Source organism: Vibrio sp. 10N.239.312.C11 (assembly GCF_041466065.1).
Classification (GTDB): Bacteria; Pseudomonadota; Gammaproteobacteria; order Enterobacterales; family Vibrionaceae; genus Vibrio; species Vibrio tasmaniensis_A.
In genome coordinates this window covers 57,672-115,342 of sequence record NZ_JBFSRZ010000006.1, presented here as the reverse complement: position 1 = coordinate 115,342, position 57,671 = coordinate 57,672, and the positions used below count along the sequence as shown (strand labels likewise).

The 57,671-nt window shown below is 44.7% G+C and carries 49 protein-coding genes and 1 pseudogene (2 of these 50 cut by a window edge); 17 read left to right on the top strand and 33 right to left on the bottom strand.

Features of this window, described 5'->3' with window-relative positions:
• From AB6D07_RS04585 to AB6D07_RS04575, 3 genes and pseudogenes are all read left to right on the top strand, one after another.
• Nucleotides 1–64 carry the 3' end of an N-acetyltransferase gene (locus tag AB6D07_RS04585; RefSeq protein ID WP_017103483.1) on the top strand. 464 nt of this gene lie to the left of the window's left edge, so 64 of the gene's 528 nt are visible here — the last part of the coding sequence; its start codon lies off the left edge, out of view; the stop codon is at nt 62–64.
• 119 nt (nt 65–183) lie between these two features.
• A complete protein-coding gene (locus AB6D07_RS04580) occupies nt 184–870 on the top strand; it encodes a DNA-3-methyladenine glycosylase I (RefSeq protein ID WP_017092268.1) in 687 nt (228 codons plus the stop codon).
• 257 nt (nt 871–1,127) lie between these two features.
• Nucleotides 1,128–1,995: pseudogene (locus AB6D07_RS04575) on the top strand (AEC family transporter).
• Nucleotides 1,996–2,094: 99 nt separating this feature from the next.
• On the opposite strand, the gene AB6D07_RS04570 reads toward AB6D07_RS04575, so the two are convergent.
• Together AB6D07_RS04570 and AB6D07_RS04565 are read right to left on the bottom strand one after the other, a co-directional pair.
• A complete protein-coding gene (locus tag AB6D07_RS04570) occupies nt 2,095–3,354 on the bottom strand; it encodes a hypothetical protein (protein ID WP_017103482.1) in 1,260 nt (419 codons plus the stop codon).
• A 22-nt stretch (nt 3,355–3,376) separates the two neighbouring features.
• Nucleotides 3,377–3,625, bottom strand: coding sequence for a hypothetical protein (locus AB6D07_RS04565; protein ID WP_017103481.1), 249 nt, complete (start codon nt 3,623–3,625; stop codon nt 3,377–3,379).
• A gap of 399 nt (nt 3,626–4,024) precedes the next feature.
• Here AB6D07_RS04565 and AB6D07_RS04560 point away from each other — a divergent pair, with 399 nt between their 5' ends.
• Nucleotides 4,025–4,456, top strand: a complete 432-nt coding sequence (locus AB6D07_RS04560; protein ID WP_240798038.1) for a hypothetical protein — start codon at nt 4,025–4,027, stop codon at nt 4,454–4,456.
• Between the two features lie 181 nt (nt 4,457–4,637).
• On the opposite strand, the gene AB6D07_RS04555 is transcribed toward AB6D07_RS04560, so the two are convergent.
• The 3 genes from AB6D07_RS04555 to AB6D07_RS04545 form a co-directional block, all read right to left on the bottom strand.
• Nucleotides 4,638–5,156, bottom strand: coding sequence for a hypothetical protein (locus AB6D07_RS04555; protein ID WP_029223002.1), 519 nt, complete (start codon nt 5,154–5,156; stop codon nt 4,638–4,640).
• A gap of 361 nt (nt 5,157–5,517) precedes the next feature.
• Entirely contained in the window at nt 5,518–5,919 is a 402-nt protein-coding gene (locus AB6D07_RS04550; protein ID WP_017103479.1) for a hypothetical protein, read from the bottom strand.
• A 28-nt stretch (nt 5,920–5,947) separates the two neighbouring features.
• Entirely contained in the window at nt 5,948–6,430 is a 483-nt protein-coding gene (locus AB6D07_RS04545) for a MarR family winged helix-turn-helix transcriptional regulator (RefSeq protein WP_017103478.1), read from the bottom strand.
• A gap of 124 nt (nt 6,431–6,554) precedes the next feature.
• Here AB6D07_RS04545 and AB6D07_RS04540 point away from each other — a divergent pair, with 124 nt between their 5' ends.
• Together AB6D07_RS04540 and AB6D07_RS04535 are read left to right on the top strand one after the other, a co-directional pair.
• The gene (locus tag AB6D07_RS04540) at nt 6,555–7,445 is read left to right on the top strand and encodes a DMT family transporter (RefSeq protein ID WP_017103477.1); all 891 of its coding nucleotides are present in this window, start codon (nt 6,555–6,557) and stop codon (nt 7,443–7,445) included.
• A 348-nt stretch (nt 7,446–7,793) separates the two neighbouring features.
• Nucleotides 7,794–8,708, top strand: coding sequence for a DMT family transporter (locus tag AB6D07_RS04535; RefSeq protein WP_017103476.1), 915 nt, complete (start codon nt 7,794–7,796; stop codon nt 8,706–8,708).
• A 108-nt stretch (nt 8,709–8,816) separates the two neighbouring features.
• Here AB6D07_RS04535 and AB6D07_RS04530 read toward each other — a convergent pair whose 3' ends face one another.
• The 3 genes from AB6D07_RS04530 to AB6D07_RS04520 are packed head-to-tail and all read right to left on the bottom strand — an operon-like array spanning nt 8,817 to nt 11,458.
• Complete coding sequence (locus AB6D07_RS04530) at nt 8,817–9,998, bottom strand: MFS transporter (RefSeq protein WP_009846171.1); 1,182 nt, start codon at nt 9,996–9,998, stop codon at nt 8,817–8,819.
• A complete protein-coding gene (locus tag AB6D07_RS04525; protein ID WP_017103475.1) occupies nt 9,988–11,163 on the bottom strand; it encodes a phosphotransferase in 1,176 nt (391 codons plus the stop codon). The genes AB6D07_RS04530 and AB6D07_RS04525 overlap by 11 nt, the downstream gene beginning before the upstream one ends.
• A 10-nt stretch (nt 11,164–11,173) precedes the next feature.
• Entirely contained in the window at nt 11,174–11,458 is a 285-nt protein-coding gene (locus AB6D07_RS04520) for a GNAT family N-acetyltransferase (protein WP_029223001.1), read from the bottom strand.
• Nucleotides 11,459–11,773: 315 nt separating this feature from the next.
• Here AB6D07_RS04520 and AB6D07_RS04515 point away from each other — a divergent pair, with 315 nt between their 5' ends.
• Nucleotides 11,774–12,520 carry a flagellar brake protein gene (locus tag AB6D07_RS04515; RefSeq protein ID WP_009846168.1) on the top strand — a complete coding sequence of 249 codons (747 nt, stop codon included), beginning with the start codon at nt 11,774–11,776 and terminating at the stop codon, nt 12,518–12,520.
• Between the two features lie 194 nt (nt 12,521–12,714).
• On the opposite strand, the gene AB6D07_RS04510 is transcribed toward AB6D07_RS04515, so the two are convergent.
• Nucleotides 12,715–15,075 carry a Lon protease family protein gene (locus tag AB6D07_RS04510; RefSeq protein WP_009846167.1) on the bottom strand — a complete coding sequence of 787 codons (2,361 nt, stop codon included), beginning with the start codon at nt 15,073–15,075 and terminating at the stop codon, nt 12,715–12,717.
• A gap of 240 nt (nt 15,076–15,315) precedes the next feature.
• Here AB6D07_RS04510 and AB6D07_RS04505 point away from each other — a divergent pair, with 240 nt between their 5' ends.
• Nucleotides 15,316–15,810, top strand: a complete 495-nt coding sequence (locus AB6D07_RS04505; RefSeq protein ID WP_009846166.1) for a hypothetical protein — start codon at nt 15,316–15,318, stop codon at nt 15,808–15,810.
• A 12-nt stretch (nt 15,811–15,822) separates the two neighbouring features.
• Nucleotides 15,823–17,451, top strand: coding sequence for an ABC transporter ATP-binding protein (locus AB6D07_RS04500; RefSeq protein WP_017103474.1), 1,629 nt, complete (start codon nt 15,823–15,825; stop codon nt 17,449–17,451).
• A gap of 469 nt (nt 17,452–17,920) precedes the next feature.
• Here AB6D07_RS04500 and AB6D07_RS04495 read toward each other — a convergent pair whose 3' ends face one another.
• From AB6D07_RS04495 to AB6D07_RS04470, 6 genes are all read right to left on the bottom strand, one after another.
• Complete coding sequence (locus AB6D07_RS04495; RefSeq protein WP_017100886.1) at nt 17,921–18,469, bottom strand: hypothetical protein; 549 nt, start codon at nt 18,467–18,469, stop codon at nt 17,921–17,923.
• Entirely contained in the window at nt 18,462–18,932 is a 471-nt protein-coding gene (locus AB6D07_RS04490; RefSeq protein WP_017100887.1) for a hypothetical protein, read from the bottom strand. Before AB6D07_RS04490 ends, AB6D07_RS04495 begins: the two co-directional genes overlap by 8 nt.
• Nucleotides 18,933–19,417: 485 nt before the next feature.
• Nucleotides 19,418–20,137, bottom strand: a complete 720-nt coding sequence (locus tag AB6D07_RS04485) for a hypothetical protein (RefSeq protein ID WP_017100888.1) — start codon at nt 20,135–20,137, stop codon at nt 19,418–19,420.
• Between the two features lie 163 nt (nt 20,138–20,300).
• Nucleotides 20,301–20,441 carry a hypothetical protein gene (locus AB6D07_RS04480; RefSeq protein ID WP_157939752.1) on the bottom strand — a complete coding sequence of 47 codons (141 nt, stop codon included), beginning with the start codon at nt 20,439–20,441 and terminating at the stop codon, nt 20,301–20,303.
• Nucleotides 20,442–20,471: 30 nt separating this feature from the next.
• Nucleotides 20,472–21,485, bottom strand: coding sequence for a LacI family DNA-binding transcriptional regulator (locus tag AB6D07_RS04475; protein ID WP_017100890.1), 1,014 nt, complete (start codon nt 21,483–21,485; stop codon nt 20,472–20,474).
• Between the two features lie 96 nt (nt 21,486–21,581).
• Complete coding sequence (locus AB6D07_RS04470) at nt 21,582–24,656, bottom strand: GH116 family glycosyl hydrolase (protein WP_029222815.1); 3,075 nt, start codon at nt 24,654–24,656, stop codon at nt 21,582–21,584.
• Nucleotides 24,657–24,720: 64 nt separating this feature from the next.
• On the opposite strand from AB6D07_RS04470, the gene AB6D07_RS04465 reads away from it, so the two are divergent.
• Entirely contained in the window at nt 24,721–25,668 is a 948-nt protein-coding gene (locus AB6D07_RS04465; RefSeq protein ID WP_017102382.1) for an aldose 1-epimerase, read from the top strand.
• 73 nt (nt 25,669–25,741) lie between these two features.
• On the opposite strand, the gene AB6D07_RS04460 is transcribed toward AB6D07_RS04465, so the two are convergent.
• From AB6D07_RS04460 to AB6D07_RS04410, 11 genes are all read right to left on the bottom strand, one after another.
• Nucleotides 25,742–28,156: a GH36-type glycosyl hydrolase domain-containing protein gene (locus tag AB6D07_RS04460; protein WP_032500582.1), complete on the bottom strand. Its 2,415-nt coding sequence runs from the start codon at nt 28,154–28,156 to the stop codon at nt 25,742–25,744.
• Nucleotides 28,157–28,250: 94 nt separating this feature from the next.
• Entirely contained in the window at nt 28,251–29,342 is a 1,092-nt protein-coding gene (locus AB6D07_RS04455) for an ABC transporter ATP-binding protein (RefSeq protein ID WP_009846155.1), read from the bottom strand.
• Nucleotides 29,342–30,691 (bottom strand): GH1 family beta-glucosidase, encoded by a 1,350-nt coding sequence (locus AB6D07_RS04450; RefSeq protein ID WP_029222814.1) that lies wholly within the window; start codon nt 30,689–30,691, stop codon nt 29,342–29,344. Before AB6D07_RS04450 ends, AB6D07_RS04455 begins: the two co-directional genes overlap by 1 nt.
• A gap of 17 nt (nt 30,692–30,708) precedes the next feature.
• Nucleotides 30,709–31,602 carry a carbohydrate ABC transporter permease gene (locus AB6D07_RS04445; RefSeq protein ID WP_009846153.1) on the bottom strand — a complete coding sequence of 298 codons (894 nt, stop codon included), beginning with the start codon at nt 31,600–31,602 and terminating at the stop codon, nt 30,709–30,711.
• Between the two features lies 1 nt (nt 31,603).
• Complete coding sequence (locus AB6D07_RS04440) at nt 31,604–32,590, bottom strand: carbohydrate ABC transporter permease (protein WP_009846152.1); 987 nt, start codon at nt 32,588–32,590, stop codon at nt 31,604–31,606.
• A 66-nt stretch (nt 32,591–32,656) separates the two neighbouring features.
• Complete coding sequence (locus AB6D07_RS04435) at nt 32,657–33,904, bottom strand: ABC transporter substrate-binding protein (protein WP_017102379.1); 1,248 nt, start codon at nt 33,902–33,904, stop codon at nt 32,657–32,659.
• An 18-nt stretch (nt 33,905–33,922) separates the two neighbouring features.
• A complete protein-coding gene (locus AB6D07_RS04430; protein ID WP_012601182.1) occupies nt 33,923–34,930 on the bottom strand; it encodes a LacI family DNA-binding transcriptional regulator in 1,008 nt (335 codons plus the stop codon).
• Between the two features lie 647 nt (nt 34,931–35,577).
• Entirely contained in the window at nt 35,578–36,918 is a 1,341-nt protein-coding gene (locus AB6D07_RS04425) for a carbohydrate porin (RefSeq protein ID WP_372091534.1), read from the bottom strand.
• Nucleotides 36,919–37,292: 374 nt separating this feature from the next.
• Nucleotides 37,293–39,353, bottom strand: coding sequence for a prolyl oligopeptidase family protein (locus tag AB6D07_RS04420; RefSeq protein ID WP_017102376.1), 2,061 nt, complete (start codon nt 39,351–39,353; stop codon nt 37,293–37,295).
• 11 nt (nt 39,354–39,364) lie between these two features.
• Nucleotides 39,365–40,282, bottom strand: a complete 918-nt coding sequence (locus AB6D07_RS04415) for a LysR family transcriptional regulator (RefSeq protein ID WP_009846145.1) — start codon at nt 40,280–40,282, stop codon at nt 39,365–39,367.
• Between the two features lie 34 nt (nt 40,283–40,316).
• The gene (locus AB6D07_RS04410; protein ID WP_261879047.1) at nt 40,317–40,445 is read right to left on the bottom strand and encodes a hypothetical protein; all 129 of its coding nucleotides are present in this window, start codon (nt 40,443–40,445) and stop codon (nt 40,317–40,319) included.
• Between the two features lie 84 nt (nt 40,446–40,529).
• Between AB6D07_RS04410 and AB6D07_RS04405 the strand changes: the two genes are divergently transcribed.
• The 3 genes from AB6D07_RS04405 to AB6D07_RS04395 all read left to right on the top strand — a co-directional run bounded on the left by AB6D07_RS04405 (nt 40,530) and on the right by AB6D07_RS04395 (nt 46,921).
• Nucleotides 40,530–42,236: an L-lactate permease gene (locus tag AB6D07_RS04405; RefSeq protein WP_017085042.1), complete on the top strand. Its 1,707-nt coding sequence runs from the start codon at nt 40,530–40,532 to the stop codon at nt 42,234–42,236.
• Nucleotides 42,237–42,484: 248 nt separating this feature from the next.
• Complete coding sequence (gene lldD, locus AB6D07_RS04400; RefSeq protein ID WP_372091536.1) at nt 42,485–43,624, top strand: FMN-dependent L-lactate dehydrogenase LldD; 1,140 nt, start codon at nt 42,485–42,487, stop codon at nt 43,622–43,624.
• A gap of 441 nt (nt 43,625–44,065) precedes the next feature.
• Nucleotides 44,066–46,921 carry an FAD-binding and (Fe-S)-binding domain-containing protein gene (locus tag AB6D07_RS04395; RefSeq protein WP_017102375.1) on the top strand — a complete coding sequence of 952 codons (2,856 nt, stop codon included), beginning with the start codon at nt 44,066–44,068 and terminating at the stop codon, nt 46,919–46,921.
• Nucleotides 46,922–47,060: 139 nt separating this feature from the next.
• On the opposite strand, the gene AB6D07_RS04390 is transcribed toward AB6D07_RS04395, so the two are convergent.
• Complete coding sequence (locus AB6D07_RS04390) at nt 47,061–47,303, bottom strand: hypothetical protein (RefSeq protein ID WP_009846141.1); 243 nt, start codon at nt 47,301–47,303, stop codon at nt 47,061–47,063.
• Between the two features lie 23 nt (nt 47,304–47,326).
• The gene (locus AB6D07_RS04385) at nt 47,327–48,196 is read right to left on the bottom strand and encodes a GyrI-like domain-containing protein (RefSeq protein ID WP_012601191.1); all 870 of its coding nucleotides are present in this window, start codon (nt 48,194–48,196) and stop codon (nt 47,327–47,329) included.
• 115 nt (nt 48,197–48,311) lie between these two features.
• Between AB6D07_RS04385 and AB6D07_RS04380 the strand changes: the two genes are divergently transcribed.
• The 4 genes from AB6D07_RS04380 (at nt 48,312) to AB6D07_RS04365 (ending at nt 52,094) form a co-directional block, all read left to right on the top strand.
• Nucleotides 48,312–49,460 (top strand): PLP-dependent aminotransferase family protein, encoded by a 1,149-nt coding sequence (locus tag AB6D07_RS04380; protein WP_017100901.1) that lies wholly within the window; start codon nt 48,312–48,314, stop codon nt 49,458–49,460.
• A gap of 313 nt (nt 49,461–49,773) precedes the next feature.
• Entirely contained in the window at nt 49,774–50,763 is a 990-nt protein-coding gene (locus tag AB6D07_RS04375; RefSeq protein ID WP_017089989.1) for a rhodanese-related sulfurtransferase, read from the top strand.
• 467 nt (nt 50,764–51,230) lie between these two features.
• On the top strand, nt 51,231–51,488 hold the full coding sequence (locus AB6D07_RS04370; RefSeq protein ID WP_009846137.1) for a YdcH family protein: 258 nt from the start codon (nt 51,231–51,233) through the stop codon (nt 51,486–51,488).
• A 96-nt stretch (nt 51,489–51,584) separates the two neighbouring features.
• Nucleotides 51,585–52,094: an N-acetyltransferase gene (locus AB6D07_RS04365; protein WP_017102374.1), complete on the top strand. Its 510-nt coding sequence runs from the start codon at nt 51,585–51,587 to the stop codon at nt 52,092–52,094.
• Nucleotides 52,095–52,105: 11 nt separating this feature from the next.
• On the opposite strand, the gene manA is transcribed toward AB6D07_RS04365, so the two are convergent.
• The 5 genes from manA to uhpT form a co-directional block, all read right to left on the bottom strand.
• The gene (manA, locus tag AB6D07_RS04360; RefSeq protein ID WP_017102373.1) at nt 52,106–53,311 is read right to left on the bottom strand and encodes a mannose-6-phosphate isomerase, class I; all 1,206 of its coding nucleotides are present in this window, start codon (nt 53,309–53,311) and stop codon (nt 52,106–52,108) included.
• 267 nt (nt 53,312–53,578) lie between these two features.
• Nucleotides 53,579–54,919 carry an MFS transporter gene (locus AB6D07_RS04355; protein WP_009846134.1) on the bottom strand — a complete coding sequence of 447 codons (1,341 nt, stop codon included), beginning with the start codon at nt 54,917–54,919 and terminating at the stop codon, nt 53,579–53,581.
• An 8-nt stretch (nt 54,920–54,927) separates the two neighbouring features.
• Nucleotides 54,928–56,424, bottom strand: a complete 1,497-nt coding sequence (gene uhpB, locus AB6D07_RS04350; protein WP_032499231.1) for a signal transduction histidine-protein kinase/phosphatase UhpB — start codon at nt 56,422–56,424, stop codon at nt 54,928–54,930.
• Nucleotides 56,424–57,032, bottom strand: coding sequence for a transcriptional regulator UhpA (gene uhpA, locus AB6D07_RS04345; RefSeq protein WP_009846132.1), 609 nt, complete (start codon nt 57,030–57,032; stop codon nt 56,424–56,426). The genes uhpB and uhpA overlap by 1 nt, the downstream gene beginning before the upstream one ends.
• Nucleotides 57,033–57,220: 188 nt before the next feature.
• Nucleotides 57,221–57,671, bottom strand: partial view of a hexose-6-phosphate:phosphate antiporter gene (gene uhpT / locus AB6D07_RS04340; RefSeq protein WP_009846131.1) — the end only. It continues 944 nt past the right edge of the window; the window shows 451 of its 1,395 coding nt (coding positions 945–1,395); its start codon lies off the right edge, out of view; the stop codon is at nt 57,221–57,223.

The window sequence follows — 57,671 nt, the reverse complement described above, 5'->3', positions numbered from 1 at the left end:
GAGCGTGAAAGAGTTCAATGGCAAAACCTGGCCCCTGTATCAAATGGAATTAAAGCTCAGCTAGTTTGTTTTAATTGCCAGACTGGTTTTAGTTAACAGACTTGTTTTAATTGCCAAATTTGACCCCATATCATTAAGCATTAGCTACACACTCAAGATACACAGATGTAATTTGGAACCTTCATGACCCAAGAAAAATTCGACACTATTTATCAACGTGCAGCTCACCGTAAAGGCGGAGCAGCCGAACTCGAAAAGATTGTTCGTGCGCCCCTTTCCCAAGCCGAGCTATCACAAATCACCGACGACCGCTGGCTGGCCGCCTTTACCGAAAAGGTATTCCAATGTGGTATTTCATGGAATGTAGTGAGAAAAAAGTGGCCGCAATTTGAAGAAGTGTTCTTTGAATTCAATATCGAAAAAATGCTGATGCTGCCGAATGAAATGTGGGAACAAAAAGCACAAGACCCACGCATTATTCGCCACCTGACCAAGGTAATGACCATCCCTGCGAACGCCACCATGATTCACAATGCCAAGCGTGAAGCCGATTCATTCTCGCAAATGGTTGCCGAATGGCCATCAGAGCGTATCACCGAGCTGTGGGATTACCTGAAAAAACACGGCAAGCGATTGGGTGGTAATACTGGTGCTTACACTCTGCGCCAAATGGGTAAAGATACCTTCATCTTGTCATCAGATGTTGAAGCACACCTACGCAGCACAGACGTGGTTGATAGCGGTCGTAACACCAAGCGAGCACAACTGGCAGCGGGTAAAGCCTTCAATGAATGGCAGCAACAGTCAGGTCGTAGCCTGAGCGAAATCAGCCAGATAGTTGCCTACAGCTGTGGTGATAATCGCGTCTAGTAGTCACCATAGTTAATTAAAGAACCCGTCCAGATTTATCTAGCCTTTAAAGACCCGTTGCGGATGCCACTGGTCTTTTTTGTGCCTCATTCAAAGAAATGTAAATTAACCGCTGACAGACAACGATCTTCGGTGACGCCAAGTCATTATGTTGATAGGTTAATGTTTATACATCTCGATTTCATACGTATCTATAGCGCTCTCTAAAACATTCGTTTCTCCGCTAAATGGAGGTACTAAACCTAGAAAGGAATTCTATGTTCGAACAGGTCATCAGCATTCTGTTTCCCGTTTTTGCTTTAGCCAGTGCTGGCTTTGCGGTCGGTCGTTGGCTAAAGCCCGATTTCAAACCGATCAATCGCATCAATATGGATGTGTGTATTCCTGCGCTAGTGTTTGCATCGCTGACCACCATGCCTCTCGACACAGAGCAATTGCCACTCATAACCGCTTCTTTGGTCGCGGTGTTAGTGCCTGCTTTATTGATGATTCCGATCTGTAAGATCTTTAAGCTCAATTTCAAGGCTTGGGCTCCGCCACACATGTTCCGTAATAGTGGCAACCTAGCCATTCCCCTATTCACCTATACCTTTGGCGAGAGCGCACTAGCCCCTGCGGTATTACTATTTGTGGTATCGGCATGTGTCCATATTAGTGTTGGCTTAGCGCTATTGAGCGACGGTAATCCGATCAAACAGATCCTCAAGATGCCAATTTTCTTAGCGGCTGCACTAGCGATGACGCTCAACCTGTCTGGAATTACCGTGTGGAATCCAATCTACGAAGCCACATCACTGCTTGGGCAAGCTGCTGTTCCTATCATGCTATTGTCGTTAGGTTCGCAAATGGTCAACTTGAGACTGAGCGGATTAAAGGTCGGCTTGTTGTGTACGGCTCAATCCCTGTTTACAGGGGCGATCGCTTTTACCATCATCTACTTCTTTATCCCACTGCCGACGCTGCACTTACAAATGATGGTACTGTTCACCATGCTGCCACCCGCTGTGATGAACTACCTGTTTTGTCGAGCCCCCTAAGGTCGCGTCCATGGTGTTGTTTGGCAACTTCCTAAGTGTGGTTACCCTACCAATCTTGTTGTCGTTCGCACTGTCTATATCGAGTTGAACCCCAAGCTAAAGGGAGGTTTGTCATTCGTTGCAGTTATAAAAAATTGGCAGATAAACTGCCCATTTTTGTGTTCAGAAAGTTAGGAATTAGAGTTAACTACTTCCAGAATTGAATGCTATTGAAGTCTTTGTATTGCTTTGTCGCTGCATCATATTTCGCTTTCATTGCAGTAAACTCAGCATCCGTTAAACCAGAAGCTGATGTAGAGTCTAGCTCCACTGCCTGAAGAATATCAGACGCACTTTTTTTCAAGCTAGCAACCGACACTTTCTTACTGCCATCATTCGTAAGAGTAGAAGTGGTCACTTTCTTTTTACCAGCAAGGTCAGCAGCTGTTGCTGAACAATCCTTTCCTCGATTAAATCCAGTGTACCAAGTTACCGTTGCCTTACCGTCAGCAATTTGCTTAATCGTACAAGCATCAAGGCTCAGACCAACTAATTTATTAGCGTTATTGAAGTTATAAGCGATCAAATCAGACGGGGCCTTGCTAGAGTACGTATCCTTTTGCTCAATATTGTTGTCGACAGATGAACGCGCTAAACGGCTAACCGCTGCAGCAAAGTAGAAATCACCGTTAGCATTAGAAGGCGCTACATGATCCTTTATCGCCCAATGGAACGCTGTCTTTTTGTTGTCCAGCGTAACTTTCGATCCGTAATGGTATGACACAGAGTTAACTATCGCTTTCTGACCATCGGCCATATCGTCAGCCCATTGATATGCCTTAAAGCCAATTTTAGTCCCGTCTTCTGGGCCTGCATCCACGTAATGTTCAACAGTGTACTTGCCGGCAGGGCTCGTCTTAACCTTAACGATATCACCGAGCAATTTACCCTTAGATGTGTACAAGAATGTATTAGAGATATCTAAACCAATAAGACTAATCTTATCAATTGTATATTGAGTCTCTTCACCGGTTCCGTAGCGTTTAAAGAAAACAAGATCTTCCGTTGTTTTCGCCATTGCTTTGTGTACTTTATCTAAATCAAAGGCACAAGTCGTCGCACCATCATCAGCTTCGAACGCAATCGTCGCGCCATCTTTTGAAATCACGCACACTTTATTGGTTAATTTGAACTCTTTAGCCTTCGACACAAATACATCACTGTGTGCTGGCTTAGAATTAGCGAGGTCATCAATAGAAACTAGAGTTTGCGGAGAAGTGCTAGGGGAAAGTGTAAGCGCCTTATCTAAATTCATAAATTCAACTTTATTTTGCTGAATTTTATCTACAGCGAACTTTATCGCCGCCTTAGATTTATAGTAGCCCTGTAGATTAATATCTTCGTTTGCATGAACCATTGTCGCAAGTGAAGAAACGCCTAGCACTAGTGGTAATAGTGTCTTTGTCATATTTTATGTTCCTTCTAGTGGTTTATTTGGACTGACTTGGAGCTTCAAATCCAGTAATGCTTGCAGATGAGAAAACAACAGAGCTCAATTTCTGTACATCACCCACGCTAAGTTTAAGAACAGAACGCTCGGGCGCTTGAGTAGAAACCGCTGTACTGCCGCCAGTACTACCACCACTGCTGCTACCACCTTTAGTCGCACCGCCACCGCCGCCTCCACCACCGCATGCAGTAAGTGAAGCTAATAAGATTAAACCAACGATTTTCTTCATACATTTGTTCCTAAAACGAAATTTAGACCGCTTGTCTGTTTTCAATTAATTCAAGTGAGAATCAGAACATAGGGCGATACAAAAAAAAATTAAAATCGTTGTTGGTTATTGCAGTTATGTTTAATATACAACCATCAAGCAAAGGAATGGGTTATCGCCCCCCTATACAGCACAATCAAGATGGACAACAAGAACAGACATTTTCTTTGACTTAACTTTCGAAGAACTTCATCGCTTTGGCGTGACAATAAATAAAGCATGACCAAGCGCTTTACTCCACTATTACTATCTTTTGTAAGTCATATGAAAATTAAAAATGTAATACCTCTACTGCTATGCCTCTTCTCTCATCAAGCTATATCTGCGGCAAATTTCACAACGGACTTTGTAGAACTTGGGATGCAAGCAAAGCCTATGGGGTTAAGCGTGGATGGTGGACGCGACATCAACGATAGCTTGGCGATTTTGGGCGGCCTTAGTACCAACACAGCCGAAGATGAAAGCAACTTTGATGCGTACATCGGCCCTCAAGTTTATGGTCCAATAACTCAAGGGATCGACTTAAATACGCAGCTGCTACTCCATTTCAACAAAAACTCATACGCAGCTGGAGAAACGAAAGCTTATGTCGAATTTAATGCGGGTATTCGAGCGTGGATCACTCAGAGAGTAGAAGCCCATGTGCTTGCGGGTTCTAACGGAGAGCACTCAATCTTTACGTTTGGAGCCAGGTTCCATGCCACAGATAAAGCCGTGTTTGCAGTTGCTTCCAAAAACAACGGTCTTTACGGCCCTCAATTACAACTTTCGGTTAGATATCAATTTAAGTAGCCACCTTTATAAACAACTTTCCGCTACTGTTGGATCCAACATAAAAATAGCGTCAGTAATTCAATACTGACGCTATTTTTTTATCTCTAATTCAGACACATCCTATTCGTTATACACTTACCTAAAGTTATACGCTTGCCTAAGTATTGAGTTATCCATTGATATAGCGATGAACCGTGAACTATGAGCATTTATCCAACTTGAGCTCCGCTGTCACCTTAGTAAGACGTAGTGCAATCGCGAAACACACTAAGTAAGGACTCACATACCAAAAGATACTTTCTAGCGGCTGCTTCACCTGCGCTTCTCTGGTTTTTATATATTGGTTTTTCTGCTTTTCATACTGACTCAGCATACCATCCACCCACACCGCATCACTTTCAACTAACGACACGCTAGGCGCAGGAACCGTAAAATCCGATGTATTAGGTAACAAGGTGAAATCGATATCTTTAAACGTAATCGCCGTATTCAAATACCACAAACACGCGTCGTGGTACTGAGCGTAATTATCTAAAGATGGCTGGCCTGTACAGGTATCACTTCTCAACTTATCCAACGAGAACTGCTGAACCGATTCTAAAATCGCCACCGCTCTGGTTTGTTCGGTTTCAACCCAATCACCCGCCACCTTCGCTCTAATCTCAGACACGGCACCAAGCATTCCGATACCCGCTAAAAACGGCCATAAATAATCCATACGCTTCCATTTTCGCCGACTCAGGTTGAATCCACACCAAATTGGAATATGTAAGAGGAGCGTTAGTCCAAGTGACAGCAGAACAAAGTTCAAGGAGCTAGAGAGCATGAGCTCGCTATCGAAAAAGTTCTTCATAATGAGAAGCTTGCCTGTATAACCAAGAGAAATTTGATACTAGGTTCGATATAAGAAAAGTGTGTAAGAGGAAAGTAAAAACAGCACTAAGAATTGGTGTTAACGCTGTTTATTTGGGCCTATAACCACCGATGGCAGGGCTTAACCACTCGTTACTCAGAAATGGCTAAGTTGTTCAGTTGTTCAGTTGTTCAGTTGTTCACGATACACAAGATGCTAAAGGCTCTTACGCGCCAGACTTGAGGTAGATACCTACTTCTCTTAGCTGTGCTTTAATGTCTAACATTTGGACGTGCGATAGCACTAATTGGATCAAATTAAATATTGCTCCAGCGAACATCAAACCCGCGACATAACCAGACCATGCTTGGTGATCAACTTGATACAGAGTATTGAACGACAGAACGAAGAGGATAAGACTAGAAAAACCAATAGCATACTCATTACAGTTGTAGACGTATGAATTCGTCGCGTAGTCGTATTTGATTTTTACCTTTCCACCCGCTCTGCCTAGCTTAAGATTAAGAACATTTCCGCCAACCTCGTATTCCAATCCATTAATTAATACAACGCGCTCTACTTTCTCAAGCATATCTGTTTTTTCCGTATTATTTTGAATACTGTCCATAGTCGTACCCTACTCCGTCACCTAAAAATTATTCGTAAGCACTCAACCATGCTTTTAGAAGTTGGTTAGTGTTCTTCTTCTGGCTCGCAGACAATGACTTAACCAATTTTTTCTGCATTTCGACATGTTCAGTCATCATTTGGTCGATCAGAATAAGACCATCTTTGGTTAGCTGAACACTCACGCTGCGTCTGTCTTCTTTGCTGTGCTCACGACTGATCAGCCCTTTAGCTTCTAGTTTATCAAGGCGATTGGTCATTGCGCCTGAGGTCAGCATCATCGATCCGATCAGTTCTGATGGCGTCAGTTGATAAGGCTTCCCAGAACGTCGCAACGTTGCCAACACATCAAACTCACCAAGTTTCATGTCGTAATTTTTATGAAGCTCGGCAACTTGCGTCTCCATATACTTGGCAATACGCATAATCCGGCCCATCATTGCCATTGGCTCAGTTTCTAATTCAGGCTTTTCCTTTGCCCATTGCTCTACTACGCGGTCGATAGCATCCATTTGCGATCTCGCTCCGTTATTAGTCTTGTTTACCTCAAACTAGTTTAACATAAAGATACTTTACAACCATATGATCTAGGTATACAGTTCACATAACAGTTATCTTAACGTAAAGATATTTTAAATGAATATATTATTAGCAATGATCCCCGCGTTCTTTTGGGGAACAACCTATGCAGTGACGCAATTTACGCTACAGGAATGGCCTCCCTTATTATTGGGTGCTTTGCGTGCGTTGCCTGCTGGTTTGTTATTGCTAGTAGTAAAACCGACACTGCCTCAAAAAGGCGAATGGCAGATCATTTTTACATTGGGTCTTATCAATATCGCGACCTTCTTTAGCTTAATCTTCGTGATGGCGTTGACGTTGCCTTCGGCAATCTCCGGTGTAGGTATGATCTCTGTGCCAGTGTTTGCGATGATCTTCCATTGGGTAGTAAAGAAACAGCGTCCGCAATTGATTCAAGCCTTGTCTGGTGTTGGATTAATCACATTGGCGTGGATATTGTTTAATCCAAGTCAAATCGCATTAAACCCAATAGGTTTAGGCGCCATGTTCGCTGCAATCATGTGTATCATTATCGGCAGTAGCATTACCAAGTCACTGGGTAATCGCATGCACTGGTGGAAGGTATTAACGTGGCAACTGATTCTAGGCGGTACGATTTTATCTGTCGCGTCTGGCGTTCATGCGCTCATCGACCCACAGCCTTATGTTAACGCTGTCACTCATTTCGATACTCGTAACGCAATAGGACTTGTTTGGGTGATTGTCCTGAACACCGCCCTGGGTTACGGCATGTATGTATGGCTACTACAGCGTATGTCAGTGGTGGATTTCACCTTCGGTGGTATCGCTAACCCAGTAGCTGGGATCGTGACGGGTATGGTGTTGATGAGTGAATCATTTACAGCAGTTCAGTACTCGCTAATGACAGGCATGATAGTGATGTCACTGCTACCGCAACTTATCCTTTCGGTAAGACAGTCAAAACAAGTTAAGCCTGTTACGTAGTTGAATCTACCGACTGTACTGAGAATAATAACGCGCCTTACATCTTATACAGTGATTTAAAAGGTGCCTTTTGTTGCTACGCTAACAGCAATAACCCAACAGCCATACTCGCCAAGTTGATCGTTTCTTAAACGACATTAAACCTTACAAAGAACAATGCCTTTACTCAAGCTACCTAAATTGAATTTATTTTCTAAAAAATAGACATACTAGAGATTAATTTTCCACAAAATATTGTAATTAGAGATAAAAAGACAAAACTTTTCTCCGACGACCTCCTTATACTGTGCCACATCATTAAGGCGCCACAAGCCTATGATTTAAAATAATTATTAATGAGTAGTCACCATGAATTCGAAGTCGCTAACTATCTTGCTTTTTGTCTCTGTTTGCCTAATTTGGGGAACCACTTGGTTCGCAATGGAAGTGGCATTGCATTCTATCCCACCAATTTTTGCTACTGCATTGCGCTTTTTACTCGCTGCACCTCTGCTTGCGGTATTAGCGAAAGTCTTCAACCAGCCACTGCTGTTTCCTAAAGGCAAGCGTCAATGGTTGCTGATTGTTGCGCTGATGTACTTTGCGATTCCATTTACTTTGATGATCTATGGCGAGCAATACATCTCTTCTGGTCTAGCGTCGATCATCTTCGCTAACATGCCGGTCGCTGTGATGTTGATGTCAGGCCTATTCCTAGGCCTACGATTGGCTAAGCACCAAATATTTGGTTTGGCTACCGCTGTTGTAAGCCTATGTTTGATCCTCGGTAATGAAATGCAGATGGGTGGCGATGACTACCTAGTTGGTACAGTTTGCTTAGGTCTTGCTGTGGCAATACACGCTGTTATGTATGTGTTAGTTCAAAAGCACTGTAAAGGCATCGAAGTACTGACGTACAACGCAGTCCCAAGTCTGATTGCTTCTCTATTCTTGTTCGCCGTTTCGGCGATGGGTGAAAGCGTGAATGTTGAATCCTTCACTTGGGATTCAATCTCAGCGGTATTTTACCTCGGCTTTGTGGCGAGTGTTGGAGGCATTGTTGCCTACTTTAAACTCGGACAAGTTTCGACGCCGTTCCAAGCGTCTATCTGCTTCCTGATTTTCCCTGTGGTTGCACTACTGATCTCGTGCTACATCAATGGAGAAGTGCTGTCTGAACAGTCACTGGTGATGATGATTCCTCTGCTTTGTGGCATCTTGCTTACTAAGGCTCCAAAAGGAATCTTCAAGTTACGTGGTGGACTAAAAACCGCAAGAAGCTAATCCTACTGAAAGCTAACCCTACCGGAAGCTGACTAGATATTTCCATCTAGCACATACAAAAAAGCTCCAATATCACTATTGGAGCTTTTTATTAGTCTTTATCCAGAGTTAGCGCCAGCTAAACATTCGCACTTCATTGCCCTCTTCGGGCTTCTTAGGGATGTTTAAAGACAACGCCAAAGATACCGCCGCCATCGCAGCACCTATGTAGAAAACCGTTGCAGGGGACGATAACCAAATCACCCCAAATACGACCGGAATAACAACCGCTGCAATATGGTTGATGGTGAAAGAGACACCTGCTGTTGATGCCATGTCGGCAGGATCGGCGATTTTCTGGAAATAGGTTTTGATCGCTAATGCGAGTGCAAAGAACAGATGGTCGACAACATACAGCGCCGCTGCCCATTCCGCGCTTTGTACCAAACCATAACCGACAAACACACCAATCAAACCAACATACTCGAAGATCAGCGCCTTGCGCTCTCCAACCACACCGATAAATCGACCAATACGTTTTGCGAATAAGAAATTAAACAGGTAATTAATTAAGAACAGTAGCGTTACGTCAGCAGCCGAGTAACCAAACTTCTCTACCATGAGAAAGCCAGCAAATACCGTGAAGATCTGTCTTCTCGCGCCACTCATAAAGGTGAGCGCGTAGTAGAGCCAGTAACGCTTTCTCAGCACCAATTTCTTATTTTGTTGTGTCTTGGTTTGAAACTCAGGAAAACCAAAGGTCATCACCAAAACTAAAATAAATCCAATACCGCCAGTAATGCCGTACACCCAAGCAAAATCGAGCTTCAGCTGTTCTAACATCACCCAGATTGAGCCATAAGTAATTAACGAGGCCAACGCGCCAACGGAGATCATTTTACCCAGCATCTCAGGGGCTTCTTCTTTACTCAACCATTGGAGTGACAAAGACTGCTTGAGCGTTTCAAAATAGTGAAAACCCGTCGACATCAAAATGGTGGTCAGCAATAGGCCAGTGAGTGAAGGAAACAAACCGGTAATCGCCGTACCGACCGTGAGCATCGCCAGCGATATCAACATGAAGCGTTGCTCCCGAATGAACGCCAACACAAACACCACGGTAAAGGCCAAAAAGCCAGGGATCTCACGAACGCTTTGCAATAAACCAATATCCGCACCATCAAAGTTCGCTTTCTCAATAACGAAGTTATTCAGCAGCGCCATCCAGCTCGAAAACGCGATAGGGACAACAATTGAAATCAGTAATAAGAAGTTTTGCGGCGTTTTCCAGCTCGCGGTTTTATCGAACATTGACGGACTCCTGTTCGTCTAATTGGTTAAGCACTCGTAAGGTTAGTTGCTCGGTATACGGGTTGATCTTCCAATGCTCAGGGCTCCAACCTTTAACAAAACGTTGAAAATCAGTCCATGCCACGTAAAACATTGGTCGCCATGCAGCTTCTACTTCATCGAACGAAAGGTGTGGTTGATAGTGCATGAGTGCTTCTTTCAAGTGCTGGAAGTAAGCATCCAGCACTTCTGATTCAAGCTCTGCGCAATCTTGCGGCCTAACCGCGCTGCTCATGAACAAGGCCACATCTTTCATCGCACAACCACGCCCAACGTATTGGAAATCAACGGCAGCAGCGCGCTCGCTTTTTAAATCAAAGCAGAAGTTGGCGAGCTTAGCGTCACCATGTACCAAGGTTTGATATGGGCACGCCCTTAATAGATTATCAATGTGCTGCGCTTGGCTCTTAAGCGGTAAATCAGCCAATGCGTTTAACTCGTCAGGCCGAGTGTCTAAATGCCAATATGTGCCGACTTGCCACAATGAAGCTAAATGTTCTTGATCTACATTGATGTGCTTTGCATGAAAGTTAGCGAGCCATTTAAGGCAAGCATCGCGCTGGTTTTGCTCTTCTAGTGTGTAACCAGACGCCAGATCAGACTGAGTATCTTGGATTGCTGAATCATCAAAAGCAGCAAGCACATCAAACTGAGAAGTTAACGGAAAACCGATTTCGGCCAAGTCTTGCATCACAATCAGCCACTCGTGCTCTTGTAACTCACATTGCAGCCCTACAGGTACAGGGCAACGCTCATCCCACTGTTGGGTAAACGACTGATACCACGCGGTCTCAACTTGGTAAGAGTGCACCTTTCGTTGATGAGAAAGTTTGGTATTCCAACCCTTTGGGTGTTCTGCTTTATCTGGCAATGCGACATGTTTAACAATCACACTGTTGAATGAAGAACGCCTGTCTTTAGAAAAAACCAAACGAACTAATTCACCATACCCGCCCCATAGGCTTTGAATTACCTGGACATCAAACCCTTGATGACAACCCAGTGAGGCCGCTATTTTTTGATAAAGCTCATTTTGATAAAACTTTTGTTGATAAAGCTCTGGCTGATTTTGACTTGAATTCGCTATCGGTTGAGCGATATTTTTTGACGATATTGATTGAGACATATACTCGTTACTATGCTTTATCGGATAAAAGGTGTGCCCACTGTGGCTGCCTATTCATATAGTGAATCACATAGCTACAAATCGGTACAATTTTAAAACCTGCTTGTTCAATTTCAGTCAGTACCGACTCCATCATCACCTTACCGAAGCCCTTACCTTGAAGCTCATCAGGAATACGTGTCGATGTGATATGTAGTACATCTCCATCCTTTTGATACTTAACAACCGCGAACTGGTTGGGTGCTAGCTCAACTGTGATCTGGTTCGCATCTTGATCCCATTTTGTTGCCTGCATTCTCAACTCCTGAAAATAATTGATACGACAAACAATAAAAATTTGAAGTATTCATTCCTTGTAATAGACTAACTCAAGCTTATACAAATAGAACTAAGTACTTACAAACAAAGTAAATAACTCTGTGCCATCGGCTTAATAACGAATCAATAAAGATAAAGGCACTCTATAAATCTATGTGAGTACATCTACCTAGTCTATGTAATTGCACTTAATTTATGTAATTGCACCTGCTAAATCTAGCACGTATTTGCCCCTTAATAGCAAGTTACCAATATAACAAACAGACGCATGTTGGCGCATGGAGAACATATAATGAACGCACCACTGAAGAAGCCTTTGGAGCATAATCAGGCACTTCAAGATCCTCGTAACCGCACCGTTTCTACGTTAAATAGCACCGATGCACTGGCTATGATAGAGCACGGTAGTGAACTAACATTAAATGTATCGACTCCAGTTGGTACTAAGTTTCTCGCCACCACCAAATTTATCGGTACACACAGTGATAACTGCATTGTGGTTGAGGTTCCCGACGTATCCAACGACGATCTGAGCTTTTTCTTCCAAGAAGGTTTTTGGATGACAGCTCGTGCGTACTCTCTGCGAGGAGAAGGCGCTCTTATCCACTTTAAAAGCCAAATTCACCATAGGATTGGAGATCCCTTCCCTATACTTGTGCTTTCAACACCAAGCTCGATGCAAGTAACCCAACTGCGTAAAGAGACACGCTACGAGGTGAACTTAGCTTCCAGAATCATCTTCAACGATCAACGAGCAAACTGTGAGATTAGAGACTTATCGAAAAGTGGTTGTCGTTTTGTTACCTCACCTACTTCTCGTGCGATTCAAATTGCCGATCGAGTATCTATTGAAGTTACACCTGAGAACTACAATGGCCCACTTATACCGCCATTGAAAGGCATCATCTGTAATCTCCAAAAATCAACGCACTACGCTCGATACGGGGTAGAATTTGATGATATTGGCCGCTCTAATGCCAAACACTTATTGGCGAAGCTGAAGTTCGATGGCACCAAGCTCTGTTTGCGAAATAGGTAAAGTCATTTAGCACATTGCTTTCACCGAATACCGTAAGCAGACCAGATACAGACGACTTAATAGCGAGCAAAGTCGCAATCAAAAAAGCCATCGATTTTTATGTCGATGGCTTTTTAGTTTTGTTTATTTGTCTATTTGTCTGATTTTCAAACACTTATCTAATTAAAAAGCTAGCTGGGTCTATAGATATTAGACTATTTACGCAGTGCGTTCAGTTTAGCTTGAGCGATACCAAAGATAGTATCGATTGGATAACTACCTTCGTCACTCGCCTCACCGGCGGCTTTGCCTGTAAACAGCTCAATCGCTTCGGTCACATGGTCGATAGCCCAAATATTAAACTCGCCCTTTTCAACCGCTTTTACGATGTCATTACGCAGCATCAGATTGTGAACATTTGAACGTGGGATGATCACCCCTTGCTCATTTGAACGTCCTTTGATTTCGCACACATCAAAGAAGCCTTCAATTTTCTCATTCACACCACCAATAGGCTGGGACTCACCGAACTGGTTCATCGAGCCGGTAATCGCGATGTCTTGACGGTTCGGCTGCTTAGAGAATGCAGACACTACCGCACAGAACTCGGCCATACTCGCGCTATCACCATCGACGCCACCGTACGATTGTTCGAAAGTGATATTGGTAGTAAGCGGTACTTTCGCTGTCTTACCAAATACCGAAGAAAGGTAAGCCGATAAGATCATCACCCCTTTCGAGTGAATACTGCCACCTAGGTCTACGTTTCTCTCTATATCAATCACTTCACCGTCACCATAAGCCGTGGTTGCCGTGATCCGGTTCGGTGCGCCAAACATATGATCAGTCGTACTGAGTACAGACAGCGCATTGACCTGCCCAACCGCCTGACCATCCACATGAATCAGTGTTGTACCGTTGGTGAAGGTTTCCATGACGCTGTCTTGCAGTCGCCCGACACGCATCTGTTGGTTAGATAGCGCTTGGTCGACATGCGTAGCACGAATCAGGTTCGACTTCGCCCCTTTCGCCACGTAGTTTGACTCACGAAGCAGGTTGGCAATGTGTGCCGAGTGCAACGACAACTTACTTTGGTCACCCGCCTGACGAGAACTGTGCTCAATGATGCGAGCAATCGCTTTGCGATCACAATGCAGCATGTTGTTGTCGTGCACGATGCTTGAAATGAAGCGTGCGTAATGCATTTCAGAATCCGCAGTACGCTTCATCTCATCTTCAAAATCGGCCGTCACACGGAACAATTCACCAAACTCCGCATCGTAATGTTGCAGTAGTTGATAAGTTCGATAATCACCAAACAGGATGATCTTAACGTCCAATGGAATAGGCTCAGGATCAAGCGATACCGCCCCCGTTAACGTGACCTCTTTTTCTAATGACGTGAAGCTCAATTGACGCGAACGCAGCGCGCGCTTCAAGCCTTCCCATACATAAGGTTGTTCAAGTACTTTGACCGCATCCATCAGCAAGACGCCGCCATTGGCTCTATGTAAGCTACCTGCGCGGATCAAAGAGAAGTCTGTAAATACGGTGCCTTTGAACGTTGCCGTTTCGACATAGCCAAACAGAGAGTGATAATTCGGATTCTCTTCCACCACGATCGGCAGAGTCTCCTCCTTCTGGCTCACAATCACGTTCACCTTGTAGCGACGTGGCATTTTCTTGTCCAAAGAGGCGGTTGCAACTTCTGCTTGCTCTGTACTCTCTTCTAAGAAAATATCTGCGTTGTCGACAATGTCTTTACGCAGTGCTGTCAGGTACTTTTTAATATCAGGATATTGGCTGTAATCTTGCTTCAACTGCTTGATGAAGTGGGTAATAACATCTCGCGCCGTATCATCATTCAACTTTTGAACTTTCTCTGTGTACGTCTCTTCAAGCTCGGTCAGTTCACGAGAAATGGTCCGCAGCCCGACTTCCAATCCATCAATGGTTTTATCGAATTGATCTTGCTCTTCTGGCGTGAGTAAGTCGAAGCTCTCTTCGGTATGAAGATCATCGCCATTCATCGCGACAAATTGGTAGTCACCCTGAGTCGTGATCGTCAGGTTAATGCCCTTATCTTTTGCTTCTTGACTGATCGCTTCTAACGCCGCTTGTTGCTTAGCGGCCAACTGATTTTTTAATCGGTCAGCGCGGTTAAAGTACATCTCGTTATCGAATGCGAGTGGCATTGCTTTAAGAAGCTTACGCATCAGCTTTTCAATATCTTGCTTCAAACTGCTGCCAACACCACGAGGTAATTTCAGCACCTTAGGTGTACGAATGTCTTCAAAATTCGCGATATAGCACCAATCAAAAAGCTCCTGTACTTCTTGAGGATGTCGGTTTAGGTAGCGCAAGATCATGGTGCGTTTACCAAGACCATTTCGACCTATCGCATAAATGTTGTAACCCTTTTCCTTGATTGACATCGCGAACTCAACGGCCTTTTGTGCGCGTTCTTGCCCGACGATTTCGTCAATTGGAGCCAGTTCTTTGGTCGACTTACATGGTAGCTTATCGAGTTCCGCTACCTTATACAGCTGTTCTGTATTGAGTCTTTGCATCGCCATCGCCGCCTCCTTAGTCCTTCATTACTTGGGTGTAGATAAAATCAGTGTAGATGTAATTACCTATAAATTTAGTGACTTACGCTGCACAGCTGTTCAACTGAACAAATAACACTCAATTTACCCCGTTTTTAGCAATAACGAGAGATTTAATTCACCAACTTAGCATGTGAATGATTTTAATTTGCAATTGATAATAAATATCATTAACATTTTAGGATGTTTAAAATTAAGGATGTGGACATGGAAATTGAACGCTGCTGGATGCACTACCTAAAAGCTGAACAGTTAATGGAACAAGGTCATTGGCCCGAAGCACAGCGCCTCTATAATGATGTTCTCACCTCTCTTCCTCATCACATCCAAAACGCGGCATACCAAAGTGACATCAAACCCTGCCAGTTTGCTTGCTTAATTTCAGGCCTTAGAGACGCCAGTGTCGCTCAATCAGAGATTCTCAATCGTTTAGGGCAACAGCAACAAGCCTTCGACACCTTGAACCAATCTTATGCATTGATGCAATTTATCTCTCTTGAGGGTACAGAGTTGATTCAACGTACCTTTAGGTTATTGGAAAAGCAGAGCGAAGATTTACTCAATCACCTGATCGCATTTTGCAGTGCTCAGCGCAGCTCACATTGGATGCTCGAGCTAGAACAAATTCAACGCGCTCATCACCATTTTGGGCAACTTAAAACCACTTCAGAAGTTCAATCTTCACCTAATGTCTTAAATTGATAAGGATATATCATGTCGGACCGGGCCATTCTTAAAGTTAACAATCTCTCCGTTAAATTCATAACCAATGATGGAATCATTGATGCGGTAAAAAAGATTAACTTTACTCTTAATTCTAGTGAAACCTTGGCCATTGTTGGCGAATCGGGTTCAGGTAAATCTGTCTCTTCCAACGCTTTGATGCGTTTGCTCCCTGATAACGCCATCATTGATGCTCAATCGGAAATCGAATTTGAAGGTCAGTCGATACTAAAAAAGACTGAACGAGAGATGCAGTCAATTCGTGGTGACAGGATCGGAATGATCTTTCAAGAACCAATGACATCTCTAAACCCATATCTACGCGTGGGTACACAAGTGGCTGAAGCCATTATGTGTCATCGTAATGTATCGAAATCTCAAGCGAAACAGCGTGTGCTTGAGCTTTTCAACCTTGTACACCTACCAATGCCAGAACAGGCATACAACAAATACCCACATGAATTTTCAGGCGGCCAGTTGCAACGCATCATGATCGCAATGGCTCTGATCAATGAACCAGACATTCTGATTGCAGACGAACCGACTACGGCTTTGGATGTGACGGTTCAGGCTGAAGTGCTCTCTCTTATCAAAGAGATTCAAAGCAAGATGGGCATGGCGATTTTATTCATTACCCATGATCTCGGTGTAGTGAAACACTTTGCCGACCGAGTACTCGTGATGTGTAAAGGGGAATTGGTCGAAGAAGGACTCACTCAAGAGCTATTCGAAAATCCTAAGCACGATTACACACGCATGCTGATCAACTCAATTCCGAAAGGCGCTAAGGTTCCTGTAGAAGCATCGGCGCCAGAGCTACTGTGTGCCGATGATATCCGTGTTCAATTCTTAGTGAAATCTCACTTCATTAAGAGTAAGAGTCAATATTTCGAAGCTGTAAAAGGCATCTCATTGACCCTAAAACAAGGTGAAACGTTAGGCATTGTTGGTGAATCTGGATCAGGTAAATCAACACTAGGACGCGCACTGATCGGCTTGCTGCCAAGTACCGGACGTATTGTTTACAAAGGCCAAGATGTGAGTTTGTTAACCGATAAAGAACGTCACAAGCTCAAGAAAGATGTTCAGATGGTATTCCAAGACCCTTATGGTTCTTTATCACCACGCATGACTGTTGGGGAAATCATCACTGAAGGTTTAACGGTACATCAACCTCATCTATCCAAGAAAGAAAGATTAGAACGAGCTCGCAAAGCATTGATTGAGGTTCGCTTAGAACCAAATTCAATTAACCGCTATCCACATGAGTTCTCGGGCGGACAAAGACAACGTATTGCGATTGCTCGCGCGTTGATTCTTGAACCATCTTTCATTCTATTGGATGAACCGACTTCAGCACTCGATCGCTCTGTACAGCTCACTGTGATTGATCTGCTGAAAGACATCCAAGCCAAGCACAATATCGGCTTCCTGTTTATCAGCCATGACCTTTCGGTAGTCAAAGCCTTATCGGATCGTGTTTTGGTAATGCAGAAAGGTGAAGTGATGGAAGAAGGCGCTGCAGAAGAGATTTTCAATGCGCCGAAAAACGACTACACCAAGAAACTCATCGCTGCGTCATTCGACTTAGAAAATAAATCGAAAAAAAATGCCGCGTAAAGGGAACTAATCAAGATTAACAGCGTCTTATAAGTACATTCTGAATAATCTCGATACTCAAAATAATTGGAGTTGCAGCTAGGCAACAAATAAGTTCAGCCCTATGAGCATAGGTGTTCTATGTAATTTGGGTGAACTTAGGCAGTTAACAACGCTGCGGCTTCAAATATGAAGAGTAGAATGGGTTTCACTCTAGAATGGATATAGCAAAACTGGTTTGGCCGCCAAAAGAAAAATGTCGCATGGATGCGGCATTTTTCGTTTCTGGCGTATATGAAAAATCAACTCAATGATTCGAGCCAGTGATTATGAAGGTCTGCTCAAGTTGACGGACTTTAAACAGGGTTAGCTGATAGTCGGGTCACTACAGCAGAGCGCTAACTCGTTTTTGGACAGAAACACGTTAGAATTTAAGTTCTAACGTGCTCTAGATAGATTAGAATAAGTATCTTGAAACCTTAAACGATTGTTACGCAGTTGGTACATCACTAAAGCGAATGATCGCAAACAAATAGCGCCCTTCTTGAGTAGATGCCCAAATCTCCCCGCTTTTACCAAGCGATTTCCTTGCGTATCCATGCTCAGAAAGCCATAAGAGCGATTCTTTGACTTGATTCCGAGAGAGGTTGGTCTCTTTAGATAAGCCTGAAACATAGCGCCATGTATATTCGTGGTTTTGTAATGCGCTCAGGACACTTTTAGTATTTTCAGGCACTAGATCTACGTTGGGCACCTGTGCCTCTGCTTCATCTACTTCTTCAGTTGGTGCTTCTGTTTCTTTTTCCAATATAGCTTCGAATTGATCTACTTTTAGCTGAGCTTCAACTCCACCTGCTTTGAAGCTCTGAAATTTTTCTAGATTTGCAAACACAAGCCCTAAGAAGCCAGCCACAATGGTTAATCCCATTTCCGTAGGTTTACTTTCGTAACCAAAATATAGAGAGGTTATTAACATAACGAATGCTGATACAGCCTGTAAGGCTTTACTCGATTCACTCTTAAATTTATCGTTATACATTTTCTTTCAACGTGCTAGAGAAAAACAGTTTAATGTAAGCTTCTACTTTATCTACTTCTTCATCAAAGTACACAATATCACCACTATCAAGCTCAATTTTTAAACTAGATACATCAAAGTCTTTAGAGAAAGCTGAAGAAAATGCACCTTGATGTCGTTCTGTCTTTGTAACTACAGGTTTATACATTGTAATGCCACGATGCTTACTGCCATTGGCAATATCTTGCATGTAGCTAAGAGCAGGGCAGGAGCTTTTCATGAAATTTTTAAAATCTCGTTCCTTTGGATATGCAGCAATTAATGAAGGATATTCTCGATAGATCCACTCTACTACGTGCCATGAAAAAATTGCACAGATTACCGCAGAGCCAGAAGATAGTGGTTCTTTACGATATTCTCCTGCTAAGCGAGAAAATTCGTGAAATAGATCTTTTGAATTTTTAATATCAAATGAATAGCTCAACTTTACCTCCCAAATGTATAACAGCAATACTAGGCAGAATGATTCTGCAATAAAATACAAAAATTTTCTAGATAGCGTAAATTAATGTGCCAAGTTGCAAGTCATGTATGCGTAACCAGTTAAAGTTTAATGAAAAACTATCACTGTTATCGTATGTATAGAAAATATACTTGGTTGCACGGTGTCCTTCGTTCAGTGAGTTTTAGTGGGTTAGTAAATTTGGTCACATAGTTAGATTAGAAAAAGTAAGTCAGATGAGGCTTTGATGAAGTATGTGTTGAGCCAGTCAAAACAAAGAAGGGGGCAAAAGTGATTTAGCTTACATGCCCCGTATTACTTGAGATGATGAAAAACCAATCAATCTTTATTGTAAATTATCAGAACTAGCTGAACATAAAGGCTGAGAACAAATCCGAATTTTTCGATAAGTAGTGATTGAATTAACTTTGGGGATTAAAAAACGCCCAGTTAAGGGCGTAGTAGAGTCAATCGTAAAGTTCAAAGCCCAGATCATCAATAATTGACAACGTCACCGGTCCCAAGTCATCACCATTAGCCATTAACTCTTTAGGCATTGGCGGAATAGTTCGGCCTTTAGAATCCTTACCGCGTTTGTCGTCAGTCCCATTGATGTAATCGTATAAATGACCGCCGTCGGAAAATGGCAAGCATTCATAATCTCTATTATAAGCTTCATTATAGGCAGTAACTGCTTTGCTGGTTTCCATACAAAAACCTTTACCAGCAATCTCTTTTGAATCGTCTATAAACCCGTCACTTGAAGTTCCAACGCCAAGAATATGCGCAAATTCATGCAAAATAGTTGGCTTATAGCTTTTGGGATCAAAATCAGGCTCATGGAGGTCTGAGCTAATCCAGATAATGCCTAATGAGGGGATATTGTCTTCATACTCTTCTACTGCCGCTAAGCCGTACTCTTCCACATCATCTGACACAATAATTTCAATGTTAATTGTGTGCTGATCTTTTCCATCAACCTTTTTGATTATGCCTAGCCATTTGTTAGCGGCTTCAATGTAGCGTTCTTTGTCATACTTAAAGTCCAAATCAAAGTTAAGGACAAAAGTTAAGTGATCATTTGATATAACTTCTTGGGAATAGTATTCAGGATAAAACTCAGAATCCTGACTGTAACTGACTGACGATAAAAAGGACAAAATGAGAGCTAGAGTTAATTGTTTCATTCGAAAACCTATAATAAAGCCGTCTAGGATGAAGGCTAAGTAGTGACGTTTAACTTGGTTGGATATTACAGTATTTATAGCTCTACAAACGTAAGCACACGTAACACCTCAATATTGGTGCACTACAAACTGATCGACTAGTTCAGAGTTAGGTTTATTTTAATTATCTCACAGCTAAGTTAGCTCGTAATTCAATCCCCATGTTAAACAATGTGAGCGCGTAAATATCAGCAGCGAGAGCGATAGCTTTACTCAGCGGTATTCCTGCACCACGGTTCGCACTGACATCAATACGAATCATCACGGGCGTACCACCTTGAGGCTTGTCTTGAAATTAACGATACAAAGACTTGGTCGACTCTCTGACGATTAAATCAATGGGGGGCAACCTTGCTTCATGCCGCTCGCCAGATAACAAGTTCAAGATCGACTGAGCACACACTTCACCAATCTCTTCAATCGGCTGTCTCAGCGTCGTCAGTGCTGGCGTGAAATACTTAGACGTAGGCAAGTCATCAAAGCCAATCACAGACACATCTTCTGGCACTTTATAACCGTGATCATGCAATGCCTTAATCGCGCCGTAAGCGGTTTGGTCATTGGCCGCAAACAAGGCTGAGAAGTGAATCTTTGACTCTATCAACTCTACCGTTTTCTCGTAGCCAGATTCACTACTGAAATCACCTTGTTTAACAAGTTTTGGCATTACTTTTATGCCCGCCTCTTGAAGTGCCTTCTTATAGCCTTCAAAGCGATTACCTGCATCAGGCTGGCTTGATAAGCCCTTGATGTGAGCAATGTTCACATGCCCTTGTTGCAGTAAATGTAAGGTTGCCATGTAGCCGCCCAACACGTTATCAATGTTGATGGAGCGGACGTTATTCTCAACAAAATCGTAGCCAACCATCACGATAGGAATGTCTTGTGCATACTTGGAAATCTCTTCCTGAGTAATGCTTCCTGTAACGATGATCATGCCATCCACGTTACTTTTTGCGAGATACTCCAACGCGTGCATTTCTAGCTTTTTCTGCCAATGCCCTGTTGCGATCACTAATGAATAGCCTTGAGCGATCAGCGTTTTTTCCATGTCGTTGAGGATACGACTGGTGTAGGGGCTATCAGGGTGTTGCACCAAGACACCAATAGTGAGCGAGCGTCGGTTGGTGTTTTCTTGCATTTGGAAGTTAGGCTTGTAGCCCGTGTCTTTAATGGCTTGCTCAATGTTTTGGCTTTTATCGTCAGACACATAAGTGGTTCGATTAAGGAAGCGAGACACGGTACTGGGAGAAACACCAGCCAGTCTTGCTACATCGTATACTGTTGTTTTTTTTGTTTTAGTGCGCATCTCGAATCCCTAATCAAGTGACATTCGGAGAGCTTTAAGCTCCCCATCAGTTTCTACCTGCATACCACTGCTTTCGTTAAAACTCGTATCATTAAGTTAATACAAATAGGCGAAGATCATACCCGGTCTGAAGTAACGACCAGCCGTATATTTCAAGCCAGTACTCAGTAACCATTTGTGTAAGCCTGCCAGCTTTTCTAACGGAATTTCACCGCCCACCATTTTAACAAAATTATCAGTATCTTTCGTCAAGGTTGGATTAATCCGACCGTCAGACAGCACACAGTTTTGAAATTTAAGTACACTTAGCCAGTTTTTCGCATCATTTTGCGTCAATTTGAATGCTTCTATAAGATCTTCCTCATGGACAGACACAGAGCAATTGAACCCTTCTGGCGCTGCAAATGGAATTTTTGAATAGTCATAGAGTGCGGTATACACGGTATCCATCAATGTTTCTGCTTGCTGGTTTTTACCTGCCAGACTCAACGCCGTTGCGACACTAAACTGCACACCAATCCACACATCTTGAGCTTGGAACGCTTCATGCGGTGAACCATCGGCCAACGTCATATTCGCAACCCCAAGCTTAGGGCTGTTAATCTCAAAGTTGTGCTTATAAACATAGTCTAGTGCGCGTTGGATGTTCTCTTGCGGAAAAATACCCTCGAGTCCGATGAGCTTTAGATAACTGTCAGCCAACAAGGCATCACCAAAACTGTTATCGGAATCAGGCACTAAATCTAAGTATTCTTGTGTAAAGGCTTGAGGCGCCGCCTCACTCAGCAAGCGTTTCTTAGAGACTCTTTGAGATACCTTACTGATGCTGATGGAAGTATCCGTTTCATTGAGATAGGTATTGAGCGTGTTCTTGTCAGCAATCGCATCGCCAGTCAATGAAAGTCCTAAGGTTTCCAGAGCTTGATAGCCCGCACCGGTTAGATGCTTGGCTTGAACTGGCGTCACGAAGAAGTGGTAGTAACCCTCTTTGTCATCCCACAAGCTTTGCTCAACGGTTGCCAACGCCTTTTTAGAACGTGTTAAGTAACCGTTAGCTTGCTCGCTTTCACCCATCAATTGTGCAAGTTCACTCGCCGCTTGCAAGCCAGCAACCCAAAGGCTCGCGCAGTAAATTGAAATGCCATGAGAAGCTAGGTTATCAAAGGTATCGTCTGTGCCTCGGGTTAGTGGTAAATCGTCACCTTCAGCGATCAAATTCGATAAGAAATCGATGCTTTCAGTTACTGCTTGCCAGCACTCTTTAACCACAGAGATATCTTGGGTGTTTTGATAATGGCGGTACACCATCAGAATGTATTTCGGCGCTAGGTCCTTCCATTCTTTCACGTTGTGCCAGCTGTAAGCATCTGGCTGGATGTCGAATGGGCTGCCCAAGTCGTGGATCACCGCACCTCGAATGGCACGCACGCCTTGGTACTTGTCATCAATCAATTCGGCATTAGGCGTCGCTTCATATTCCCAGTATCGGCGCTCGGTAAAGTCTTCTGCCAAAATGGCTTTCGAGAACTCTTTCATCACACAGCCATCAAGCTCAGGCAACAAATAAAGCAGTGAGAATGAGCCGTAGAAATACACATCCAGCGAGTTAAAGAATGGGTAGTCGACACACTCTTTCACCAAGAATTTATCTTCTTTGTCCCATACCGTTGATTCCGCTAGGAAAGACAATGAGTTCATTGCCATCGTCGCATAACGCAATGCCGATTCTGGCTGCGATATCTTGCTTTGAGCTTGTTCGAGGAAAGTTGTTTGTTGTTCGACGATCTGCTGCTCAATGGTTTCGAGCTTTGGCAACATGTCTTCTAACATCGGTAATGCAGGCTTTACTTGCGGGTAGAATTGCGTGTAAGCCTTATCTGAGTGCCAACCATTAAGCATGACTTTGCTGTGCGCCATGACCTGTGCAAAACGCAGGTCAACAGACTCGCCAGGTTCCAATTCAACCAGAACCACCACCAATGCGCTTAGAGCTTCACGCCCTGTGTAGATACCGGTTTGGAACTCAGTGTTTGTGCGGCCTGTTTTCAGTGCGAACTCTGTTTGCTGAGCACTCTTAGAGGTGTAAAGCGTTGGCTTCACAGAAATCGAGACCTTGCCAGATTTCGTCAAATGGTTATCCGCTTGAACACCAAACACCACTTCGCCTTCAATATCGCTCTGATAAGGCGACTGGCTAGAAAGCTGAACACCGGTAAAGCTGTGACTTTCGCCTTTTAAGTTAACCACTTCATGCTGCTGAGCGGTCGGATTTTGAGATAAGGTACAAGCCGAATCTTGAATGCCATCACGACCTTTTTGATAGGTTGAACCAATCAAGTTTTGTAGCGGTTGAGCAAGCGTAATCACGCGCGTTTGCGATGAATTATTGGTTAATTCGAAGTGATTCCAGTGCATAGGTAAAGAACAAAGTCGTTTGTTCTCTTTAACGATCGGAGAAACTACCTTACGCTTTATATTAATATTTTCGAAGCTATTGTATTTATATTCAGCCAATGGATATAAAGCTTGATATTCTATATCTCTGCCATTAACACTATCTATGTGATTATTATCACCCGCGGTAAGCGATAATAACTTCGTTGTATCATTTGTTAATAAACCATTAAAGAAATCTAAGGCTACATATAATTGACAAATAGTTGAACCTGAATCTTCTTCAATCAACAATTGAGTCTTATTTGAAAATTCAACGTTCCATTTTGTAAAGTTAGCTTTATTTTCTTGGTAGAATCGACCATTTTTTAATGCTGCTTGAATGAGACTAATCGCATTCGACATTTCTCTACTTTCAATCTTTTTGCCATCAAACAAAGCAGGATAGAAGTTCAGGTGAACGCTTAGCTCTTGTTCATTAAAAACTTGCAGCGTGTTGATGGTTGGCACATTCATCACAGAAGCATAAAAATCATTAAAATTAATAACTTGCTCTGAACAATCGACAAATATCCCCGGAATAAAGCTGAAATTTGGTGTTTTCCCGTTTGGCGTCAGTGTAAATGTGTTACCAATTCCGCCCACCGCCATACCGGTATTTTCTGGTGTGGTAGAAATTGGCGTGTACCAAGGTTGAATAAATTCAACTGCATCACCTTTTTTACATAAGTGTTCCGAATTTCCTGAGTAGCTCGTATATGGAATTTTATTATTCATTTTAAAACCGCCATTGAATATTTTTTTCTTCTTGTTAATATCTTTTCAAAATGGAGACATCAACATGTTTAAAATTATAAATGAAAAATTTGGAAATATTGACTCTGTCACATTAATAAACCACCAACATGGTATAGAACTTCAAATAATCAATGGATTTGGTGCTGTTATTAATAAATATACCGTAAATAACAGTCCATTCTCTTTTATTTGTGGCTATCAGAATTATGATGAACTGATCAACCAACATCCGTTCTTTTCCCGCAGTGCTAAATTATTCCCTTTTCCAAACCGTTTAAACTTAGGTCGTTACAGTTTCGATAACCAAAACCATCAACTCCCAGCTAACTTTCCTTGGTCTGATCACGCCGTACATGGCATGCTCTACAACCAACCTTTTTCAATCACAAACAGCATAGCCACCGAAGAATCCGCTAGTGTGACGTTGCAGTATCAAACGTCATCTTTGCATCCTGCTTTCCCGTTTGCGTTCAACCTTGAAGTCACCTTCAGTATCGATATCACGGGTAAACTCACTTCCTCAACGACCGTTTCTAATCTTGGTGATTCTGCATTCCCATTTGGTGATGCTTGGCACCCTTATTTCTCACTCGGCACTGAGCTAGCACAATGTGGACTCGCTATGTCGCCTTGCTCTGAGGTCATCCACGAAAACGACCTACCCAATGGTGAAAAACTGGCTTTTGACTGTTTGTCTTTGGGTGATTCACTCACCAATCAAAGCTTAAATCACTGCTTTGAATTTGATTCCAAGACAACCAACCAACTTGCGTTTACACGCTCAGATTCGTCTGCCGCTATTCGCTATCAACAAGATGCAAGCTACCCATTCGTTCAGCTTTACACGCCGACTAGCGAACAAAGTATTGCAATAGAACCAATGACTTGCCCAGCTGATGCATTCAATAACCAGATAGGCTTATTGACGCTTAGCCCGAACCAATCTCAGACCTTTACTTGGCAATGCCAAGCCAGCTATCAACCACAGTGATGCAACCAAAATAAAGCGACACTAAAGAGAAACCAAAAAGCAATAAAGGGCGCATAAAGCGCCCTTCTCTTTGTTAACCTAAAATCACCTCGATGGTGTGCTCACCAGAGGTAAACACTGGCGCTTTATTACCTGAAATCAGGTCACCATTTACCTTCATTTCAACCACACCCTTACACACGTTATTCGGGTTAGTGACATGAATATGGTATGTCGCACCACGGAATTGACGGCGGACTTTGAACTCTGGCCATTCTGCCGGAATACATGGGTCCACCAGCAAGCCATCCACTTCAGGGCGAACACCCAGAATCCATTGCGTACCCGCAACGTATGTCCAAGATGACGTACCTGAAAGCCATGCATTTCGGCCTAAACCAAATTGCTTATGTTCATCACCCAAAATGTTTTGTGGGTAGCAGTAAGGCTCAGATTCGAAGGTATCGATGTCGTCGTTCTTAGAAGCTGGGTTGATTTGACGGTAGTACTCGTAAGCACGTTCACCGTTGCCCATCTTCGCTTCTGCGATCATCACCCAAGGGTTAGAGTGCAGGAAGATACCGCCGTTCTCTTTTGCACCTGGTGGGTAAGTTGAAACACCACCTAGCTGTGGATCAAATCCGTTGTAACCAGGAGTTGAAAGCTTAATGCCATTCGCTGTATTCAGCTTGTTGTAAACCGAATCTAGAGCTTGAGTTGCACGTTCTTGAGTCGCGAAACCAGAGATAACAGGCCAGCTTTGACCGTTAGTGTAGATCTGCCCTTGCTCGTTTTTATGAGAGCCGATTGGTAAACCTTGCTCATCAAAGTAACGAACAAACCATTCGCCATCCCAGCCACATTCATTGACTGTGCTCTGCATCTGTTGGTACTGATCTTTAAACTTAGCCGTCAGTTGCGCTTCACCACGCAGGTCACACAAGTCCAACATGTCGAGCAATGCTTTGCCGTACATGTTCGCCACCATCATCGACTCAGCACCCGTTGGCAGGTTCACCGTGTCGTTCCAGTCAGCAAAACCTAACAGCGGTAGGCCGTGCTCGCCAGTATTGGTGTAGGTAAATTCAATCGCGCGGCACAGGTGGTTCCAAACCGTTCCCGTTTCGATTGGGTTGCCCGCTTTGTCTTTTTGATAGAACGGGATCTCTTTGTTCAAGAAGTCTGCATTGCCCGTTTCTTTCACATATTGCGTCACCGCGTAGATGATCCACAGGTGATCATCACCGTAGTAATCAGGGCGATCTTCCTCTTCACGTGAGTCACCCGCGTTCGCTTCCATCGTTGATGGGAAGAACTGATGCATCGCAGAACCGTTGGTGTTTTGCACAGATAACAGACGCTCAATGAACTCACGCGCTTCTTCTGGCATGTGAGTAATTACGCCTAACGTATCTTGCGAAGAATCACGGAAACCAATGCCACGTGCGCCATAGCCAAGCTGGTACAGAGACAGGTAACGAGACCAGTTTTTGGTGGTGTGACACTGACGTGGGTTATGTACATTAAGCATTGAGTTCATTGCAGGATCTGGCGTTTCAACCTGAACTGCTTGTAGGTAACCATCCCAATGTTCAGCCAGTTCAGCGAAAGCTGAATCAACCACTTGATGGTCACGATATTTAGCCAGCAGAGGCAATGCTGCTTCTAGGCTCTGTTCTTGCGCGATTTGTACAATCGTACGTTCTGTCTGCTCTGGAGATAACCAACCTAGGCGCAGGTTAAGTGCACCAATGTTGTCGCCACGTAAACACTCAGTATTGCCTAATTCATCATTGTTTAGTGCTTGTGGCGCTGCCCATGTACCGTAGCCCAAATTACCTAGGAACGATTGGCGATCACCATCAAAAGACGTCGCAGGGCGATCCGCTGTCATCAAGTTCACCGCGTAGTCACGCTTCATGAAAGCATACTGCTCAAGCACGGTATGACCCGACTCTTGCTGGTGTGCTTTTAGCGTCATGGTTTGTGGAACCCAGTCCGCATTGAGTAGCTGTTTAAGCGCATCGAAGTGTGTAAATTCGTACACAGGCACCACATCAACGTGCAGTGCTTTGTCTGAAATGTTGGTGACTTTGATGTCTTGCAGCAGTACTTGGTCAGCTTTTGGTACAAAGAAAGTCGCTTCACAACGCACACCAAAGGCTTCTGCAATGATGGTGGTGTAAGACAAACCGGTGTGGTTTTCAAACTTATCCAACGGCTTCAGAGTGGGTGTGTAGAAAGGTGAGAATATTTCTACGTTGCCCGCTTCATCACGTACCTTGAGGTACATTGTCGAACCTTTGAAATCTGAGTTTGGCAGTTGAGCAATGTACTTGGTGATACGGTTGAGCGCAGGATCACCTTTGCACAGTAGTACGCCGCCGTTGCTATCGACAATGCCACCGAAATCTAATGTGCCGACATAGTTACACCATTTGATCGGCGTGCACGGTGTAGTTGCTACGTATTCTTTGTTTTTATCGTCAAAATATCCGAATTTCATCATCACTATCCCTAGCCCCTCCCAACTCAGGAGGAGCCAAAACAATTTGTCGTAAGTTGGTTGGTGTCAGCTCAATGACTGATTTAAATTGGACTGGCTAGCTCGCTAGCGAGTTCTCACTTAGAGCATCGAACAAGTGGAATGCATCCAAATCCAAGTAAAGCGTCAGATCTTTTACATCCACTTCAGCCGCTTGGGTTTCAACCATCAGCGGTTGACCGCCAATTTCTGTTTTCAGAAGAATGCTTGCGCCCAGTAATTCCTTGTCTTTGATTTTCACAGGGAATGGCAGCACGCGGTCGTGATCAACTTGCTCGGCACGTAGGTGAATGTCTGTTGGACGAACACCAAAATGCAGCGCTAAGTTTTTAGATGCCAGAGACTTAAAGCGCTCAGGCAGTGGGATATGAACATCACCGATTTCAACGAAGTACTCGCCTTCTTTTTCAATCAGTTTTGCTTCCAACATGTTCATTGACGGGTTACCAATGAATTGCGCGACAAACTTGTTTGCAGGACGCTGGAACACCTCGGTTGGTGTACCAACTTGAGCAACATAACCATCTTTCAGGATCACGATGCGATCCGCCAATGTCATCGCTTCGATCTGATCGTGGGTTACGTAGATCGTAGTGGTTTTAAGTTCACGGTGTAGGTGTTTGATCTCTTCACGCATCACGCCACGAAGTTTTGCATCTAGGTTAGATAACGGCTCATCAAACAAGAAAACCTTCGGCGTACGAACCATCGCACGGCCCATTGCCACACGTTGGCGTTGACCACCAGAAAGCTCTTTTGGCTTACGGTTGAGTAGTGGGTCAAGCTCTAGCATTTTTGCGGCTTTTAGCACTTCTACGTCGATTTCAGCTTTAGGCATGCCTTTCAGTTTTAGCGCAAAGGCGATGTTCTCGTAAACCGTCATATGTGGGTACAGAGCGTAGCTTTGGAATACCATCGCCAAGTCACGGTCTTTCGCGTCGACTTTATTCATCAATTTACCGCCAACCACGATGTCACCCGAGCTGATACTTTCAAGGCCAGCAAGCATGCGTAGCGTTGTCGATTTACCACAGCCAGATGGGCCAAGGAAAACCACGAACTCACCGTCTTCAACCGTAAAATCAAACTCTTTGACGACTTCAACATCACCGAATGATTTTTTGATGTTCTTAAATTCTACTTTAGCCATTATCTGTTCTCCTCAGCGCGCTCTAGCAGCATATTTCGGTACGCAATTGCGCTCTGTTTCAATGTTCTTTCTTGGGTGGTGTAGTCAACATGGACAATGCCAAAACGCTGGCAGTAGCCGAATGCCCACTCAAAGTTATCCATCAGGCTCCAAGCGAAGTAACCATCAACTTTCACACCGGCTTCAACCGCGTTGTGAACCGCTTCGATATGACCTTGGAAATAGCGAACACGTTGGTCATCCATCACTTGTCCGTTAACACGCTCGTCGTTGCCTGCAGCACCATTTTCTGTGATGTAGATAGGTGGCATATTTTCGTAGCGAGCATCTAGTCTTACCAATAAATCGGTTAAACCTTGTGGGTTGATCTCCCAGCCAATGTAAGTGTGTTCAGCTTCAGTTTGTTTCACCGATTCGATGTCGCCATTCTCGTTAAAGCGAGCGACATTGCGTGTGTAGTAGTTGATGCCGATGTAATCAACCGGAGCACTGATGATGTCTAAGTCACCTTCAAGGATCATCGGCATGTTCATCGCTTGGCGTTCAACCACTAGCTGTGGGTACTCGCCTTTTAATACTGGGTCGATGAACCAGTGGTAGTTCTCCGCTTCGCAGTAATCTGCTGCCCCTTGATCTTGTGGCGTCAGCGGGTAAGCCGGGGTCGCGTTGAATACCACACCATGCTTCGCGTGAGGTGCATTCTTGCGAAGGATCGGCATTGCCAAACCGTGTGCCAGCATTAGGTGGTGAGACGCTAGGTAGCCCTCTTTTTCGCCCTTGATACCTGGCGCGTGTTCGCCCCAGCGGTAGCCTAGGAATGCAGACACAAACGGTTCATTCAGCGTGGTGTACACATCGATGTTGTCACCAAAGTATTTGCTCACCACTTCTGCGTATTCTGCGAATTTGTAAGACGTTTCGCGGTTTAGCCAGCCGCCTTTATCTTCAAGGTATTGCGGAAGATCCCAGTGATACAGCGTCACATATACCTTCATTCCACGAGCATGACACTCATCGATGATCTGACCGTAAAACTCTAGACCTTGCTGGTTGACGACACCGTCTTGTGGCAGGATGCGCGGCCATGCAATAGAGAGACGGTAAGCATCAACGCCTAAGCCTTGAATCATCTCGATATCTTGTTGCCATAAGTGGTAGTGGTCACACGCCACATCACCATTGTCGCCGTTATCGACCTTGCCCGGCGTCTTACAGAAAGTGTCCCAGATAGACGGTGTACGACCGCCCTCTTCAACGCCGCCTTCAATTTGGTATGAAGATGTCGCGACACCGAATACAAATTCCTTACTGCGTAACTTTGAATCACTTGGAAGTTGATATTTATTCATTGTTATAACCCTTAAACCTAACCTTTGACTGCGCCGGACGTTAAACCACTGATCATCTGTTTCGATGCGAACAAGTAAGTAATCACGAGCGGTAAAATAGAAATTGTGGTACCTAGCATTACCGCGCCCCATGGCGTATTCGGAATACCTTGAACACTTCGAAGTGCTTGCGTAATAACATAGTTATCTGGGTTGTTTAGCACCACTAGAGGCTGCATGAACATGTTCCAGAAGAAAACGAACTGCACGATAGCCAATGTTGCGAGTGCAGGCTTCATCAGTGGCAGTACCACGCTCCAGTACGTTCTGAACTCACCAGCACCATCCAATTTCGCCGCTTCAAGTAGCTCTTTTGGAATCGATGCAATCACGTGCTGACGCATCAAGAAGATGCCAAATGGTGTGGTGGTGAACGGTAGCCATACCGCCATGTGGTTATCCAACAAGCCTAAGAATTTCACGATCATGAAGTAAGGGATCAAGCTAAGCACAGGCGGAATCGCCATTGAGCCAACCAGCATGCCGAACAACACGTTCTTACCGCGGAACTTAAACACAGCAAACGCGTAGCCACCCATGCTACAAAACAGCAGCGAGATGGTGGTACCTAAGAAAGCCACGTAAATCGAGTTAAACATCGCTTTCCAAAACGGCATGATTTCAAGCAATTTGGCGTAGTTAATCGCCAGGCTATCGCCAATCGCAAAGCTAATGCCCGTGCCGAAAATTTCAGAACGGTCACGCGTTGATAGCAGTGCCGACCATACAAATGGAAAGACTGTAATTAGCGCTGAAACAACCAATAAGATACCTAGCATGACCATCAAGATCTTAGTCAGAATAAACATGCTGCGTTCGCTTGGTATCAGTCCACTTAGTGGTGAGGTATTTGTCTTAATTGATGTCGACATCTTAATGTTCCCCTAAGCCTTTCTTACCGAAGAGTAAAAATTGAACCAATGTACAAGTCGCGATGAGTGCAAACAGTAACCACGAGATAGCAGATGCTGTGCCCATTTCTAGCCATTCCCAACCCACTTTGTAGAGGTACATCGAGATAGTTAAACCAGATTGGCCAGTACCACCTGTACCACGTGTTAGTACGAACGGTTCTTCAAACATTTGCAGGTTACCGATGATGGTCATCGTGATAGCAAAGAAGATGAATGGACGAATCATTGGTAGCGAAATGTTCCAGAAGCGGCGGAAGGCATTGGCACCATCCATACGTGCAGCTTCTAAGATGTCTTTAGGAATCGTCATTAAACCCGTGGTGTAAAGGACGATGTTAAAACCGGTGTATTTCCAGAAAACCATGATTGCGATAGACGGCTTCACCATAGTGGCATCGTCTAACCAACGGATTGGTTGAAAATCGTTAACCCAAGCAAATGCCCAACCAAACAGCGTGCTATCGGCCAGAGCCATCAGCGTTTGGTTAATAATTCCTGAGTTAGGAGAGTACATATTGAAGAAAATCAGTGACGCTGCGACCGTTGATGTAATGAACGGTAGAAAGTACGCCGATGTTAGCCAGTGACGCATACGGTCACCCATTGAAACCAACATGTAAGCGACTGGAATAGCGACTAAATGCTGAGCCACGCCTGAAGTGATTGCTAGCCAAAGCGTGTTCTTCAATGAACGCCATAGCCATGGGTCCGTTAAAGCAATGTGATAGTTCTCAAAACCAACGAACTCCATCGCATCCATGCCTCTTACTGGGTTCCACTCGTGAAACGACAGGTAAACAGAGAACAACAGCGGGAAGATCCCAAATACAGAAAAAATGATCAGAAACGGCAGAAGAAATCCATACGGTGTAAGCGCTTTCAAATTTAGACGAGAAAAAAGGCTTTTGTCCGCAGGTTCTATCGTTGTGCTCGCTGTATGATTCATAGTAACGACCTCTTAAAAAGGAAGCGCGTTATCCACGCTTCCTCACTTACTTAAAGTAAAAACCAATTAAAGATTACGCGTGCGACGCTTGATTAGACGCTCTGCCTCTTTAAGCGCAGTCTTGATGTCTTTGCCTTCATCAAGTACTTCCATCAATGCGTTCTCTAAGATAATAGAACGTGCAACGTGGTCGCCTTGTGCTGGAGAGACTGGTTTGATGTTCTGTGCCACTTCAGCAAACAGTAGACGAGCTTTTTGCCCACCTAGGAATTCCATCTCTTCTTGGAAAAGCTCATCGTCATACGTGGTGATGTTCGCTGGGAAAGCAGCAATCGTTTCGAAGTGTTTAAGCTGTACTTCACGATCCGTCGTCATGTATTCAATAAGCGCCCAAGCTTCATCTGGGTTTTCTGATTGAGTTGGAATAGAAAGGAATGAACCACCCCAGCTGCCGTAGATACCATCAGGTAGGTTTTCGACTGCCCACTTACCTTTAGTTTCAGGAGCAATCCAGTTATTTAGGTGACCAAGAAGCCAAGCGCCAGAAAGTTGAGTTGCAAATGTGCCGTTGCGGAAGCCTTCGTACCATTCGTTAGACCAAGCCAGGATGCGGCCGTCTAAGCCTTTGTCGCGAATCTCTTTTGCTACTTCAAAAGCGTGAACAAAACGCTCTGATGTCACCACTGGGGTGCCATCTTTATCGAAGTACAGACCTTCACCTTCAGGAACGGTCGTGAAGATAATCGCTTGTGCCACGTCGGCTGCCGAAGCGATAAGTTGTACGTTTTGCTCTTTCAGTTTTTCACCAGCAGCTATGTATGAATCCCAATCTTTGATTGCTTTTTCTACATCAATGCCCGCTTTTTCGAATACGTCGGTACGGTAGTACATAACACCTGGACCTAAGTCGACAGGGATACCATACATGTCGCCGTCAGCGCCTTTGCCTTGTGCCCATGCGTAAGGTGCGAATCGCTCTTCGTATTTATCTGCACCGTAGTTTTCAGACAAGTTAACTAGGCCGCCAGAACCCACGAATGGACCGATTTTCTCAACGTCGACAACAATCACATCACCCGCACCAGAACCCGTTGCAAGGTTCGTTGTGAGTTTCGTGTGGTGGTCACCGTGGTTGTTCATAAGGTAATCAACTTTAATCCCCGTTTCCTTTTCGAAATCAGGCAGTAATACCTTCAGGCTGCTATCGAAATCAGGGAAACCGTCGAAACGGATTTCTTTGTCAGCCGCATTCACAGCTGTTGTACCTAATCCTAAAGCAACCGCGCATGAAAGCGCTAAGGTCTTAAATTTCATGTTCTATCCTTAATATTTTTATAGGGTAACTGGTAAATCCGATACCGAGTTTCTAGTGACCAACGTCGGCAGCAATTTAAAGTTCACGTCATGTTTTATTTTCTTTAGCTTTTGCAGAGTGAGCTGCACCGCTTCAATGCTCATCTCTTCAATTGGGAAATTAATGGTGGTCAAACTAGGGGTCAGATAGCGCGCGAAGATGGTGTTATCGAAGCCCACCAGTGATACATCTTTCGGAACAGACAGTCCCTCTTGATGAAGCACCTCAAAGGCGCCAAATGCCATGTGATCATTCGAAGCAAATACTGCGGTGAAATGACACTTACGATTCATCAGCTTCTTCATAGCACTGATGCCCGTCTCTTCAGTAAAGCCCGCTTCCGAGACTAAGGCTTCATCGTATGGCACACCCGCTTCTTCCAAGGCCTTTCGATACCCCTGCAAACGCCCCCTAGCGTCTGCTTTATCTAAAGGCCCGGTAATACACGCGATATCTGTGTGTCCCTTTTGCAAAAGATATTGAGTAGCGAGTAGCCCCCCGACTTCGTTATCAATATCAATGCAACTCATCGCCATTTCTGGGATGAAGCGGTTAATTAAAACCACAGGGGTCCCCTGTTCTTCCAATTCAATTAAATAATCATCACTGAGCAATTGAGTATGGAGAATCAAAGCATCAACACGACGCCCCAGCAGAAACTCCACAGACTCACGTTGCCCTTGCTCAGTATTCGAACCCGCTGTAACTACAGCGTGGTAACCAAAGCGGCGTAGGTTCTCTTCTATGCAATGCAAAATGCCGGAATAGAAAGAGCCGCCAAGTTCTGGAACAACAACACCCACACTACCAGTACGACTTGAAGCCAAGGCTTGAGCGATAGAGTTCGGGCGATAACCCAATTCTTTGATCGCTTTTTCAACCTTTAATTTCTTGTCATGACTGACTCTGCTAGTGCCATTAATAACCCTAGACACTGTCGCCTGAGACACACCTGCATGTTCTGATACGTGTTTAATTGTTGCCACTCGAACCTCGATACTTCATTAGCTTGTAACCGCTTACAAAACGATTATTAAAGAAAGGCGTCTTGGTTGAAGTGAGTGTCATCACACTAAAGTTGGAGGTGAAAAGGCCAGTTGTGGAAATCATGAAAGCGCTTACAGATTCACTTCACGCCATGAAACTATTTCATGAGATCATGAATCCATAGTTAGTCAGTTTTGTTAAAAGTTATAGTTCAGTGAAGGGGTTTCAACATAACTATCGGCGTATCCAATACAATTGATGTCTAGTATTCCTCCTATCTAGCCTATTGATATGCAAGGGCTACGATGCGACTTAGCCATTACAATTAACAAGGGGAAATCAACGTGTGTGAAATAAATTAATATGAAACGGGGTATTGAAGACGATATGGAGAATAAGTGAAGAGGCAATACCAAATGATAGAACAGGTATTCAAGACGAAAAAAAGGGCACATAAAATGTGCCCAAGAATGGAGTTAATTGAAACGTGCCCTAATCAATCTGCCTTTAGGGCTAAATGGACAGTATTACTTACTCTTTAAAAGCATAGGTATTTCAACGTATACTCTTAATAAGCATGGATATTTTAAAGCATCGCTCTTTGAAAATATGCCTAGTTCAAAGAGCTGCTCTTTCTAGCTTGTGATTACCACCAAGCTTCAAACATTGCGCCGAACGACAATGTATCAACATTGGTTGTGTTCACAGTGTTGCCTTTAGTTTCGACATCACCCACGGTTGTGTAAAAGCGAAGCATTGGACGACTCCAAGGTAAGCCACCTAGAGAAACGTTTTGAGATAGAGTTACCTTCCACGCGTTTTCTTCGCCGTCGTCATCGTAATCAACCATGCCGTAGCCAGCTTCTAACCATGTAGAGTGAACATCATCCCATTGGTACTGTGGACGAACGATACCCGCGTATTCAGTATTCTCACGATCTAAGTCTGAGCCAGAGTTGCCTTTGTAAGACACTAAGTAATCAATGATGAACTGTTCAGATGCAGCGTAGCTACCCTCAACACTTGCATACAAAGTCTGGTAATCACCTTTAAGGTCATATACCGATGAATCGGCACCGTCACCGTACTTAACAACCAACTTGTTAGACTCACCCAGGCCTAATGTTGCACCTACTAGGTATGCCGTTTCATCGCTCACTTTAGTACCAGCTGTTACCACTTTTTTCGTTTGACCTGTTTTTTGGTCGATCACATATTTAGTTGAACTCGCTGTATCCGCTTCATCTGAAGCAAAACCGTAGTTCACATACAAGTCTAGTTGACCGATACCCGCGTTAATTGAATGAAGTTTAGAAGTAATTGCGTATCGACCATTGTCATTTACGAGGCCGCCTTTCACTTGGCCAACAAAGCCCATATCTAGCTTAGCGCCACCGAAATCTAGGTTGTTAAAGCCAGCGCCTTGACCATCGTGTGTCATCCAGAAGTAATCATTCAAACCTTGTTGGGGACGTTGGTGGAAGTCGCGACCAGCCCACATGTAAAGTTCTGGTTGGCTTTCAAATACATTAGTGACACCAGCGTACATTTTTTTCATACTTAGGCCGCCATCGTCAGCCCAAGCGTCTGCTTCCCAGTGGTCGGCCATGAATACGACGTCCCAAATCGCACCATTGTCAGCTTCGAATAGCTTAGCTAGCTGAACCTCACCACCATTGGCTTCGTTACCTAAACGACCGACAGAACGACCTGTTGTACCGATGTCTACGTAACGCTCATCACCGCTCTTGTAGTGAGCGCCGTAACGAGCATAACCAGAGAAGACGATGCCATCTGGCACCTTAGTTTCAGCCGTTAAAACCGCGGGTTGTTGATCGTTAATATAATCAATATCAACAACCTTAGATTCTAACTCTTGAATTCGTTTTTCTAGTGCTTCGATATTAGTATCAGCAGCAAAAGAAGAGAGTGAAGCAAGCGAAGCCGCCACTGCGACCGTTATTGGCAAAAGCTTAAATTTTTGCATTGTAATTCCCTATTATTTTTTTGAGTTTTCATCGAACAGGGAAATATTAAGCAATGAAAGCGTTGAAAAGTTAGTTGCTGTTCACACTGATAAACCAGCCTAAATACCATGAAACTTTTAGAGTTATCACCAGATAATATTATTTATTTACAATCAGATAGATAGACGTAAAAAGCCGTAACAATACAGCTTGAAATCGCTTTCATTTCATCAGTAATGGTGGCGGCTATCACGGAAAAGAGTGTGGTGGAGCGAGGAAAATATGGTGAAAATTTGATTGGTTTTCGTAAATATGAAAAGCCTCAAAACCTAAGGCCGATTTTGAGGCTTTTGGGGCTAATTCAAATACCCAGCTATCTAAAATTAAGTACTTTTTAAATTGAATCTAGGGACTCTATTCCCATATTGAACAGGGTAAATGCGTAGATATCAGCGGTGAGATCGATAGCTTTACTCAGCGGCATTCCAGCACCATGGCCCGTATTAACATCGACACGAATCATCACGGGTGCACCGCCTTCATGCTTATCTTGCAGCTCTGAGATGAACTTATAAGAGTGAGCTGGTACCACGCGGTCATCGTGATCAGCGGTCGTCACCAATGTCGCTGGATAGTCCGTACCGCGCACCACATTATGAACCGGAGAATAGCCAAGCAGATATTCGAACATCTCTTTATTTTGCGCGGATGTGCCATAGTCGTACGCCCAACCTTCGCCAGACGTGAAGGTGTGGTAACGCAGCATGTCTAGCACCCCAACCGCAGGCAGAGCCACTTGGAACAGCTCTGGCCTTTGTGTCATACAAGCGCCTACCAGCAAGCCTCCGTTGGAACCGCCGCGAATCGCTAACTTATCGCTACCGGTGTAGTTTTCTTCAATTAAGAACTCGGCAGCAGCAATAAAGTCGTCAAAGACATTCTGCTTTTTCTGCTGAGTTCCGGCTTTGTGCCACGCCTTACCATACTCACCACCGCCACGCAGGTTCGGCACCGCATATACGCCACCTAGTTCTAGCCAACTGCCAACCGTCCCCGAGAAAGAAGGCGTTAGGCTAACGTTAAAGCCACCATAGGCGTACAACATGGTTGGGTTATTGCCATCTAACACTAATCCCTTCTTATAAGAGATAAGCATCGGAACCTTGGTGCCACCCTTCGAGGTATAGAAGACTTGTTTAGACTCAAATTGATCCGACTCAAACGGAGACTCAGAGCGTTGGTAGATTTCAGAGCTTCCAGATTCAACATCAAAAGAGAAAATCGTTGGCGGCGTTACATAGTTGGTAAAGGTGTAATAAAGCTGAGTTTGCTCGTTTTTTCCACCTAAGCCACTGGCCGTTCCCAGCCCAGGCAAATGAATGTCACGAACTAGGTTACCTTTGTAATCCAACTGCTCAACCTTAGACACCACATCCACCATGTAGTGAGCAAACAAGTAGCCACCACCCGTACTGACATCCAATGGCTGTGGCTTTTCTGGGATGATTTCGAGCCATTTCCCATCGCGAGTATCAAAGCTCACCACCTTGCCATTAGGCGCATCAAGATTCGTATATAGAATGAAGGTCTCATCTTGGTTATCGATGAGATAAGTGTCGCTATCCACATGATCAATCAGCGTATTCAGCTTTTGTTCTGGTGAATTTAAATCGACATAGAACAGTCTATTACCCGATGTCGACTCTCGCCCTAGAATGATCAAGTAACGGTCGTCTTCGGTGGTGTAGCCCGATACATAACGGTGCTGCTCAGCGTTGCTCTCACCAAAGATTACCTTGTCGCTAGCTTGCTCTGTACCCAACTCATGGAAGTAAAGTTTGTGTTGCTCGGTACGTGCCGAAAGCTGGCTGCCGTCTGGCTTGTCATAGCTAGAGTAATAAAAGCCGCGATTACCCAACCAAGAAATACCGGTAAATTTAGCGTCTGTGATTTCCGTTTCGAGCTGCTGCTTAGTCTCGGTATCAATCACGAAGATCTTGCGCCAGTCACTGCCGCCCTCAGAAATGCTGTACGCCACCAAGCTGTAGTCTTTAGAAAACGACACCGACCCCAGTGATGTAGTGCCATCTTCCGAGAAGGTGTTCGGATCTAGGAATACTTCAATCAACTGACCTTCTTTTTGACGATAAAGAATACTGTGATTCTGCAGTCCATCATTCTTATAAAAATAGGTGTAATCACCTCGCACAAACGGCTGTGAGCTCTTTTTGTAGTCTTGCGCTTTCGCTAATCGCTCTCGCAGTTCTGCGCGATACGGGATTTGAGCAAGGTAATCGAACGTGACTTCATTTTGGCTCGCCACCCACTGCGCGGTTTCGTCACTTCTGTCGTCTTCTAACCAGCGATATGGGTCTTCGATTATCTGACCAAAATAGTCATCGCTGACGATCTGTTTGTTGGTGACTGGATATTGATACTCTTTTAAATAGCTCATCGTGATCCTTATTAAAAATAATGTGAAATCGTCAGATAACGCGTTCTGATGTGTTCAATCAATAACTTAATCTTGTTCGGTGGCTGGCGCGTAAAGGGGTACACCGCATAAATACCGAGCTTCTTGCCGACTAAATCAGGGAAGATATCCACCAGCTGGCCGTTACGAATGTCGTGATAAACCAAACAGCGCGGTACATACGCGACCCCATGACCGCCCAACGCCGCCTTTCTTAATGCCGTCGCATTATCGGTAGAAAAAGAGCCCGAGACGCGTACGATGTATTTGTCGTTGTCGGTACAGCCATCCTTACTGTGTAAGAACTGCCACTCACTGGCACCTGTCGTTTGATAAGCGTATTGCAAACAATTGTGCTCAACCAAATCCTTGGGCTGCATCGGCTTACCGTTCTTAGCGATATAAGACGGCGAGGCACACACCACCCATTGTGAATCCAATATATGACGGGCAATTAAGCTGGAGTCTTCCAAGTAACCGGTTCGAATGACCAAGTCGAGACCATCCTCAACCAAATCAACAAATCGATTGTTAAGAGACATATCGACCGTTAAACCTGGGTGCATATTACAAAACTCGGCAACAGCGTCTGCGAGAATCAAATCTCCGGAGATAGTAGGCACTGACATTTTGATATGACCACTGACATTTTCACCAAAGCCTGAAACTGCGTCCATAGCCTCTTGAGCCGCCTGCTTCACATTTTTGGCTCCGTGTAACATTGCCTTACCCGCCTCGGTCAGCGTCAATTTACGCGTGGTTCGATATAATAGCTGCACGCCAATCTCTTCTTCCAAACGCGCAATTCTCTTACTAACTACCGAATTTGTAAGGTTATTCTGTTCTGCCACCTTACTAAAACTACCCAACTCTACTACCTGTGAAAACAGGATCAAATCGTCTGCTCGCATTTGATTATGCCAATTTTGGAATTAATTATTTTCATTATTTCCCTATATCAATAAAAAATAAAGGGGTAAATTCACGCCAAATTAACAAAACAATTACAAAAACAGCTTTTGCAATCACATCGGTTACAAATAAAGCGACTCTAATTACAACAATTGAATCCATGAGATTCAGATTACACCTACAAAACTAATGACGTGTTATTCACTTCAAACATGAACGTTTGAAAACAAGTACGAGGAAGTACCCATGAGTGAAACTCTACTAGCTTTATTGGCCTTTTCGCCAATAGTTGTTGCAGCGATTCTGCTGGTTGGCCTTAACTGGCCTGCAAAAAAAGCGATGCCAGTGGCATTTGCATTAACCGTTGCTATCGCCCTATTCGCATGGGATATGTCTAGCACTCGCGTGCTGGCTTCAGTATTCCAAGGCTTCGGCATTACCGTGTCGGTTCTCTGGATTGTGTTTGGCGCCATCTTCTTATTAAACACTTTGAAACACACCGGAGCTATCACCACCATCCGCAACGGATTTACTGACATATCAGCAGACCGTCGTGTACAAGCGATCATCATTGCTTGGTGTTTTGGTTCATTCATTGAAGGTGCGTCTGGCTTCGGCACACCCGCTGCAATCGCCGCTCCGTTATTGGTTGCAATTGGCTTCCCAGCGTTAGCTGCGGTACTGATGGGCATGATGATTCAATCTACGCCGGTATCGTTCGGCGCGGTGGGTACACCTATCATTGTTGGCGTAAACAAAGGTTTGGATACGCACAACATCGGTGAAAGCCTGATTGCCAATGGTTCAACATGGGATGCTTACCTACAACAGATCACATCAAGTGTTGCAATCATCCACGCCTGCGTTGGTGTGATGATTCCTGTATTGATGGCGATGATGCTGACTCGCTTCTTCGGTAAGAACAAAAGCTGGACTGAAGGTCTTGATATCCTGCCATTCGCACTGTTCGCAGGTGCCGCTTTCACCATTCCTTACGCACTAACGGGTGTTTTCCTCGGTGCTGAGTTCCCATCACTGATTGGTGGTTTAGTTGGCCTTGCTATTGTTGTAACAGCAGCAAAACGTGGCTTCCTAGTCCCTAAATCAAAATGGGATTTTGAGAGTGAAGACAAGTGGCCAGCAGAATGGCTAGGTTCTTTGAAGATCGATCTAGATGACACTCATTCAAACAGTAAGCAAGGTCATAAGAAAATGAGCATGGCGATGGCATGGGCACCTTACGTGCTGCTCGCTGTCACTCTAGTTGCTAGCCGTGTGAGCCCTGAGTTCAAAGGCCTGCTTAAGAGCGTTAGCCTTTCTTTCAGCAACATCCTTGGTGAGACAGGCGTAAGCACAGCGATTCAACCTCTGTATCTACCTGGCGGTATCTTGGTCTTCGTCGCACTGGTTGCTGTTCTAATGCAATCACGCAGCGCAACACCACTGGCTAAAGCTTTTGGTGAGTCGAGCAAGACTCTGATTGGTGCAGGCTTTGTGTTGGTGTTCACCATCCCAATGGTTCGTATCTTCATTAACTCTGGCGTGAACGGTGCTGATTTAGCAAGTATGCCAGTAACCACTGCCAACTTTGCAGCTGACCTAGTCGGCGGCGCATTCCCAGCGTTAAGTGCCACGGTTGGTGCGTTAGGTGCCTTCATTGCAGGTTCGAACACCGTTTCAAACATGATGTTCAGCCAGTTCCAATTCGAAGTAGCACAAACTCTGTCTATCTCTAGTGCTGTGGTTGTTGCTCTGCAAGCCGTTGGTGCTGCAGCAGGTAACATGATTGCAATTCACAACGTGGTAGCCGCATCGGCGACCGTAGGCTTGCTAGGACGCGAAGGCGCAACACTACGTAAGACTATCATCCCAACGTTCTACTACTTGGTGATGACAGGAATCATCGGCCTAGTGGTTATCTACGGCTTCAAAATGACAGACGCACTTATGTAAACCATAAGTCGTTACAAAAGCACTTGGCGTTAATACTCAATTCCCCGACTGCAACACCGTCTAATAAGACAGTTGATGAGTTTCGGAATGGATACTAGAACACATCAACACCCTCGGGTATTAACGCCATTTTATTGCTTCTCTGTTTCACCGTTAGAGAACAAACGAACACTGACTCTCAAGAATTAAAGCAGCCCAAGCCAAGCTCTCATAGAAGGGCAACATCCCAAGAATTTAGGACTGAAATTATGATCATATCCGCATCGACTGATTACCGCGCCGCAGCAAAAGCGAAATTACCACCGTTTCTTTTCCACTACATTGACGGCGGTTCTTACGGAGAACATACCCTACGCCGCAACACGGCCGATCTTGCAGAGATCGCGCTCAAGCAGCGTGTCCTCAATGACATGTCAGACCTGAATTTGGAAACTGAGCTGTTTGGCGAAAAGCTAGCGATGCCGATTGCCTTAGCTCCGGTTGGCCTAACAGGCATGTACGCACGACGTGGTGAAGTCCAAGCTGCAAAAGCCGCCGACAACAAAGGCATCCCTTTTACGATGTCGACCGTATCGGTATGCCCGATCGAAGAAGTCGCACCTAAGATTGAACGCCCAATGTGGTTCCAACTTTACGTGCTAAAAGATCGTGGCTTCATGAAGAACGTATTGGAACGTGCCAAAGCGGCAGGCGTGACGACACTGGTCTTCACCGTTGATATGCCAGTACCCGGCGCTCGTTACCGTGACATGCACTCAGGAATGAGTGGTCCAAATGCAGCAATTCGTCGTGTATTTCAATCTATGCGTCATCCTAGGTGGGCGGTGGATGTTGGTCTGTTGGGTAAACCACACGATCTTGGCAATATCTCGACTTACCGCGGTTCTCCAACCAAACTGGAAGACTACATCGGTTGGTTAGGTGATAACTTCGACCCGTCGATTTCATGGAAAGACCTAGAGTGGATCCGTGATTTCTGGGACGGCCCGATGGTCATTAAAGGCATTCTTGATGAAGAAGATGCAAAAGACGCCGTGAGATTTGGCGCAGACGGTATCGTAGTTTCAAACCACGGTGGTCGTCAGCTTGATGGTGTTCTATCAAGTGCTAAAGCACTGCCTGCGATTGCATATGCGGTAAAAGGCGACACTAAGATTCTGGTCGACTCTGGCATTCGTACTGGCTTAGATGTGGTTCGTATGATGGCGATGGGCGCAGACTGCACCTTGCTTGGTCGCTCTTTCGTCTACGCGTTAGCAGCGCAAGGACAAGCAGGCGTTGAGAACCTACTCGACCTGTATGACAAAGAGATGCGCGTTGCGATGACTCTAACAGGCGCGAAGACAATCAAAGACTTAACTCGTGAATCTTTGGTGGGGCTAGATTAAACCTCCGCGACTAAGATTCGGATTCAGGTCAGGATTCGGACTAATGCTTTGGTCTACTTAGACTGAAGTTCAATCGGTGTCACAGCAATTCCACTGCCGTTGTGACACCGTTTAAGCACTGGAAAATAAAATAAAAAGCTAGGGCGTGTTGATCTTTCGAGCTGATTTTTGCAGCGAGTTGCTGGGTATTTATACAAGGCAGAGGCGTCGATGTGTAGCTAGCCTACATGAGAAGCCGATAACGTAGTAGAAATGGCCAGCAAACGCTGCCCGAAGGGTTCAGCTAAAAGCGTTTTACTCTTTGTTGAGGGGGATTTGCTTAGAGTGACTAGGCTACTTCCCCCTCGCCGCGATTAAAACGCTTTTATCTCGAACAAAATTTAACCACGAAAGGTCAACACGCCCTGAACAGTGCCAAATAAGAAGCACAAGGAAGCAAAGATGGAGACAACCACATCCCATGAGCGAGTAATAGACGAACAAGCTTATCAGCAGCTTGAAGCGATACTGGCTCAAAAAATAGAAACAGAACGCATTGTCACGCAAGAGGCAAAGCGCTTGGCTTACGGCACCGATGCGAGTTTTTATCGCTTGGTGCCGAAAATGGTTCTAAGGCTCAAAAACTTAGACGAAGTGATATTTACCATTCAAAGCTGTCGCGAGCTAAGCATTCATTTTACCTTTCGCGCTGCGGGCACCAGCCTTTCAGGGCAAGCCGTTTCAGACTCGGTACTCATCACACTGACCGACGACTGGCGTGGTCATGAAATTGTCGACAACGGCAATCAGATCATCCTGCAACCGGGTGTGATTGGTGCAGATGCCAACAAATACCTTGCCCCTTTCCAACGTAAAATCGGCCCAGATCCAGCTTCAATCAATACCTGTAAAATCGGTGGTATCGCGGCGAATAACGCCAGCGGCATGTGTTGTGGTACTGCGCAAAACTCGTATCGCACCGTTGAGAGCATGAAAATCGTATTGAGTGATGGCTCCCTGCTTGATACGGCAGATAACGCAAGTGTTGAAGCATTCAAGCTATCACATAAAGATCTGTTTGAAGGCATTGTCGAATTACATCAACAGACAGCTTCAAACCAAGAACTCGCAGACAGAATCCGCCACAAGTACCGCCTCAAAAACACCACTGGCTACGCTCTGAATGCCTTGGTTGATTACCACGACCCAATTGAGATCATCAAACACTTGATGATTGGCTCAGAAGGCACACTAGGTTTCATTGCTGAGATCACCTACAACACGGTTATCGAACACCCGAACAAAGCTTCGGCGCTGTTGGTGTTTGCCGACATAGAGCAAGCCAGTAAAGCCGTTACTACGCTATCAAAAACACCCGTTGCTGCCGTTGAATTGATGGACGGCAGAGCGCTGCGCTCAGTGGCTGATAAACCGGGTATGCCTGCGTTTATGCCTAACTTGGATTTAGAAGCCGCAGCGATTTTGGTTGAATCACACGCCAGCTCCCAGCCGGACTTAGATTTACAATGTAAATCAATTTTGGATGCATTAGCTGATTACACGATTGTTGAATCTGTCCCTTTCACTTCCGATCCAAAGACAGTCGCAACCCTATGGGGCATCCGAAAAGGCATGTTCCCTGCAGTTGGAGCCGTTCGTGAAGTCGGTACGACCGTTATCATCGAAGACGTGGCTTTCCCTGTCGAAAACCTCGCTAACGGCATTCGAGAGCTGCAAGAGCTGTTCGACAAATACGACTACAGCGAAGCGATCATTTTCGGCCATGCCCTCGAAGGCAACCTGCATTTTGTGTTTACTCAAGGCTTCGACAGCCAAACAGAAATCGATCGCTACGGCGGTTTCATGGATGACGTTGCCGAACTGGTTGCGGTGAAATACCAAGGTTCTCTGAAAGCAGAGCATGGTACTGGTCGTAACATGGCGCCTTATGTGGAGCTAGAATGGGGCAAGGATGGCTACGCCTTGATGCAACAGATCAAAGCACTGTTTGACCCAGAAAGACTGCTCAACCCCGGCGTTATTATTAACGACAGCCCGAATTCACACATCACCAATTTGAAGCCAATGCCTGCTGCCGATGACCTTGTCGACCGCTGTATTGAATGTGGCTTCTGTGAGCCTGTTTGTCCGTCTCGTACCTTAACCCTATCGCCTCGCCAACGTATCGTGCTGTACCGCGAGTTACAACGCCGCAGTGCTGCAGGTGAAGAAATAGAAGCAAGCGAACTTGAGAAAACCTTCGAATACCAAGGCATTGATACCTGCGCCGCAACCGGCCTGTGTGCCGAGCGTTGCCCAGTGGGAATCAACACCGGTGATTTGATTAAAAAGCTTCGTATTGCCAAGTACGAGAAATTTACACCAATCGCCAAATGGACAGCGGATCATTTCTCGACCACCACAAAACTGACTAAGGCTGGCCTCAAAACCAACCAAGTGGCGAGTAAAGTATTAGGCGCGAATACCGTCGGCAAGCTAACCAACGGTCTGCGCTCAATAACTAAAGGTGCAACACCGGTTTGGATGCCGGAGATGCCGCAATCCAATAGTCACTCGCTAGTCTCATCACCAGCGACAGCAGAATCCTCAAGCAATCATAAGAAGGTGGTTTACCTCCCTTCCTGTGCAAGTCGCACCATGGGACAACAAAGCGATGCGGGCGACCAACGTCCTCTAACTGAAGTGACCATGTCTTTGCTTAACAAAGCCGGATTCGAGGTTATTCTTCCGAAGAAGCTAGACGACCAATGTTGTGGCATGCCTTACGACAGCAAAGGGATGACCGATTTAGCCCAATCTAAAGCACAACAACTCGAAGAAGTGTTGTGGCAAGCCAGTCGTCAGGGTGAATACCCAGTATTAATGGACACCAGTCCATGTGCTAAACGCAGTATTGAACAGTTCACCAAACCGTTAGAGGTATTAGAGCCGACAGGGTTTGTGAACCAGTACCTGCTGGAGCACCTGACACTTGAGCCGCTGCAAGAGACCGTAATGCTGCATGTCACGTGTAGTTCTCGTCGAATGGGCTTAGAAGGCGCGATGTTGAATCTTGCTAAAGCCTGTACCGAAGAGGTGATTGTTCCTGAGCATATTCAGTGTTGTGGTTGGGCGGGTGATAAAGGTTTTACCACTCCAGAGCTGAATGAAGCGGCGGTACACCCACTCAAAGAACAAGTGCCGAGCAACTGCACTCGTGGATTCAGCAACAGCCGAACCTGTGAGATCGGTTTATCACATCACAGTGGCATTCCGTATCAATCAATCTTGTACTTAGTAGACGAAGTGGCGCAGTAGCTTCACTCTTAGTACAGAGCAATTAGCTCTCACTTAAAACAAAAATGGCAGCCCAGTCAGGCTGCCATTTCTTTATTCGTTTGTTCGAAAGATGCTACTTAACTGGATGTTGATGAGCTAACCGTTATTAAGCTAGATATTACAAAGCTAAGCGCATCAACTCTTCTGGCGAGTAGTGTTCTGCTTCTGCACCTTTGGCGATTAAGTCGATCACTTGAAATTCGCTCATGTCACCAAACTCTTTGGTTAAGTAATCACGAAACGCTTTCTCGTTCGGCCACTTACCTCGCACGATATAGCCATCTTCTTTATCAAAATCTTCTGTTTCAAAGAATGAAAAATCGGTCATACCAATATTGTGGCAATACAAAACGAGATACATAATTTTTCCTCAAAATGGGGTTACTAATAAAAACTCACAGGGAGATAGAAATCAAGCTCAAACACTTCATCACTGTTGAGAAAATGGTTCCGATGATAATGCACATACGCGGGAGTCGAGCGCTGTTTGAAACCAGAAGCCGGTAACCATTTTTCTAATACCATACTGATCTGTGGTAGCAGTTCACCATAACGGCCATTCAGTCGAAATACAGCATGTAAACCACCCGGAATCACCATTTGGTTCACGACACTGCGATACTTAATCGGCTCATCAATCGCGATACACGCCACATAGCGGCACTGGTCCATTTCAACCCAAGCAGGGTTTGAGTGATGCAAACCAAATTGGCTCGAAAAGTCGCGCTGTTCTGAGTTCGCCCACGCTTTCAATATCAGCCACGCGTTGCGAATGGAACGGTTATAACCCGTATGTCGAACATAAGCCGCCATGCGCTCTGGTGTTTCAACGATCTTAGGTTCGGGTAACACTCTCTGCGCCACGTTCAAATAACCCGCCGCTACTTCGGGATCTTTCAAATAGGGTTTTTCTGCTATCTGTAAGTCGTGTTTACGCCATTCTCCCGGTGACATGTTAAAGGTCGCTTTGAATGCTCGGCTGAAAGATGACACCGAACTAAAGCCACATTTGCTAGCAATCTCTACCACTGACGACGTGGTATCGAACATCAATTGATTGGCCGCATACTCCATTCGAGTGCGTCGAATGTACTGATGTAGCGACTCCCCAACAACGCTTTTAAAGGTGCGGTGGAAGTGTTGTTCTGAATAAGCCGCAATCTCGGAGAGCGCTTTTGCCGACAAAGGCTGACTGATGTCTTGATGAATATGGAACAGAACATCATTGATTCGGGATAAGTGTTGTCGTGACATCGTTTAAATAGCATAAATGGACATGTTTAAGAGCATAAACGGACACGCTAGTTTTTACAATTGCCGTGTAATATCAAGCGATAGAATAAAAACGAAAAACGACGAGACACAACACATGGAAATCGCACAGTCATTACAACAGATTCAATCTTCATACATTCGAGAGATCCTCGCAGCCGCAAGTGATCCAAATGTCATCTCATTGGCCGGTGGTTTACCGGACGAGAAAACATTCCCAATCGATTTAATGAAGCCAACGCTAGAAAACCTAGCGAACATGCCTGAAGTTTTCCAATACGGTTCGACTGCCGGTTACGGCCCGTTGCTTGACCACCTTACACAAAGCTACCAATTGCCAGAATCACACACGGCAATGATCTGTACTGGCTCTCAGCAAGGTTTGGATTTGATTGCACGTGCGTATGTTGACCCGGGTGATGTGGTTGTGATGGAAGCGCCAAGCTACTTAGGTGCGATGCAGGTGTTTGGCCTAGTTCAAGCAAACATTGCAACCGTGTCTCAAACTGAATTTGGCCCGAACCTAGATGAACTGGAAACGTGCTTTGCACAGCAATCACCGAAGATGTTCTATGCCGTGCCTGATTTCCACAACCCAACCGGCGTGTGCTGGGCAACAGAAACTCGTCAAAAAGTCGCTGAGCTGTGTATCAAATACAACGTGGCATTCATTGAAGATGCACCATACCGTGAGCTACGTTTCACAGGTACAGAACTGCCGTTGGTTTCTTCGTTCTGCCCTGACAACTCTATCGTTCTTCGTTCATTCTCTAAGATCGCATCGCCAGGTTTACGTATTGGCGCAGTAACAGGAAAACGCAGCTACCTTGAGCCACTGATCAAAGTGAAGCAAGGCGCGGATTTACACTCAAGTGTACCAATGCAAGCACTGCTTGTTGGTCTTCTAAAACATGAAGACTTTGGCGTACACATGGAAAACATTCGCACCCTGTACAAGTCTCGTTATGAAGTACTGTTCTCAGAATTAGAGAAACAACTGCCTGCAGATTGCGTCTTAAAAGCCGTAGATGGCGGGATGTTCATTTGGGTAGAAATCCCAGAGTGCGACACCTTTGAACTGGCTAAAACTCTACTATCGAATGGTGTAGCGGTTGTACCAAGCCCAGTATTCTATCCAAAGGCCGATGAAGCCAAAGCCGCACTGCGCTTAAACTTCACCAACGCCAACCCAGAAGAGTTGACTGAAGCGGTGAAACGCTTAGCGGAAGTACTGAACCAAGCGTAATCGCTGATTAAGTCAGACAGATTCAATACCAAGGCCCTGATGTATTTTTACAGCAGGGCCTTTTTGGTTTGGGAATACGTGTTGTAATTCGAACCAGATAAAACGGTTTCATTGCATTTCTTAGTCCAAAAACCACACTGGTAATAATGCTAAATAGCCCTACTTTTGGTTGGTTTTTGTCCTTCCTTGGCTTGGTTATACTGCGGCGGATTTTAATAAGCCAATATGGGCAAACCTGAGTAAATCAAACTCAGTATGTATCATAAAAGGCAACGCTCTGGATTTACGTTCCAGCTCGCAGAAAGGAAAAACCATGTCTCAATATGTTGTATGTGCTCTGTATAAATTCGTAGCACTTGATGATTACCAAGAAATTCGCCAGCCACTCACTGACGTGTTAGAAGCCAACCAAATCCGCGGTACTTTGCTACTTGCGAGTGAAGGTATCAACGGCACCGTTGCAGGTAAGCGCGAATCTATCGACGCTCTTCTTCAATGGTTCAAACAAGATTCTCGTTTGGCTGATGTTGTTTACAAAGAGTCGTTCAACGAAGAACAACCATTCAACCGCACCAAGGTTAAGCTTAAGAAAGAGATCGTAACCATGGGCGTTGAGGGTATCGACCCACGCCACGTTGTCGGCACTTACGTGAAACCAAACGAATGGAACGCTCTGATTTCTGATCCTGATGTAATTCTGGTTGATACTCGCAACGACTACGAAGTCGATATCGGTACATTCAAAAATGCTGTAAACCCAAACACAGAAACCTTCCGTGAATTCCCTCAATACGTTGAAGAAAATCTCGATCCTAAGAAACACAAAAAAGTCGCGATGTTCTGTACTGGCGGTATTCGTTGCGAAAAATCAACGGCCTACATGAAAGAGCAAGGCTTTGATGAGGTTTACCACCTTGAAGGCGGCATTCTTAAGTACCTAGAAGAAGTACCAGAAGAAGAGAGCATGTGGGAAGGCGACTGCTACGTATTTGATGGTCGTGTTGCAGTTAACCACCAGCTAGAGAAGAGCGGTTACGATGTGTGTAACGCGTGTCGTCTGCCAATCACTGACGAAGACAAAGCCTCTGAGCACTTCGAGAAAGGCGTAAGCTGCCCTAAGTGTATTGATAAGCACAGCGACGAGCAGAAAGCCCGTTTCCGCGAACGTGAAAAGCAAGTTCAACTGTCGAATGCTCGTGGCGAAACCCACGTAGGTGGCGAAGCCGCTCACCTTATCGATCAACGTAAGAAAGAAAAGCTAGCACACAAAGAGCAGCAACGCTCTGGTAAGAAAGCGAAGTAAGCTTTCTGCTTTCAACACACATAGTTCTAAACATGTAACGATAAATAGTTAGCTATATACATATAAAAGGGCGCAAGTTCGAAGATGATTCCTCGAGTTTGAGCCCTTTTTTGATCGCTTTACGGCTTTGTGTTTTGAACCACATTTCTTTCGATAAATTGCTTCTATACTGTCAGGGCGTGTTGACCTTCCGCGGTTGGATTTTGTTCGAGATAAAAGCGTTTTAATCGCGGCGAGGGAGAAGTAGCCTAGTCATTCTAAGCAAATCTCCCTTAACAAAGAGTAAAACGCTTTTAGCCGAACCCTTCGGGCAGCGTTTGCTGGTTATTTCTACTACGTTATCGGCCTCTCATGTAGGCTAGCTACACATCAAAGCCTCTGCCTTGTAGAAATACCCAGCAATTCGCCGCAAAAACAAGCTCGAAAGATCAACACGCCCTAAAAATCCGACTAGAGAGGAAGTGCCAATGCTCAATGAAAACCATGCCTTTATCTTAGATTTCCCAGATCTTAAATTAGACATTGTTCAGCTCAACCACGACGACGAAAAATTCAAAGCAGACATGCAGAAATACCACCAACTCGACTACGACATCCGTCAGCTAGAAATCTCTGGCAGCCCTATCGATGACGACAGCATGCACAACCTCAAAGTAGAACGCATGGAGCTAAAAGACTCGCTACACAAACAGCTCACGCGCCATCACGCGCTTAAGATCGTATAGAAAAATCAATCCAATACTTTATTCTAAGCCATGCACTACGCATGGCTTTTTGGTTTCATCACATCGCAAATCTAAGCTAATTCGGCTTCTTCAATTATGTTACTGTTTGCTTATTCAAAGGCGTTTGATAAGGAAGCGGACACTGTGGCAAGACAAGAAGAGAATATACAATTCCAGCTCGTTTCAAATCATGAATTCGAAGAACTATTTGCGTGTGTGAAACAAGGTATATTCATACACGTAGATAGCGTTTTCGGATGGGATGACGACTTCCAACGTCAACGACTTTTAAACGAGTACAATCCCTTTTGGTTTCATTGGGTATACCTAGGAAAACAAAGGGTTGGACTTGTGTGTTTTAAGCCTTATGACAACGCATACCATGTTCACCTTCTGATCATTTCCCATCAATACCAAGATCAGTCTATTGGTAAAAAAGTCATGTCACGCATCCACGAAAAAGCCCATCAAGAGCAACGAAACCAAGTCACTCTGTCGAGCTTTAGAAGTAACACCCGCGCCATCAGTTTTTATCAGGCGCTTGACTACCAAATTGTTGATGATAGTGATACTAATTTCGTGGGGATGACTCTCTATTTAAACTAGAAGCGACTTCGCTAATTAAACGCTCTCGCCACTCGCCCTTTGCTGCTCAATTCGTAGTGACCAATATAGGCTGGGATAAATACCGATTGCCCTTTGGTGAGGGTTAAGTGCTCGCCTTTCTGACTCATTAGCACTAGATCATCATCTATTGCCATTAAAATTTCAGCGCCACTTGTGATAACTTCTTCTTGATGAGGACGATGAAAGATATTGAAATTGAAGTCACTGACCGGGATATCATAACAATCACATTTACCCAGTTTTGATGGCTCTAACAACAAGCCTTCGAACGGAATTGGCGTGAATTTTGTGCAGGCGACTAACTCAGCGACATCAATGTGTTTTGGCGTTAAACCTGCTCGTAGCACGTTGTCTGAATTTGCCATAATCTCAAGCCCGGTACCTTTAATGTAAGCGTGCGGAGTGTTCGCATTCAAATACATCGCTTCACTCGGCTCCAATGTGATCAAGTTAAGCAGCAGAACACAAAACAAACCGATATCGTTCGGGTACTGATGGCTAAGCTCAGTAACCAAAGCAAATTCAGCTTGGTCTTGATGAGACTCTGCGTAAGTCAGAAGTTGATCTAATGCTTGATGTTTACATTGGTCATTAAGCGTTAATAGATCACGGAAAAACGCTTCTAAACCTAGAGAGTCAAGGTGGGTCCCAAACTCTTCAACCAAGCCAGCGAGCACGCTAGAGTCTAATCTTCTGAACAAACCTAATATTTCGTTAAATTCTCGAAAGCCATTCATCGCTTGGTATTCAGTGATCGCGTAAACCAATTCAGGTTTATGGTTAGAGTCTTTGTAATTACGATGCCCTGCAGTCAGAGGGATTCCTGCTTGCTCCTCTCTCGCAAAGCCTAACTCGGCTTGGTGCTTGTTTGGGTGGACCTGGACCGATAGCGCTTTTTCCGCTGCCAAGATCTTAAACAAGAACGGCAGTTCACCGAACTCCTGCGCAATATCAGTAGATAAATAAGCGGGTTTATTCTTGTTAATCAGCTCAGAGAGAGGCACCAAATGTTGGTCAAGCTTAACCATTGAGCAACCTTTTGGATGCGCTCCCATCCAAACTTCCGCTTGCGGCTCTTGTGACTCATTCTTAAAGCCAAACAGTTCACGTATCGAAGAAATACTCCCCCATGCATAATTTTGGATGGTGTTTTCCATTGGGAAAAATGAGTGTTCTGAGAAGTGGCTGAGTGACATGGCGTTTTCCGTAGTGAGCCCTTTGAACACAATTCAGAGAGCTAATTTCTAATAACGTAAATAATTAGAAAGACTACAGAGAGTAGCTAGAACCCACATGAGATGAGGTCTTAGACGCAATAGGAAAAATTCTTAGAAAAAGGTGAGAACCATGAAAAGCGTGAAAAGAGTCACATTTGAATGCTACGTATAAAAAACGCTGAAGATAGGGTAGCTGCATAATAACCAGAGGACCACTAGCAGCTATCTTATTCACGAAGAAATCCCTTAAAAGCCAGAGCGAACCTCTGCACTTTTCTGAGGCGATTGAGCTTGTAGGAAAGGCAGTAACAGCAAGCCAATAACGGCCGCACAAGTCGAGATGGTAATGAAGAACCCACTCCAGCCATAAGTTTCTAGAACGAGCGCTAATGGGTAGCCAGAAAGTGCAGCACCCATATAGGCAAATAAGCCAACAAAGCCTGTCGCAGCTCCTGCGGAGTCTTTATGTGAGCATTCCGCGGCAGCCATGCCTATTAGCATTTGAGGGCCAAACACAAAAAAGCCTACACAAAACAGCCCAGCCGCTTGAAACACAAAGTTGGTTAGAGGCATAAGCCATAAAGCGGATACCGAGAGGAAGATACCAATCGCGAACAGGATATTCATGGGACCACGGTTACCACCAAACAGCCTATCCGATCCCCATCCAGCAACAAGTGAACCAACGAAACCGCCAATCTCAAACAGAGACAACGCAGCGTTGGCGTTTATCAAACTATAATCGTGCTCTTCGGTGAGATATAAATTGCCCCAGTCGTTAACTGCCGTTCTTACGATGTAAACCAACACATAGCTAAAGGCAAGCAGCCAAATGTACTTATTGCTGAACACATAGGTTTTCAGGATCTCTCGATAGCTTAACCCTTGCCCATGGCTCTCTTGCGCCAATTCTAGATGGTCATTGCGCCACTTCCCTACCGTCGGAAGCCCCATGGTCGTGGGCTTATCACGTAAGCGCCAACAGACAATAAGACCAATAAAAACACCAATCACACCCGGCCATATAAACCCAGATCGCCAACTGTATTGGAGAGTTAGATAGCCGACGAGAATAGGAATCAATGCCCCACCAACGTTGTGTGCTGTATTCCATATAGCCCAGCGAAAGCCTCTTTCGGAGCGAGAATACCAGGTCGTCAATAACTTGGAACACGATGGCCAGCCCCAGCCTTGGAACCATGCATTAAGCACCCAAAGCGATATAAAAGCCGCCAACGAACTAGAAAAACCAAACGCGATATTGATCAAGCCTGTCGCGATTAGGCCGAGCCCCATGAAGTAACGCGGGTTCGACCGATCCGATATGGTGCCTGAAATAAACTTAGATAAGCCGTAAGAAAGATAAAAGAGCGTGCCAATCAAGCCGATATCGCCTTTGTCTAAGCCAAGATCGGTGATCATGGCTGGCGCGGCATAATTAAAGGTTTTACGAGTGAAGTAAAAACCTGCATAGCCGACATACATTCCTATCATGATGTGAAGACGCCAATAACGATAACGCTGATTGACCTCATCATCGCTTAGAGTATGACTTTTTGACGTTGTTGAGCGCAGAAATCCAAACATATTCGTTCTCACACTTTAGGTAATGTAACGCTGATATTAGTACCCGAAGAAGAGTCATTAGCGTTGATTGCCATCTTGCCACCGAGCGCCTGAACACGCTCTTGCATACCACGAACACCCATTCCTTTGAGAAGATCCTGCGCTGTAAAACCAACACCATTGTCTGTAATTCGAAGATAAGCTTGATCATCTAGAATCAGTTCTATTCTAATTTCACTTGCTTCAGCATATTTGTGGGCATTGTTTAAAGACTCTTGGCACAGTCGGAAGAGAGTAACCTTGAGCGTGTCACTCAAACATGAGTAGTCACCGTGCCAATTTAGCTGGATATCAACGCCGTGATCTGAAAACTCCATTTCCCGTATGAGCTGTTCAACGGAGTCCTTCAGGTCAAGGTCGTCCAACATTTTTGGTCTTAGCTTTGTTAGCAAACGCTTGGTGGTGTCATAAACATTCAACGACAATGATTCAATCGTACCAGCACAGCGAACGCTCATTTCAGCCGCATCGACACGTTTGATAATGCTCGCTTGAGTCCGAATTGCCGTGATGTTCTGGCCTATCTCATCATGTAACTCACGGGCAATATCACGACGAACCGATTCTTCAGCCGTGATTAGCTGACGGGAAAGGTTTTGATTCCTAGAGAGCTCACTGCGTAATTTCGAGTTGAGATCTTTTTGTTTTTGAACAGCTAAACCAAGCAAAATACCTGTGATGGTCTGAGCGGAAAGAGACAAGAGTAAATCAGTAATTTCGAGTTTGGACGTGCCACTGTGGGCTGCAATCAACGCGACGCTATTTAGCAGGGTAGCGAGCAAGGCGCCTTGCCATCCATAACGAACGGCGAGCAAGATAATAGGGATAGCCATACAGAACGGGGCGAAGCGCCTTAGCTCATCTGGCAAACTGGTTTGTATCAAAATACTGACGACCAACAAGAGGCTGTATAAAGCGATGTGACGGATTTTGAACTCAATGACATTGTTGATTAAGTAAGAGCTCAGTGGCGCCCACTTATTTTGGAATAGGTAATTCCATACCAGATAACACATCGGCACTAACATCAAACCACCGGTGGTGCTCACCAACCACACCATGTAAACAGCCGGAACATGAGAACTGACCGCGGCAACATTGATGAGTGCTGTGACCATGATTAAGCTCGCCATCACCAACAAGTGACGATTCAGGTCACCAGAATAATAACGTTTGGCAATTAGAGTGGCTGGAATACTTAGTCCACTGGCGATTAGTATCGTCAGCCATTGAGGTTCATCAAGTAGGAGAGCGAGGGCAATCGCGAGCCCCCACTCTGCAATATAGATAGCAGGCCAATAGTGAGTGCGAGTGTGCAGCGTCATTCCTAATCGGAGTGAGAATGGGAAAAGCAGAATGGCTAACTCAGGGTCATTAATGAAATAGAAGGCAATAACCCATAAACAGAACCATGCACAGCCAGCCATAAAAACCCCGCATAAGGAGGTGGCTAGATAAGAACGCATTAGTACTGGTCTTGAGCGAACAATTTAGCTAACTCAACGTTGTTCTTAACATTGAGTTTGTCCATGGCATTGGCACGGTGCACATGTACCGTTTTATGGCTAACCCCTAACTCGACAGCAATAGATTTCACGTCGAGCCCTGTCGCCAATAACTGGCACACTTCGCTTTCCCTGCGGGTGAGCTGATTTAACGAGGCTTTATTCTTCATTGGTGTCGCAAGTTTTATGGCGATATCTGGCGTAAGGTAGCAGCCGCCATTTGCGCTCGTGTGTACGGCCTGAATTAACTCATCAGGGCTACAGCGTTTACTGAGATAACCTTTAGCTCCTAACTCTAATGACTTTTCAACCATCGCCGGAGAGTCATGTACGCTCAACATAATACTAGCAATGCCAGATGGAATCTCTTCCAATAAGCTCAGGCCACTTTCATCTTGCATTGAAATATCCAAGATAACGACATCAGGGTGACAACTTGGCAGTCCGAGGCGCGCTTCTGCCGCAGAGTTAAACTCCCCCACGACCGTTATATCAGTTTCAAGACTGAGTAATTGAGCGAAGCCAGATCGAACAATGACGTGGTCATCAACAAGCGCAACATTAATCATGATATTAACCAAAATTAAGAGTGAGAAAGAAAAATAGCCCCAACAGGAGCTATCTAAAATTAAGTTTATTGGTAGAGATGATACTGAATCGAACTAACGATTGGTATGATCTCACGTGCTTTAAACCAATAAAGCACGTGAAACTATCTACCCGAAACTCTCTTTGCGAGAACAAGTACTCAGACAAGCTACGCGTTTTGAGCCGCTAGGTGCATCTTCTTCGCGTGACGAATCTTCTTCTCTTCCGCAATAGCAACGAACAACAGTAAAACAATACAAATGGCAGCAGAAGTATCGAGTGCTGCAAATGTCCCTTTCCAACCTGTTAAGCCGAAAATAGGCGTTCCGTCTGCAATCATGCCTAGGCCAAGTTTGGCAAAACTGTCACCAATTAGGTAAGCAAATGTGCCTTTCACGCCATCAGCCACACTGATTGCTTTCTTAGGAACAAAACCTACCGCAGCAACACCAATCAACAGTTGAGGACCGAATACTAGGAAGCCAAGTACGAATAGTGATGCTAGGTACATGAACTCGCTCGTTGCATGCTGATAAAACTCTAGAGATACAATAATCAGTCCAAGCGATACACAAGCAACTAAAGCACGACGTCCGTTAGCAAGGTCTGATAAATAACCC

Coding starts and splice junctions, on each gene's coding strand:
- AB6D07_RS04580 (WP_017092268.1), top strand. CDS start 184: ATGACCCAAGAAAAATTCGACACTATTTATCAACGTGCAGCTCACCGT.
- AB6D07_RS04415 (WP_009846145.1), bottom strand. CDS start 40,282: ATGCGAGCAGACGATTTGATCCTGTTTTCACAGGTAGTAGAGTTGGGT.
- AB6D07_RS04510 (WP_009846167.1), bottom strand. CDS start 15,075: ATGGCGATGCAAAGACTCAATACAGAACAGCTGTATAAGGTAGCGGAA.
- AB6D07_RS04380 (WP_017100901.1), top strand. CDS start 48,312: ATGGAAATCGCACAGTCATTACAACAGATTCAATCTTCATACATTCGA.
- AB6D07_RS04520 (WP_029223001.1), bottom strand. CDS start 11,458: ATGCAGGCAACAAAATGGGATCAAGATGCGAACCAGATCACAGTTGAG.
- AB6D07_RS04460 (WP_032500582.1), bottom strand. CDS start 28,156: ATGATGAAATTCGGATATTTTGACGATAAAAACAAAGAATACGTAGCA.
- AB6D07_RS04505 (WP_009846166.1), top strand. CDS start 15,316: ATGGAAATTGAACGCTGCTGGATGCACTACCTAAAAGCTGAACAGTTA.
- AB6D07_RS04450 (WP_029222814.1), bottom strand. CDS start 30,691: ATGAATAAATATCAACTTCCAAGTGATTCAAAGTTACGCAGTAAGGAA.
- AB6D07_RS04560 (WP_240798038.1), top strand. CDS start 4,025: ATGCAAGCAAAGCCTATGGGGTTAAGCGTGGATGGTGGACGCGACATC.
- AB6D07_RS04390 (WP_009846141.1), bottom strand. CDS start 47,303: ATGTATCTCGTTTTGTATTGCCACAATATTGGTATGACCGATTTTTCA.
- AB6D07_RS04485 (WP_017100888.1), bottom strand. CDS start 20,137: ATGAAACAATTAACTCTAGCTCTCATTTTGTCCTTTTTATCGTCAGTC.
- AB6D07_RS04570 (WP_017103482.1), bottom strand. CDS start 3,354: ATGACAAAGACACTATTACCACTAGTGCTAGGCGTTTCTTCACTTGCG.
- AB6D07_RS04455 (WP_009846155.1), bottom strand. CDS start 29,342: ATGGCTAAAGTAGAATTTAAGAACATCAAAAAATCATTCGGTGATGTT.
- AB6D07_RS04375 (WP_017089989.1), top strand. CDS start 49,774: ATGTCTCAATATGTTGTATGTGCTCTGTATAAATTCGTAGCACTTGAT.
- AB6D07_RS04545 (WP_017103478.1), bottom strand. CDS start 6,430: ATGGATGCTATCGACCGCGTAGTAGAGCAATGGGCAAAGGAAAAGCCT.
- AB6D07_RS04500 (WP_017103474.1), top strand. CDS start 15,823: ATGTCGGACCGGGCCATTCTTAAAGTTAACAATCTCTCCGTTAAATTC.
- AB6D07_RS04475 (WP_017100890.1), bottom strand. CDS start 21,485: ATGCGCACTAAAACAAAAAAAACAACAGTATACGATGTAGCAAGACTG.
- AB6D07_RS04470 (WP_029222815.1), bottom strand. CDS start 24,656: ATGAATAATAAAATTCCATATACGAGCTACTCAGGAAATTCGGAACAC.
- AB6D07_RS04405 (WP_017085042.1), top strand. CDS start 40,530: ATGAGTGAAACTCTACTAGCTTTATTGGCCTTTTCGCCAATAGTTGTT.
- AB6D07_RS04435 (WP_017102379.1), bottom strand. CDS start 33,904: ATGAAATTTAAGACCTTAGCGCTTTCATGCGCGGTTGCTTTAGGATTA.
- AB6D07_RS04550 (WP_017103479.1), bottom strand. CDS start 5,919: ATGGACAGTATTCAAAATAATACGGAAAAAACAGATATGCTTGAGAAA.
- uhpA (WP_009846132.1), bottom strand. CDS start 57,032: ATGATTAATGTTGCGCTTGTTGATGACCACGTCATTGTTCGATCTGGC.
- lldD (WP_372091536.1), top strand. CDS start 42,485: ATGATCATATCCGCATCGACTGATTACCGCGCCGCAGCAAAAGCGAAA.
- AB6D07_RS04535 (WP_017103476.1), top strand. CDS start 7,794: ATGAATTCGAAGTCGCTAACTATCTTGCTTTTTGTCTCTGTTTGCCTA.
- uhpB (WP_032499231.1), bottom strand. CDS start 56,424: ATGCGTTCTTATCTAGCCACCTCCTTATGCGGGGTTTTTATGGCTGGC.
- AB6D07_RS04565 (WP_017103481.1), bottom strand. CDS start 3,625: ATGAAGAAAATCGTTGGTTTAATCTTATTAGCTTCACTTACTGCATGC.
- manA (WP_017102373.1), bottom strand. CDS start 53,311: ATGTCACTCAGCCACTTCTCAGAACACTCATTTTTCCCAATGGAAAAC.
- AB6D07_RS04555 (WP_029223002.1), bottom strand. CDS start 5,156: ATGGATTATTTATGGCCGTTTTTAGCGGGTATCGGAATGCTTGGTGCC.
- AB6D07_RS04495 (WP_017100886.1), bottom strand. CDS start 18,469: ATGTATAACGATAAATTTAAGAGTGAATCGAGTAAAGCCTTACAGGCT.
- AB6D07_RS04465 (WP_017102382.1), top strand. CDS start 24,721: ATGTTTAAAATTATAAATGAAAAATTTGGAAATATTGACTCTGTCACA.
- AB6D07_RS04420 (WP_017102376.1), bottom strand. CDS start 39,353: ATGAGCTATTTAAAAGAGTATCAATATCCAGTCACCAACAAACAGATC.
- AB6D07_RS04370 (WP_009846137.1), top strand. CDS start 51,231: ATGCTCAATGAAAACCATGCCTTTATCTTAGATTTCCCAGATCTTAAA.
- AB6D07_RS04365 (WP_017102374.1), top strand. CDS start 51,585: ATGTTACTGTTTGCTTATTCAAAGGCGTTTGATAAGGAAGCGGACACT.
- AB6D07_RS04515 (WP_009846168.1), top strand. CDS start 11,774: ATGAACGCACCACTGAAGAAGCCTTTGGAGCATAATCAGGCACTTCAA.
- AB6D07_RS04440 (WP_009846152.1), bottom strand. CDS start 32,590: ATGAATCATACAGCGAGCACAACGATAGAACCTGCGGACAAAAGCCTT.
- AB6D07_RS04530 (WP_009846171.1), bottom strand. CDS start 9,998: ATGTTCGATAAAACCGCGAGCTGGAAAACGCCGCAAAACTTCTTATTA.
- AB6D07_RS04540 (WP_017103477.1), top strand. CDS start 6,555: ATGAATATATTATTAGCAATGATCCCCGCGTTCTTTTGGGGAACAACC.
- AB6D07_RS04410 (WP_261879047.1), bottom strand. CDS start 40,445: ATGGATTCAATTGTTGTAATTAGAGTCGCTTTATTTGTAACCGATGTG.
- AB6D07_RS04525 (WP_017103475.1), bottom strand. CDS start 11,163: ATGTCTCAATCAATATCGTCAAAAAATATCGCTCAACCGATAGCGAAT.
- AB6D07_RS04445 (WP_009846153.1), bottom strand. CDS start 31,602: ATGTCGACATCAATTAAGACAAATACCTCACCACTAAGTGGACTGATA.
- AB6D07_RS04355 (WP_009846134.1), bottom strand. CDS start 54,919: ATGTTTGGATTTCTGCGCTCAACAACGTCAAAAAGTCATACTCTAAGC.
- AB6D07_RS04395 (WP_017102375.1), top strand. CDS start 44,066: ATGGAGACAACCACATCCCATGAGCGAGTAATAGACGAACAAGCTTAT.
- AB6D07_RS04425 (WP_372091534.1), bottom strand. CDS start 36,918: ATGCAAAAATTTAAGCTTTTGCCAATAACGGTCGCAGTGGCGGCTTCG.
- AB6D07_RS04385 (WP_012601191.1), bottom strand. CDS start 48,196: ATGTCACGACAACACTTATCCCGAATCAATGATGTTCTGTTCCATATT.